51 protein-coding genes (2 of these 51 only partly in view) are annotated in these 56490 nt (G+C 68.7%); 16 read left to right on the forward strand and 35 right to left on the reverse strand.

Features of this window, described 5'->3' with window-relative positions; genetic code table 11:
• From ACMGER_RS01735 to ACMGER_RS01785, 11 genes are all read right to left on the reverse strand, one after another.
• Nucleotides 1-428 carry the 5' portion of a D-arabinono-1,4-lactone oxidase gene (locus ACMGER_RS01735; RefSeq protein ID WP_436810402.1) on the reverse strand. Its footprint begins 826 nt before the window's first position, so 428 of the gene's 1254 nt are visible here — the first part of the coding sequence; its start codon is at nt 426-428; its stop codon lies off the left edge, out of view.
• Nucleotides 425-1594, reverse strand: a complete 1170-nt coding sequence (locus ACMGER_RS01740; protein WP_436810403.1) for an SO2930 family diheme c-type cytochrome — start codon at nt 1592-1594, stop codon at nt 425-427. The genes ACMGER_RS01735 and ACMGER_RS01740 overlap by 4 nt, the downstream gene beginning before the upstream one ends.
• Nucleotides 1591-2826: a parallel beta-helix domain-containing protein gene (locus ACMGER_RS01745; protein ID WP_436810404.1), complete on the reverse strand. Its 1236-nt coding sequence runs from the start codon at nt 2824-2826 to the stop codon at nt 1591-1593. Before ACMGER_RS01745 ends, ACMGER_RS01740 begins: the two co-directional genes overlap by 4 nt.
• Before the next feature lie 19 nt (nt 2827-2845).
• Complete coding sequence (locus ACMGER_RS01750; protein WP_436810405.1) at nt 2846-5254, reverse strand: TonB-dependent receptor; 2409 nt, start codon at nt 5252-5254, stop codon at nt 2846-2848.
• Nucleotides 5255-5581: 327 nt separating this feature from the next.
• Nucleotides 5582-7264 (reverse strand): GMC oxidoreductase, encoded by a 1683-nt coding sequence (locus tag ACMGER_RS01755; protein WP_436810406.1) that lies wholly within the window; start codon nt 7262-7264, stop codon nt 5582-5584.
• Between the two features lie 24 nt (nt 7265-7288).
• A complete protein-coding gene (locus ACMGER_RS01760) occupies nt 7289-8125 on the reverse strand; it encodes a sugar phosphate isomerase/epimerase family protein (RefSeq protein ID WP_436810407.1) in 837 nt (278 codons plus the stop codon).
• Nucleotides 8122-8685: a gluconate 2-dehydrogenase subunit 3 family protein gene (locus tag ACMGER_RS01765; protein ID WP_436811641.1), complete on the reverse strand. Its 564-nt coding sequence runs from the start codon at nt 8683-8685 to the stop codon at nt 8122-8124. The genes ACMGER_RS01760 and ACMGER_RS01765 overlap by 4 nt, the downstream gene beginning before the upstream one ends.
• A 105-nt stretch (nt 8686-8790) precedes the next feature.
• Complete coding sequence (locus ACMGER_RS01770; RefSeq protein WP_436810408.1) at nt 8791-9699, reverse strand: hydroxypyruvate isomerase family protein; 909 nt, start codon at nt 9697-9699, stop codon at nt 8791-8793.
• Nucleotides 9696-10997: an MFS transporter gene (locus ACMGER_RS01775; protein ID WP_436810409.1), complete on the reverse strand. Its 1302-nt coding sequence runs from the start codon at nt 10995-10997 to the stop codon at nt 9696-9698. The genes ACMGER_RS01770 and ACMGER_RS01775 overlap by 4 nt, the downstream gene beginning before the upstream one ends.
• Nucleotides 10998-11038: 41 nt before the next feature.
• Entirely contained in the window at nt 11039-12049 is a 1011-nt protein-coding gene (locus tag ACMGER_RS01780; RefSeq protein WP_436811642.1) for a sugar phosphate isomerase/epimerase family protein, read from the reverse strand.
• Nucleotides 12050-12098: 49 nt separating this feature from the next.
• Complete coding sequence (locus ACMGER_RS01785; protein WP_436810410.1) at nt 12099-12488, reverse strand: c-type cytochrome; 390 nt, start codon at nt 12486-12488, stop codon at nt 12099-12101.
• 114 nt (nt 12489-12602) lie between these two features.
• Here ACMGER_RS01785 and ACMGER_RS01790 point away from each other — a divergent pair, with 114 nt between their 5' ends.
• On the forward strand, nt 12603-13772 hold the full coding sequence (locus ACMGER_RS01790; RefSeq protein ID WP_436810411.1) for a Gfo/Idh/MocA family protein: 1170 nt from the start codon (nt 12603-12605) through the stop codon (nt 13770-13772).
• Nucleotides 13773-13938: 166 nt separating this feature from the next.
• Here the strand turns inward: ACMGER_RS01790 and ACMGER_RS01795 are convergent, their stop codons facing one another.
• On the reverse strand, nt 13939-15240 hold the full coding sequence (locus tag ACMGER_RS01795) for an OmpP1/FadL family transporter (protein WP_436810412.1): 1302 nt from the start codon (nt 15238-15240) through the stop codon (nt 13939-13941).
• Between the two features lie 211 nt (nt 15241-15451).
• Here ACMGER_RS01795 and ACMGER_RS01800 point away from each other — a divergent pair, with 211 nt between their 5' ends.
• Nucleotides 15452-16828, forward strand: a complete 1377-nt coding sequence (locus ACMGER_RS01800; RefSeq protein WP_436810413.1) for an L-serine ammonia-lyase — start codon at nt 15452-15454, stop codon at nt 16826-16828.
• Nucleotides 16829-17066: 238 nt separating this feature from the next.
• Here ACMGER_RS01800 and ACMGER_RS01805 read toward each other — a convergent pair whose 3' ends face one another.
• Complete coding sequence (locus ACMGER_RS01805; RefSeq protein ID WP_436810414.1) at nt 17067-17963, reverse strand: TolB family protein; 897 nt, start codon at nt 17961-17963, stop codon at nt 17067-17069.
• Nucleotides 17964-18235: 272 nt separating this feature from the next.
• Here ACMGER_RS01805 and ACMGER_RS01810 point away from each other — a divergent pair, with 272 nt between their 5' ends.
• Nucleotides 18236-18994 (forward strand): energy transducer TonB, encoded by a 759-nt coding sequence (locus ACMGER_RS01810; RefSeq protein ID WP_436810415.1) that lies wholly within the window; start codon nt 18236-18238, stop codon nt 18992-18994.
• Between the two features lie 29 nt (nt 18995-19023).
• Here the strand turns inward: ACMGER_RS01810 and ACMGER_RS01815 are convergent, their stop codons facing one another.
• The 3 genes from ACMGER_RS01815 to ACMGER_RS01825 all read right to left on the reverse strand — a co-directional run bounded on the left by ACMGER_RS01815 (nt 19024) and on the right by ACMGER_RS01825 (nt 21893).
• Nucleotides 19024-19938, reverse strand: coding sequence for an NAD(P)/FAD-dependent oxidoreductase (locus ACMGER_RS01815; RefSeq protein WP_436810416.1), 915 nt, complete (start codon nt 19936-19938; stop codon nt 19024-19026).
• Nucleotides 19928-20389 (reverse strand): Rrf2 family transcriptional regulator, encoded by a 462-nt coding sequence (locus ACMGER_RS01820; protein WP_436810417.1) that lies wholly within the window; start codon nt 20387-20389, stop codon nt 19928-19930. Before ACMGER_RS01820 ends, ACMGER_RS01815 begins: the two co-directional genes overlap by 11 nt.
• Before the next feature lie 118 nt (nt 20390-20507).
• Nucleotides 20508-21893, reverse strand: a complete 1386-nt coding sequence (locus ACMGER_RS01825) for a helix-turn-helix domain-containing protein (RefSeq protein WP_436810418.1) — start codon at nt 21891-21893, stop codon at nt 20508-20510.
• A gap of 317 nt (nt 21894-22210) precedes the next feature.
• On the opposite strand from ACMGER_RS01825, the gene aceA reads away from it, so the two are divergent.
• Together aceA and ACMGER_RS01835 are read left to right on the forward strand one after the other, a co-directional pair.
• On the forward strand, nt 22211-23491 hold the full coding sequence (aceA, locus tag ACMGER_RS01830) for an isocitrate lyase (RefSeq protein WP_436810419.1): 1281 nt from the start codon (nt 22211-22213) through the stop codon (nt 23489-23491).
• A gap of 25 nt (nt 23492-23516) precedes the next feature.
• A complete protein-coding gene (locus ACMGER_RS01835; RefSeq protein WP_436810420.1) occupies nt 23517-23672 on the forward strand; it encodes a hypothetical protein in 156 nt (51 codons plus the stop codon).
• Between the two features lie 123 nt (nt 23673-23795).
• Here the strand turns inward: ACMGER_RS01835 and fsa are convergent, their stop codons facing one another.
• Nucleotides 23796-24449 carry a fructose-6-phosphate aldolase gene (gene fsa / locus ACMGER_RS01840; protein ID WP_436810421.1) on the reverse strand — a complete coding sequence of 218 codons (654 nt, stop codon included), beginning with the start codon at nt 24447-24449 and terminating at the stop codon, nt 23796-23798.
• Nucleotides 24450-24576: 127 nt separating this feature from the next.
• Here fsa and ACMGER_RS01845 point away from each other — a divergent pair, with 127 nt between their 5' ends.
• From ACMGER_RS01845 to ACMGER_RS01855, 3 genes are all read left to right on the forward strand, one after another.
• Nucleotides 24577-25236 (forward strand): DUF2490 domain-containing protein, encoded by a 660-nt coding sequence (locus ACMGER_RS01845; protein ID WP_436810422.1) that lies wholly within the window; start codon nt 24577-24579, stop codon nt 25234-25236.
• Nucleotides 25237-25351: 115 nt separating this feature from the next.
• Entirely contained in the window at nt 25352-27517 is a 2166-nt protein-coding gene (locus ACMGER_RS01850) for a primosomal protein N' (protein ID WP_436810423.1), read from the forward strand.
• 123 nt (nt 27518-27640) lie between these two features.
• Entirely contained in the window at nt 27641-29143 is a 1503-nt protein-coding gene (locus tag ACMGER_RS01855; protein ID WP_436810424.1) for a S1C family serine protease, read from the forward strand.
• 6 nt (nt 29144-29149) lie between these two features.
• On the opposite strand, the gene ACMGER_RS01860 is transcribed toward ACMGER_RS01855, so the two are convergent.
• Nucleotides 29150-29620, reverse strand: coding sequence for a DUF1203 domain-containing protein (locus ACMGER_RS01860; protein WP_436810425.1), 471 nt, complete (start codon nt 29618-29620; stop codon nt 29150-29152).
• The gene (ada, locus tag ACMGER_RS01865; protein WP_436810426.1) at nt 29617-30654 is read right to left on the reverse strand and encodes a bifunctional DNA-binding transcriptional regulator/O6-methylguanine-DNA methyltransferase Ada; all 1038 of its coding nucleotides are present in this window, start codon (nt 30652-30654) and stop codon (nt 29617-29619) included. Before ada ends, ACMGER_RS01860 begins: the two co-directional genes overlap by 4 nt.
• A gap of 384 nt (nt 30655-31038) precedes the next feature.
• On the opposite strand from ada, the gene ACMGER_RS01870 reads away from it, so the two are divergent.
• Nucleotides 31039-32385, forward strand: coding sequence for a DEAD/DEAH box helicase (locus ACMGER_RS01870; RefSeq protein WP_436810427.1), 1347 nt, complete (start codon nt 31039-31041; stop codon nt 32383-32385).
• Nucleotides 32386-32463: 78 nt separating this feature from the next.
• Here ACMGER_RS01870 and ACMGER_RS01875 read toward each other — a convergent pair whose 3' ends face one another.
• Entirely contained in the window at nt 32464-33282 is an 819-nt protein-coding gene (locus ACMGER_RS01875; RefSeq protein ID WP_436810428.1) for a class I SAM-dependent methyltransferase, read from the reverse strand.
• Nucleotides 33283-33333: 51 nt separating this feature from the next.
• Here ACMGER_RS01875 and ACMGER_RS01880 point away from each other — a divergent pair, with 51 nt between their 5' ends.
• Nucleotides 33334-33519, forward strand: a complete 186-nt coding sequence (locus tag ACMGER_RS01880; RefSeq protein WP_436810429.1) for a hypothetical protein — start codon at nt 33334-33336, stop codon at nt 33517-33519.
• Here the strand turns inward: ACMGER_RS01880 and ACMGER_RS01885 are convergent.
• The 3 genes from ACMGER_RS01885 to ACMGER_RS01895 form a co-directional block, all read right to left on the reverse strand.
• Nucleotides 33509-34960, reverse strand: coding sequence for a hypothetical protein (locus ACMGER_RS01885; RefSeq protein WP_436810430.1), 1452 nt, complete (start codon nt 34958-34960; stop codon nt 33509-33511). The two genes, ACMGER_RS01880 and ACMGER_RS01885, sit on opposite strands and share 11 nt — an antisense overlap.
• Nucleotides 34960-36135 (reverse strand): aspartyl protease family protein, encoded by a 1176-nt coding sequence (locus ACMGER_RS01890; RefSeq protein WP_436810431.1) that lies wholly within the window; start codon nt 36133-36135, stop codon nt 34960-34962. The genes ACMGER_RS01885 and ACMGER_RS01890 overlap by 1 nt, the downstream gene beginning before the upstream one ends.
• Before the next feature lie 209 nt (nt 36136-36344).
• Nucleotides 36345-37895, reverse strand: coding sequence for a TadA family conjugal transfer-associated ATPase (locus ACMGER_RS01895; protein ID WP_436810432.1), 1551 nt, complete (start codon nt 37893-37895; stop codon nt 36345-36347).
• A 257-nt stretch (nt 37896-38152) separates the two neighbouring features.
• Here ACMGER_RS01895 and ACMGER_RS01900 point away from each other — a divergent pair, with 257 nt between their 5' ends.
• Entirely contained in the window at nt 38153-40378 is a 2226-nt protein-coding gene (locus ACMGER_RS01900; protein WP_436810433.1) for a hypothetical protein, read from the forward strand.
• Here the strand turns inward: ACMGER_RS01900 and ACMGER_RS01905 are convergent.
• The 7 genes from ACMGER_RS01905 to ACMGER_RS01935 all read right to left on the reverse strand — a co-directional run bounded on the left by ACMGER_RS01905 (nt 40347) and on the right by ACMGER_RS01935 (nt 46780).
• Entirely contained in the window at nt 40347-40601 is a 255-nt protein-coding gene (locus ACMGER_RS01905; RefSeq protein ID WP_436810434.1) for an ATP synthase F1 subunit epsilon, read from the reverse strand. The genes ACMGER_RS01900 and ACMGER_RS01905 overlap by 32 nt on opposite strands.
• Nucleotides 40602-40756: 155 nt before the next feature.
• A complete protein-coding gene (atpD, locus tag ACMGER_RS01910; protein WP_436810435.1) occupies nt 40757-42226 on the reverse strand; it encodes a F0F1 ATP synthase subunit beta in 1470 nt (489 codons plus the stop codon).
• A gap of 8 nt (nt 42227-42234) precedes the next feature.
• Entirely contained in the window at nt 42235-42768 is a 534-nt protein-coding gene (locus ACMGER_RS01915) for a hypothetical protein (RefSeq protein ID WP_436810436.1), read from the reverse strand.
• Between the two features lie 67 nt (nt 42769-42835).
• On the reverse strand, nt 42836-43720 hold the full coding sequence (locus ACMGER_RS01920; protein WP_436810437.1) for a F0F1 ATP synthase subunit gamma: 885 nt from the start codon (nt 43718-43720) through the stop codon (nt 42836-42838).
• 5 nt (nt 43721-43725) lie between these two features.
• Nucleotides 43726-44595 carry a class I SAM-dependent methyltransferase gene (locus ACMGER_RS01925; protein ID WP_436810438.1) on the reverse strand — a complete coding sequence of 290 codons (870 nt, stop codon included), beginning with the start codon at nt 44593-44595 and terminating at the stop codon, nt 43726-43728.
• A 97-nt stretch (nt 44596-44692) separates the two neighbouring features.
• Nucleotides 44693-46222 (reverse strand): F0F1 ATP synthase subunit alpha, encoded by a 1530-nt coding sequence (gene atpA / locus ACMGER_RS01930; RefSeq protein ID WP_436810439.1) that lies wholly within the window; start codon nt 46220-46222, stop codon nt 44693-44695.
• Nucleotides 46223-46231: 9 nt separating this feature from the next.
• Nucleotides 46232-46780 (reverse strand): F0F1 ATP synthase subunit delta, encoded by a 549-nt coding sequence (locus ACMGER_RS01935; RefSeq protein ID WP_436811643.1) that lies wholly within the window; start codon nt 46778-46780, stop codon nt 46232-46234.
• A gap of 274 nt (nt 46781-47054) precedes the next feature.
• Here ACMGER_RS01935 and ACMGER_RS01940 point away from each other — a divergent pair, with 274 nt between their 5' ends.
• Nucleotides 47055-47480, forward strand: coding sequence for a MarR family winged helix-turn-helix transcriptional regulator (locus ACMGER_RS01940; protein WP_436810440.1), 426 nt, complete (start codon nt 47055-47057; stop codon nt 47478-47480).
• Between the two features lie 25 nt (nt 47481-47505).
• Nucleotides 47506-48183 (forward strand): dienelactone hydrolase family protein, encoded by a 678-nt coding sequence (locus tag ACMGER_RS01945; RefSeq protein ID WP_436810441.1) that lies wholly within the window; start codon nt 47506-47508, stop codon nt 48181-48183.
• A gap of 550 nt (nt 48184-48733) precedes the next feature.
• Here the strand turns inward: ACMGER_RS01945 and phaR are convergent.
• Nucleotides 48734-49285 carry a polyhydroxyalkanoate synthesis repressor PhaR gene (gene phaR, locus ACMGER_RS01950; RefSeq protein WP_436810442.1) on the reverse strand — a complete coding sequence of 184 codons (552 nt, stop codon included), beginning with the start codon at nt 49283-49285 and terminating at the stop codon, nt 48734-48736.
• Nucleotides 49286-49377: 92 nt separating this feature from the next.
• On the opposite strand from phaR, the gene ACMGER_RS01955 reads away from it, so the two are divergent.
• On the forward strand, nt 49378-50379 hold the full coding sequence (locus ACMGER_RS01955) for an alpha/beta fold hydrolase (RefSeq protein WP_436810443.1): 1002 nt from the start codon (nt 49378-49380) through the stop codon (nt 50377-50379).
• Between the two features lie 49 nt (nt 50380-50428).
• Entirely contained in the window at nt 50429-51604 is a 1176-nt protein-coding gene (locus ACMGER_RS01960; RefSeq protein WP_436810444.1) for an acetyl-CoA C-acetyltransferase, read from the forward strand.
• Between the two features lie 271 nt (nt 51605-51875).
• On the opposite strand, the gene ACMGER_RS01965 is transcribed toward ACMGER_RS01960, so the two are convergent.
• The 3 genes from ACMGER_RS01965 to ACMGER_RS01975 all read right to left on the reverse strand — a co-directional run bounded on the left by ACMGER_RS01965 (nt 51876) and on the right by ACMGER_RS01975 (nt 55116).
• Entirely contained in the window at nt 51876-52907 is a 1032-nt protein-coding gene (locus ACMGER_RS01965; RefSeq protein WP_436810445.1) for an alanine racemase, read from the reverse strand.
• A gap of 32 nt (nt 52908-52939) precedes the next feature.
• Entirely contained in the window at nt 52940-54538 is a 1599-nt protein-coding gene (locus ACMGER_RS01970) for an MFS transporter (RefSeq protein WP_436810446.1), read from the reverse strand.
• Between the two features lie 185 nt (nt 54539-54723).
• Nucleotides 54724-55116, reverse strand: coding sequence for a winged helix-turn-helix transcriptional regulator (locus ACMGER_RS01975; RefSeq protein WP_436810447.1), 393 nt, complete (start codon nt 55114-55116; stop codon nt 54724-54726).
• A gap of 104 nt (nt 55117-55220) precedes the next feature.
• On the opposite strand from ACMGER_RS01975, the gene ACMGER_RS01980 reads away from it, so the two are divergent.
• Complete coding sequence (locus ACMGER_RS01980; RefSeq protein ID WP_436810448.1) at nt 55221-56093, forward strand: NAD(P)H-binding protein; 873 nt, start codon at nt 55221-55223, stop codon at nt 56091-56093.
• A gap of 145 nt (nt 56094-56238) precedes the next feature.
• Here ACMGER_RS01980 and metH read toward each other — a convergent pair whose 3' ends face one another.
• On the reverse strand, nt 56239-56490 hold the 3' end of the coding sequence (gene metH / locus ACMGER_RS01985; RefSeq protein WP_436810449.1) for a methionine synthase. It continues 2403 nt past the right edge of the window; 252 of the gene's 2655 nt are visible here — the last part of the coding sequence; the start codon falls outside the window, past its right edge; it ends in the stop codon at nt 56239-56241.

The following is a 56490-nucleotide window of genomic DNA, read 5'->3' on the forward strand; positions in this document are numbered from 1 at the left end:
CACCACCGCGCCTCGCCGTCGGGGCCGATCAGCCGGAACCCGCACGCGAAGGTCGACAGCGAGCCGAGATCGCGGCCGGTGCCGTGCGTGCCCGTCGCCATCGCCCCGGCGAGCGACTGCGGGTTGACGTCGCCCTGGTTGGCGAGCGCCAGCCCCTCCTCCCACAGCGCCGCGGTCAGCCGGCGGATGCTCCAGCCGGCGGGGATGCGCGCGGTGCGGCGGTCGGCGGCGACGGTCACCTCGCCGGCCATGTCCTCCAGGCTGACGATCAGCTCGCCGGACTCGCACAGCGGCATGAAGCTGTGCCCCGCCCCGGTCGCGCGCACCTTGCCAACGCGCCGGATCGCAGCGGACAGCTCCGCCTCGTCCCTCGGGCGCAGCACCGGCGCTGGCGCGACGACGCTGCCGGACCAGTTGGACCAGCTCATCGCGCCGCCGTCTCGGTGCCGTCGTCCTGGACGCAGGCGCCCTTCAGGGTGCGGATATAGTTGATGACCAGCGCCACGCCCTCGTCATGCGTGATGTCGCGGCCGAGCTCGGGCATCATCACGCCGGGGTCGTCGCTGGCGAGGCGATAGGCGAGGATCGAATGGTCGGGATCGCCCGGCACCACGTCGAACGGGCGGTCGCCGGTACCGCGGCCGGCGGCGACCGGCGGCTTGCACACGCCGAGCAGGCGCGGGTCGCTGGTGCCGGCGTCGAGCCACAGCCCGGAGGTGCGCGCGGCGCCGTCGCGATTGTGGCAATGGCTGCAGTTGATGTCGAGATAGGCGCGCGCCCGCGCGATTGTGTCGGTGCGCACGTCCTCCCAGTCGGCGTTGCGCGGCACGCCGCTTGCCGGGACGCCGGCGAGATAGCCGGCCGCGACCAGGCGCCTCAGCTGGTTGATCTCGCCCCCCGGCCCCGGAAACTCGCGGTTGAGATGGCGCGCCTTGAGCCCGATCGGCTCGACCGCGCGCGTGCGGAAATCCTGGACGTGACAGCCGGCGCACTGGTTCTGGTTGGGCACGGCATAGTCGAACGCCACTCTGCGCCCGCCGCCCTCGTCGAGCGTCAGCGCGACATCGGCGCCGGTCCGCTCCAGCGTCGCGTCGCGCCCGTCCTCGTCCCACACATAGGGCAGCGCCACCCAACCCGAGGCGCGCCGGATCAGCAGCCGCGTCTCGATCAGCCGGACATGCTTGAGGTCGAGCCCGTCGACGCCGCTCTGGTAGGTCGCCGGCGTCATCTTCACCACCGTCCCGCTGGTCTGCGGATCGGCCGCGTCGGTGGGCGTCGTATAGTAGAAGGTCTTGGTGACGATCGTCCCTACCGGGAAGTCGAACGGCGCGTCCGACTGGTAGCTGGCATGGACGCCCTTCGGCATCCACACCGTCCGCCATTTCTGCGCATAATCGCTGAACAGCGGCGTGTTGAGCTCATAGGTGATCATGCCCTCGTGCGGCACGATCCGTCCGTCGGCGACGGTGAACAGCCCCCAGGCGGATAGCTTCGCGGGATTCTCGTCGGGATGGAAGGTCACGGAGCGCGGCGCCTGGCCGCACCCCGCGACGAACAGCGCTGCGGCCAGCGCCGCAAGCAGACGCGCGATCATGATGCCTTGCCGCTATCCTTCGTCATCGCCGCGGGCAGGGTGACGGCACGCAGCCGCGCCGGCGGCGCGCAGTTGCGCTGGGTGTCGATCCGCGCCTTGGCGTATTTCGACGGCCCGTCGGCGTTGAGCACCTTCGCCTCGCCGTTCTGCACGCAGATCCGGGGATCGCCGACCTTGGGATTGACGAAGCCGTCCCACAGCACGTCGGGCAGCCGCCCGCCGCCCAGCGTCGCCAGCGGCGCGAGCTGCGGATTGCCCGGCTTGTCGCCGCCGCCGGAGAAGCGGTTGCCGGTGACGTAGATCTTCTCCGGGAACGGATCATAGGCCTTGGCGACGCCGCCCTTGGTGTCGAAGCCGGTCGAATAATAGCTCGAGATGATGACGTTCGCCGTTCCGTTGTCCTTGATGTCATTGTCGAAGATCTCGACCTCGTCGTTCGAGTTGACGATCACCCCCGATCCCGCCGGCACCGAGCTGACCGCGCTGCCCTTGGCGCCGAAATTGGGGTGGTTGTTGGCGACCACCTGGTTCCGGAACACGCGGGTCTTGGCGCCCGGCACCGGCAGGTTGGGCATGTTGAACACCAGGATGCCGCCGGTGTTGCCTGTCGTGGTGTTGCCGTAGACGTCGGCGTTGCTCGAATTCTCGATCTCGATGCCGGCGACGTTGCCCTCGGCACGGCTGTCGCGGACGATGACGTTGTTCGACTGGCCGACGTAGATGCCGGCGTCCGACGCGCCCTTCACCACGACGCCTTCGACGAGGATGTTGGTCACCTGCACGGGATAGAGGCCGTAGGCGCCGTTCCCGGCGTTGGGTCCGCGCGTCCATTCGGCACGGACGCGGCGCATCACGGCGTTCCTGGTGCCGTTGATCTTGAGCGCGTCGCCCTTGGTGTCCTCCAGCGCCAGGTCCTCCAGCGTGAAGTCGTCGCCGGTGACCAGCAATCCTTCCGCGCCGGAGGTCGCGCGGGCGAAGGACAGGATGGTCTTGTCCATCCCCTTGCCGCGCAAGGTCACGCCGTTGGCGGTGAGGCTGAGGCTGCGGCTGAGGGCATATTTGCCGGCGGGCAGGTCGATCACGGTGCCGGGCTTGGCGTCGAGCAGCTTGGCCTGCAGGGTCTTCTCGAAATCCGGATCGATGGTGAAACCCTGCGCGTCCGTCTTCGGCCCGCCGCAGCCGGCGAGCGCCAGCGCCGCCACGCATCCCAGCAATCCCATCCGCTTCGTCATCGTCCCTCTCCCGTTATCGTCAGAATCGCAGCCCCAGCTCGACACCGTAGAAGCCCGGCCGATCGCGCCGGACATAGGGGGTGAAGAAGGTGTCGGCGGTGATCGTGTTGAGCGTGCGCAGATATTTCTCGTTGAGCAGGTTCTCGGCGTAGAAGGCGATCGAATAATGATTGTCGGGGCTGCGCCAGCCGACCCGCGCGTTGATGATGTTGCGCGGGCTGCGCAGCCGGTCGAGCATGGATAGGTCGACCCCGGCGCCGTCAGGATCGGCGATCGCCGCGTCGATCGCGCGCGACGCGTCGTTCATCCGCTGGCGCGAGGTGTAGCTGTAGCTCGCGTCGCCGAAGATCGTGCCCCCGTCCGTCTCGCGCGCATAATGGAGGCCGAGGATGCCGCGGAACACCGGCTCGCCGGTCGGCTGGCCGCCGATGTCGATGTCCTGCTCGACCCGCTTCACCCATTTGGAATCGATCAGGCCGGCGGTGGCGGTGACGTTGAAGTCGCGCGTCACCACGAACTGGGTGTCGAGGTCGAGGCCATAGGCCCGCGAGTCGCCCGAGCGGGTGATATATTGCGGGATGCCGCCGCCGACGCTCTCCAGGCTGATCGACTGGCGATTACGGTACTTGAAGTAATAGCCGGAGAGGTTGAGCCGCACCCGGCGGTCGAACAGCTCGGACTTCACCCCGCCCTCGAAGTTCCACACCTTCTCCGGCGCGAAGAAGGAGTTGATCTGGACCGAGTTGAACCCGCCCGCCTTGTACCCGCGCGAGGCCGAGGCATAGAGGTGGACGTCGTCGCTCGCGTCATATTGCACGACGAAGCGCGGCGAGACGTCGTTGAACTTGGCGCGGCGGGTGAACTGCACGCCTTCGAGCGCACCGCTATTGAAGACGAGCCCCTCCGGCCCGACCGTCGCGCGGAAGAAGTCGGCGGCGCTGATCATGATGTCATCGGGAAAGAGCGGAGCTCCCAGGATCGCATTGTAGAGCGCTCCCGGTGCGACCGCCGCATCAAGCCCGGGCGACGAGAAGCCGCCGTTGAACCAGCTGAACCGCTTGACGTCGCGCGTGTAGCGGATGCCGGCGGTCAGGCTCAGCCGCGGCGTCGCCTTGAAGGTCGCGTCGGCGAAGGCGGCGAGCGAGTCGTTCGCCGCGCGGTTGCTCATCACCTCCTGGAAGGTGTTGCCGAACACCGGCAGCCCGAAGCTGTCGAGGATGGTGAAGATCGGGAATTCACCTCCCGTTGCGTCGCCGACCAGCCGGTTCACCGAATCGCTCAGCGCGGTGACCACGCTCGCCTGCCGCCCGCGTTCGTGGAAATAGCTGCCGCCGGCGACGACGTTCCAGCGGTCGTTCTCGAAGTTGAGCCTGAGCTCCTGATAGATGCTCGAGTTCTTCTCGACGTTCTCGGTGTCGAGATAGCGGGTGGGATCGCCGGTGCCGTCCTCGTCCTCGCGGTTGCGCGTCTTGAAATGCTTGAACGAGCTGAGGCTGGTCAGCGTCAGGTCCCCCATTCGATGCGTCGCGGTCAACGAGACGGCGTTGAGGATGCGCGTCTCATGGTCGTCGATCACGTCGTTGGTGAACCGCCCGAACGGATCCTTGCTGAGCGCCCATTGGCTGACACCGACCGCGGTCGGACCGTCCTTGTCGGTATCGTCATGGTCGTAGGCGAGGATGATGTCGGTATCGGCGCCCGGCTGCCAGCGCAGCGCCGCGCGGCCGGACGTGTTGTGCTCGCGCTCGCGGTCCTCGCCCGTGATCGCATCCTTGAGATAGCCGTTGCGCCGGTTGAGCACCCCGTTCACGCGCAGCGCGAGATTGCCGGTGATCGGCAGGTTGCCGGTCACGTCGGCGCGGACCTTGCCGTAGTTGCCGACCTGCAGGGTGCCGTTCGCCTCCAGCCGGTCGGAAGGTTTGTTGGTGACGATCGAGATCGCGCCGCCCGACGTGTTGCGGCCGAACAGCGTACCCTGCGGCCCTTTGAGCACCTCGACCCGGTTGATGTCGTTGAAGAAGATCAGTGCCGACCCCGATCGCCCCGAATAGATGCCGTCGACGAAGATGCCGACCGACGGATCGGTGCCGATGCCGAAATCGTCGGTGGCGACGCCGCGGATGGTGAATGAGGGCTGCGTCACCGAGGTGTCGTTGATCGTCAGCCCCGGCGTGAAGGTGTCGAGATCGCCGATCGACTCGGCGCCGAGCGCGGCGATGCCGGCCGAACTGAACGCGGTGACGCTGATCGGCACCTCCTGCAGCGACTGCTCGCGCCGCTGCGCGGTGACGATGATGTCGTCGACCTGCTCGCCGCGGTCCACCTCAGCCGGCGCCTCCGCCTGACCGGGCGCCGTCTGCGCCTCTACGGGCAGCGACCAAGTCACCGCCGCCCCCATCAACAGACCAAGCCCGTACCGTCCCCTCATCGTCGGCCCTCCCTGATGTCTGTTTTTCGGGAGAGTGAATGCCTTCCGAATAGAATAGTCAAGACTATAATTTAGGAGGCCAATCGACAACCAATGCCCTCTCCCCTCCTTGGAGGGGAGAGGGGTGCGTAGACTCAGGGTCCGTCCTGTTCAGATTGAAGCAGTGTCAGTGCTCCTGCGAAGGCAGGAGCTTTGGCGGCGAGCGAGACGGCAAATGTCCAGGGCTCCTGCCTTCGCAGGAGCCCATCGTCTCAACTTAAAACGGACGAACGCTGACGCGCCAAGCTGCGGCATCCCTCTCCCCTATCAAGGGGAGAGGGCAAAAGATCAGATCGTCCCCGCCTTGAACTGCTTGACGGCATAGTCCGCCGCGCGCGCCGTCAACGCCATGAAGGTAAGCGATGGATTGACGCACGACACCGACGCCATCTGCGCCCCGTCGGTAACGAACAGGTTGGCGGCGTCGTGCGCCTGGCTCCACTTGTTGAGCACCGACTGGCGCGGATCGGCGCCCATGCGCGCGCCACCCATCTCGTGGATGGCATCGCCCGGCACATGCTCCCCGCGGTTGCTCGTGACGTTGAGCAGCCCCGCTGCCTTGAGCATCTTCTCGCCCTCGGTCCGCGCGTCGCTCATCATCTTGAGCTCGTTGTCGCGGAAGGTGACGTCGAAACGCATCAGCGGGATGCCGAAGCGGTCGACCTTGTCCGGGTGCAGCGACACATGGTTGTCCTCATAGGGCAGGCATTCGCCGAACGCGCCCATGCCGAACCGCCACGGCCCGTATTTGCGCATCCCGTGCTTCATCGCGGCGCCGAAACCTTCCGGCCCGGCCGGATCGCGGAAGGCCGAACCCTGATACCCATAGCCGCGCTTGAAGCCGACGCCCTCCTCGCCGCCGACGTTGCGGAAGCGCGGAATGTAGACCCCGCCCGGCCGCCGGCCGTACTCGATATATTCGGTCATGCCCGGGATCTCGCCCGAGACGCCGACGCGGAAGATATGGTCCATCACATAGCGGCCGAGCGTGCCGCTGGTGTCGAAATAGCTGCGGCCGCTGCCCTCCGGCCGCGAGTTCAGCAGGATCTGGTTCGACGCCATCGCCGAGGCGCACAGGAAGACCAGCCGCGCCGGAATGACCTCCGCCTGCTTGGTCTTGGTGTCGACCACGCGCACGCCCGTGACCCGCTTGCGCGCGGCATCGTAGACGAGGTTGCTGACCACCGCGTCCGAGCGCAGCGTCAGCCGCCCGGTCGCACGGGCGGCGGGCAAGGTCACCGCCTGCGTCGAGAAATAGGCGCCGAACGAGCAGCCGCGGCCGCACTGGTTGCGGAACTGGCACTTGGAACGGCCCTGGTCGGGCTTATCCTCGGTCATGTTGGAGAGGCGCGTGTTGATGAGCTTGCGCCCCGGCGAGGTCGCCTCGAGCCGCTCCTTCACCCATTTCTCGGCGATGTTCATCTGCATCGGCGGCTGGAACTCGCTGTCGGGCAGCTGCGGCAGGTTCTCGCGCGATCCCGACACGCCGATGTATTTCTCGACATAGCTGTACCAGGGGGCGAGATCGTCGTAGCGGATCGGCCAGTCGATCCCGACGTTCTCGCGCTTGTTCGCCTCGAAGTCCTCGGGCGCCCAGCGGAACGACCAGCGTCCCCAGATCAGCGACTTGCCGCCGACCGCGCCCGGACGGATCCAGTAGAATTTGGAGCCCTCGTCATAGGCATAGGGATTGAGCCGGTCGTTGTTGTAGAATTTCATGCTCCCCGGCGAGACATAGCCGTGCTTGGCGATGAAATAGTCGCTCTCGGTCAGCCGCTGGGGCATGATGTTGCGCGCCGGGATCTCGTACGGCGGCTTGCCGTCGTAGTCATAGTTCTCGCCGTGCTCGACCATCACGCCGCGGTCGAGCATCAGCACGCGCAGCCCTTTTTCGGTCAGCTCCTTGGCTGCCCAGCCACCGCTCACTCCTGAGCCGATGACGATCGCGTCGAATTGGTCCGTCGCTGCCATGTGAAAGGTTCCTTCGTGGCCGGGTCAGGCGAAGAGCCGGCTGAGTGTCGCAAAGCTGGTGGTGATGTCCGGCAGATAGGGCGCCGGCGACTGGTCGTTCTCGACGTAGAAATGCTTGACGCCCGCCGTGTCGTTGAGCGTGAAGATGTCGGCGAAGTCGATCGTGCCCTTGCCGACGCTGGTCATCGCGCCGTCGGCGGTCATGTCCTTGACGTGATAGGCGTAGACGTGGCCGGCCACGCGGCGGATCAGCGCCTTGGGGTCCTGCCCGGCCTTGATCGCCCAGAACAGGTCGATCTCGAGCTTGACCAGCGCCGGATCGCGCTCGGCGATCAGCACGTCGTACAAGGTGCGGTCGCCGACCTTGTTGGTGAACTCGAAGTCATGGTTGTGATAGGCGAAGCCGAGGCCCGCCTTCTTGAGCTCGCCGGCGAAGCGGTTGAAATCGGCGACCGCGCGCGGCCAGGCCTCGGCCGTGCGGTACTGGTCGACCATATAGGGCAGGACGATGGCGTCGGCGCCGAGCGTGCGCGCCATCGCCACCACCGCGTCGAGCTTGCCGGCGAGCGCGTCGTAGCCGACGTGGATCGACGGCGCCTTGAGGCCCAATCGGTCCATCGTCTTGCGGAGCGCGGCATGGTCCATCGTGTCGTAGCCGCCGCCGCCGTACTCGACCTCGCGGTAGCCGATCGTCGCGACCTTCTCGAGCGTGCCCATCGGATCGGCCTGGAACAGCTCGCGCACGGTGTAGAGCTGCAGCCCGATCGGCCGCGAGGCGCGCGCGGCGGCCAGCGGGCCGGCGGCAAGGGCGGTCGCCAGAACTGCACCGCCGGCGAGGATGTGACGTCGCGTTGCCATCATGACGAATAGACCTTGTTGACCTTGGAATAGGGGAAGGCGCCGTCGTACTGGCCCGGCACCGGGAGATATTCGCGCTCCTGGGTGATGCCGATCTCCGAGGTGTAGTAGCCGGAGATGACGAGCTGGCGGAACTTCTCGAAGAAGTCGGCGCCGCCGTCGATCTTGTCCTCCATCGCCAGCGTCAGCAGCGCGTCTTGCTGCTGCGGCGTCGCCTTGGCGGCGGCGACCTTGTAATCGCGTTGGCTGCGCGCCTCGATCGCGTCGAGGCCGGCGACGATCGGCTTCTTGTCCTCGGGCATCGCCCAGTCGGCGAGCAGCTTCTCGATGAACTGCGGCACACCCGCGGCGATCGCGCCCGGCGTGTCGGTGGTCGGGATCACGCGCTCGCTGAGCGCGCTCACCAGCGCCCGCTGCTCGGCGGTGAAGACGCCGGCGCTGGGCGGACCGTCGTTGATCAGCTCGGTCGCGGCGACCTGCCCCGCCGCCCGCGCGATCGGCGCGAACAGCGCGGTGCCGAACATCGCGACGATGCCGGCCATCGCGTCCCTGCGGTCGATAATCACTGCACACCTCCTGTCGAATCGCGGCTCAGCGCCGTTCCGGGCAGCGGGCGCACGCCGGCCGCCAAACTCATTCGCGCAACATACCTCAAGCGGCTTCCTTCCTCAGGCACGGTCGATCTCGCGATAGGCCGCCACCAGCCGGTCCTCGCCGGCACGGCCCTTCAGCGAATTGCCGTGCTCCATGCCGATCACGCCGGCGAACTTCCGCTCGCGCAGCCACTTCACGACATTGCGATAATTGACCTCGCCGGTGCCCGGCTCGTTGCGGCCCGGATTGTCGCCGAACTGGATATAGGCGATCTCGCTCCAGCACGTCTCGAGCGTGTTGATCAGGTTCCCGGCCTGAATCTGCTGATGATAGAGGTCGGCGAGCACCTTCACCGACGGGCTGTTCACCGCGCGGGCGACGGCGAAGCCCTGCGGGATCGTCCGCATGAAGATGCCGGGGTGGTTCACCAGCGTGTTGAGCGGCTCCATCACCATCACCAGCCCGTGCGGTTCGCAGATCTCGGCAGCGCGGCGCATCAGGTCGATGACACGGGCAGTCTGGATCTCGACCGGCACCCGGCGGTCCACGAAGCCGGTCACCACCGTCATCCACTTGGCGTTGAGCCGCTTGGCGACCTCGACCGAGGCACGGACGTCCGCCAGGAACGCCTCGCGCTCCGCATCGTCGTCGCCGCCCAGCACCGGGCGGAAATCGGCCCATCTGGGCATACTCACGACGAACACGCCCATCGTCATGCCGCGGTCCGCCAGCGCCTTCGCCATCGCATTCTGCTCGGCGACCGGGCGGTCGCGCGCCGTATTGTCCTCCCAGGCGCGGAAGCCCTGGTCGGCGGCATAGGCGATCTGGTCGATGAGGCCGCCGCGGCTCGCGAAGCTGCCCTCGTGCGGCGCATAGCCGAGCGAGAAGCGCCCGGCATCCTGCGCGGGGGCCGCGCGCGCCATCGCCGCCGCGCCCGCGGTGGCGGCGCTCGCCGCCAGGACCGATCGCCGGCTGAGCTTCATGCCGCCTCCCCCGCGAGAACGGCACGCGACTTGCCGCGTTCGCGCAGCCAGATGAAGCCGAACACCGCGAGCAGGACGACCGGCAGGATCGCCAGCCGCTGGAAAGAGACCGACGCCGCGGCATCCTCGACCGCGAGCTTCGCCGCGCCGGCCAGCTTCGCAAAGGCTTCGGGGCCGCCGGCGAACTCGATCTTGGCGCGATCGAACATCGCCCCCAGCAGCGGCAGCACGAAGAAGCTCGCGAGCGCCCCCGCCGATCCGACCAAGCCCATTGCCCACGATCCACCGCGCGGATAGCGTTCGGCGACCGAGGCGAGCATCGTCGGCCACATCACGCAGACGCCGAGGCCCCACACCGTCGAGGCGAGGATCGCTGCGACCGGCGACTGCGCTTGGCTCAGCATGAACAGCCCGATCGCGGCAAGCAGGCTCGATACCCACAGCAGCCCGGGATTCGAGATCCGGTTGGCCAGCCGGCCCGCGAAATGGCGGAACACGAACATCAGCGCGTTGACGTAGACCAGCAGCAGGATGCCGCGCATCCCAACGCGGTTCGACAGGGCGACGTCGATCCACTGGCCCGGCGCCAGCTCCGATGCGGCGGTGAGGAACATCGCGCTGAACCAGATGAAGAAGCTGGGGCGGCGGAACACCTCGGTCACCATCTCGCCGAAGCTCACGCCGCTCTGGGCGCGGAGCGGCGGCGGGAAGCTGGTGGTCGCGGCGATCAGGACGGTCGCGGCGGCGGGGATCATCACCAGCGCCATGATCCCCTGCCACGGCAGGGTCGCGGACAGGAAGAAGCCGATCAGCCCGCCGACGATGATCCCGCCGGGGAACCAGGCGTGCAGCACGTTGAGTCGGTGGGTGGTGTCCTCGGGATAGAGCTGCGCGGTCAACGGGTTGATCGTCGCCTCGGTCAATCCCCAGCCGATGCCGCTGACCAGCATCCCGAGCCAGACGAACGTGTAGACGGTCATGCCGCTGGCGAGGTGGCCCGCGGTGACGATCAGCAACGGCCCCAGGATGAAGCACAGGCCGGCTGCCAGCAGGCACCGCTTCATGCCGAGCTGGTCGAGAAAGGCGCTGGCGACGAACAAGGTGATCGCGAAGCTGAGGAAGGCCGCGCCCAGGGCGGCGGCGAGCAGCTCGCCTGCCTGCAGCGGCGCGATCGGGTCGATCCATTCGGCCTTGAGCCCGCTGGCGATCGCACCGCGGATCGCCAGGCTGGAGGCCGCGGTGAACAGGGCCAGCACGCCCAGCCAGAACAGCCGTCCCTTGTTCAACGTCTCGGCCATTGCCGCTCTCCCTCCCCTTGTCGTTCTTGTCCGACCGGCCGTCAGCCCAGCCCCAGCAGCTTGCGATTGAGCCCCGGATCGCTGCCCGCGGCGAAATCGTCAAAGGCGCGCTCGGGCCGGCGGATCATGTGCGCGGCGATGAACGGGGCCCCTTCGCGCGCGCCATCCTCGGGATGCTTGAGGCAGCATTCCCATTCGAGCACCGCCCAGCCCGAATAGCCGAACTGGGTCAGCTTCGAGAAGATGCCGGTGAAGTCGACCTGCCCGTCGCCCAGCGAGCGGAAGCGGCCGGGCCGGTCGATCCAGTCCTGGTAGCCGCCGTAGACGCCCGAGCGCCCGGTCGGATTGAACTCGGCGTCCTTGACGTGGAACATCCGGATGCGCTCGTGATAGATGTCGATGAACTCGAGATAATCGAGCGCCTGCAGCACATAATGGCTGGGATCGTAGAGGATGTTCGCGCGCGGATGGTTGCCGACCGCGGCCAGGAACCGCTCGAAGGTCGCGCCGTCGTGCAGGTCCTCGCCCGGGTGGATCTCATAGGCGAGGTCGACTCCGGCATCCTCGAACGCGGCGAGGATCGGCCGCCACCGCCGTGCCAGCTCGGCAAAGGCTTCCTCGATCAGCCCGGCCGGACGCTGCGGCCAGGGATAGAAGAACGGCCAGGCCAGCGCTCCGGAGAAGGTGGCATGGGCGTTGAGGCCGAGCCGCCTGCTCGCCCTGGCGGCAAGATGGAGCTGCTCGACCGCCCACGCCTGGCGCTCGGCGGGCTTGCCGTGCACCGCCTCGGGCGCGAAGCCGTCGAACGCGGCGTCATAGGCGGGATGGACCGCGACGAGCTGGCCTTGGAGATGCGTCGACAGCTCGGTGATCTCGACGCCCGCCTCGCGGCAGGTGCCGGCGAGCTCGTCGCAATAATCCTGGCTCTCGGCGGCGCGCCTGAGATCGATGCAGCGCGGGTCCCAGGTCGGGATCTGCACCCCGACATAGCCCGCGTCCGCCATCCAGCGGGCGGCCGACGCCAGCGTGTCGAACGGCGCCGCGTCGCCCATGAACTGGGCGAGGAAGACGGCGGGACCCTTCACCGGCGCCCTCCGCGCATCATTTGGTTGCGGTCTTGAGATAGGCGATCAGCGCCTTGCGCTTCGCCGCATCCGGCACCCGCATCACCATCCGCGTACCCGGTACCTTCTGCGTCGGCGCGGCGAGATACTGGTCGAGCGTCTGCTCGTTCCAGCGGATCTTCGAGGCCTTGAGCGCCGTGCTGTAATTAGTGAAGCCCGGCGCGGTCCCGGCCTGCCTGCCGAACAGCCCATGGAGATTGGGGCCCATCGTGCCCTTGGCCCCAGCCTGGAGCGTATGGCACGCGCGGCATTGGCCGAACGCCTGCGCGCCGGGATCGGGCGCAGCCTGAGCCTGCACGGGCGGCAACATGGCCGGTGCGAGCGCTATCGACGCCGCCACCGGCAGCAACCCGACCAAAAATTTCATTATCCTCTCCGGTCTGGAAACGATCGGTCGCCTCATGTAACCGGTCTCGACCGCAGGATGCAACCACTGTCTGACATCGTTATCAATCGAATCGTCGAAACCGAAAGGGAGAGGATGGTCGCGAGCACGCAACGCAGAATCCGCTACGGCATGGCCGGCGGCGGCGAAGGTGCCTTCATCGGCGCGGTACACCGCATGGCGGCGGCGCTCGACGGCGACTATGCGCTGGTCGCGGGCGCCTTCAGCACCGATGCGGAGCGCAATGTCCGCAGCGGCGAGGGGCTCGGGCTCGATCCGTCGCGCGTCTATCCGACCTTCGATGCGCTGATCGCCGGCGAGCGTGCGCTGCCCGAAGATCAGCGGATGGAAGCGCTGGCGATCGTCACGCCGAATCACCTCCACGCGCCGATGGCGATCGCGGCGCTCGACGCCGGCTTCCACGTCCTGTCGGAAAAGCCGATGGCGCTGAACCTCGACGAGGCGCTGGCGATCCGCGACGCGGTTCGTCGCAGCGGCCGTCTCTATGCGCTCGCCTTCACCTACAGCGGCTACCCGCTGGTCGAGGAGGCGCGGCTCCGCGTTGCGCGGGGCGATCTCGGCCGGATCCGGCTGGTGCAGGTCGAATACCTCCAAGGCTGGCTGAGCACGCCGATCGACCGCGAGGGCCAGAAGCAGGCCGAATGGCGCACCGATCCGGCACGTGCCGGGCTGGGCGGATGCCTGGGCGACATCGGCACGCACGCCTTTCAGCTCGCCGAGCACGTCTCAGGCCTCAGGGTCGAGTCGCTCAGCGCCGACCTCACCGTCCACGTCCCCGGCCGGCGCCTCGACGACGACGTCTCGGCGCTGCTCCGCTTCGAAGGCGGCGCGCGCGGCACGCTGAAGGCGAGCCAGGTCGCGGCCGGCGAGGAGAACGGCCTGCGCCTCAGGGTCTACGGCGAGACGGGCGGACTCGAATGGGCGCAGATGGAGCCCAACACGCTCACCCTGCGCTGGCTCGACCGGCCGACGGAAATCGTGCGCGCGGCCGGGCCGGGGCTGGCGCCGGAGACGGCAGGCCGATTCCGTACGCCGTCAGGGCATCCGGAAGGCTATATCGAGGCCTTCGCCAATCTCTACCGCGAGCTCGCGGCGGCGATCCGGGGCGGTGCGGACGTTGCGCCCGCCCTCGGAGAAGCGTGGTTTCCCTCGCTCGACGACGGCCTGCGCACCATGGCCTTCGTCGAGGCGGCGGTCGCGAGCAGCGCGGGCAGCGCGAAATGGACCGATCTGTCCGTTCCCTGAGTGCGCAATCCGGGAAGCTGCTATCGATTGTCAGCTCGCCCATCCTCCGTCACCCCGGACTTGTTCCGGGGGTCACCGTGCGGCCGAGCAAGACGCAAGCACTTCTTGTCCTTCGCTTGCGTTCCGGTGGATGCCGGACCAAGCCCGGCATGACGATCCGGACCGCTCAGAACCTGAAACGCCCGCCCAGCGACAATACGACGGCGTGAGCGTCGCTGAGCTCGCCGGAGGTGAGGATCGGCGTCTGCGCCGGCGTTCCGACATAGGCGGCGGTCACGCGGTCGATCGTCGCGTCGGCGAAGTCGACATAGTTGGCCGCCGCATCGACGGTGAAGCCCGAGCTGACCGCATAGGAGGCGCCCGCACCGAAGTTCCAGCGGTTGGCGTCGGGCACGCGCGCGTCGCGCTCGCCGTCGACGGTCGGGGTGATCGCGCGCTGAACGCCGGCGCGCAGCGTCAGCTTGGGCGAGACGGCATAGTCGACACCGCCGGCAAGGCTCCAGCTGTTGCGATAGTTCTCCGGGAGGGCGGTATTGAGCGGCGCGCCGAGGCGGATCGCGTCGAACTTGTTCCAGGTGAAGCGTACCGCCTGCGCGTTGAGGGTGAGGCGGTTGGTGGCGCGGAAGCGGCCGCCGACGATGATCTGCGCAGGGGTGTAGAAGGTCGCCTCGACATCGGAGAGCGACATGTTCGAGGAGGCGAGCGGCCCGACCAGCCCGCTGATCTCGAGGTCGCCGGTCAGATGATGCTTGATCGCCGACTTGTAGCTGACGCCGACCGTCGCCCAGTCGTTGTGGAGCTGGACGCCCGCGGTCCAGCCCACGTCCCAGCCGTTGCCCTTCAGCTTCTGCCGCCCGTCGGGCAGCGTCGCCTGTACGTTGGGCAGTGCGTTGCTGAGGCTGGCGTCGGTATATTCGACGTTGACGCCGGCGCCGATCCGCAGCCAATCGGTCGCGGCGAACGCGATCGACGGCTGGATGTCGATGGTGAGCAGCTTGGTGCGCGCGGCGCCGTAGCGCGCCCAGCTCGTCGCCGGATAATCGGTGGTGAAGCTGTAGGGCGACGAAACCGCGAGGCCTACCGCGACCCGGCTCGACAGCGGCACCGCGATCGCGCCCGACGGCAGCACGCCGTTGTCGATCGGGTTGCGCGTCGTCGCATCGCCCCCGACCGGCGCGAGCGGCTGGCCCGGCCGGGCGATCAGCGTGCCGGTGTCGGTCACCTCGCCGCGCGGCAGGATCGCGGCGGCGGCGATCGCCGCCTCGATGTCGGTCGCCCCGGCGATCGCGGCCGGGTTCCACCACAGCGACGACGGCCCGGTGTCGGCGACCTCGCCGGAAAAGGCCCGTCCCGCCCCGCGCGCCGACTGTTCCTGGAGGTAGAAGGCCTGGCCGTGCGCGGCGCCGGCGAAGGCGAAGGACGAAAGGCCGACGGACAGCGACAACGCGACCTGGGTACGCAACGACATGGGCGGGGGATCCTGACAAAGGTTAGCGAGGCAGCAAACCGGTCGGAGCGGCTTTCGGTTCCGGCGCGGCGATTAGAGGATTCGTTCTCCATCGTCATCCCCGCGAACGCTGGGATCCGGAGCCAAGCAGGACACCGCCCTTGGATCGCGGCCTTGGCCGGGATGACGGTCGGGAATATGCGCCGCGAACCAGCACCTATATAGGTCCCCCATGTCCGTAAGCCTGTTCGAGCTGTTCAAGATCGGCGTCGGCCCGTCGAGCTCCCACACGATGGGGCCGATGACCGCCGCCTGCCGCTTCGTCGCCCTGCTCCGTCAGCGCGGGATGCTGGAGCGGGCGCACCGCATCATCGTCTCGCTCTACGGCTCGCTCGCGCTGACCGGCTTCGGCCATGCCACCGACACCGCGACGATCGTCGGGCTGCATGGCATCGACCCCGAAAGCGCCGATCCCGATGCGGTGCCGGCGCTGATCGAGCGGGTCCGCGAGTCCGGACGGCTGATGCTCGGCGGCACGCGCCCCATCGCGTTCGACGAGCGCCAGGACATCCTCTGGCTCGGGCGCGAGCAGCTCGCCTTCCATCCCAACGGGATGCACTTCGACGCGCGCGACGAGGAGGGAAGCTCGCTGCTCGCGCGCACCTATTATTCGATCGGCGGCGGCTTCGTGCTCGACGAGGACCAGGCCCGCGCCAACCAGCCGGAGGAGGACAAGATCGACCTCCCCTTCCCGTTCCGCACCGCCGCCGAGCTGCTCGACATGGCGGGCGAGCGCGGGATGACGATCGCCGAGGTCGCGCTCGCCAACGAGGACGCGCAGCGGCCGCATGAGGAGACGCTGGCCGGGATCGACCGCATCGCCGCGGCGATGGAGAGCTGCATCGACCGCGGTCTCGCCCAGCGCGGCGAGCTGCCCGGCGGGCTCAAGGTCGGGCGGCGCGCGCCGCAGCTGCGCGCCTCGCTGCTCGATCGCGCCGAGCGGCTCGCCGCCGACCCGCTGGCGACGCTCGACTGGATCAACCTGTGGGCGATCGCGGTCAACGAGGAGAATGCGGCAGGCGGCAAGGTCGTGACCTCCCCCACCAATGGCGCGGCCGGAATCATCCCGGCGGTGCTGCGCTACTATGACCGCTTCCACCACGGCACCGCGGAGGGGCGCCGCACGTTCCTGCTCACCGCGGCGGCGATCGGCGCGCTCTACAAGCGCAACGCCAGCATCTCCGCGGCCGAGGTCGGCTGCCAGGGCGAGGTCGGCGTCGCCTGCTCGATGGCGGCGGCGGGGCTGTGCGCCGTGCTCGGCGGCAGCAACGCCCAGGTCGAGAACGCCGCCGAGATCGGCATGGAGCACAATCTCGGGCTCACCTGCGATCCGATCGGAGGGCTCGTGCAGATTCCCTGTATCGAACGCAACGCGATGGGCGCGGTCAAGGCGATCGACGCCGCCCGGCTCGCGCTCACCGGCGACGGGCATCACCATGTCACGCTGGACCAGGTGATCGACACCATGCGGCGCACCGGCGCCGACATGAAGGAAAGCTACAAAGAGACCTCGCTCGGCGGGCTCGCCGTGTACGTGCCCAACTGCTGAGTCCTCCAAGGTCCTCCCGCTGGCGGGGAGGATCTGAGGTTGGTCCCCGCGCTTCCCCTCGAAATTGGATGTTTCGCCACGCACCGGATCGAGGGCGAGCTCCAGCAGATGCCGGCCGGATGTCCGCACTCAGGCCGCATAGGACTTGTGCTCCTGCGCAGGCAGGAGCCCTGGATGATAGGGACCTGTGTTTGAGGCCAAGGCTCCTGCCTGCGCAGGAGCACGGCACGGACCGACGTTATCGCGCAGCACTCAGACGGTAGCGGATCCGATACAGGTCCATGCCCCCGTCGTCCCGGTGCCCGGAGAAGATCAGCCGCCCGCGATCGGACCAGTCGAGCATCGGCCCATAAGCATCGCGGTCGTTGTTGACGCTGCCGGGCAGCAGCGCCCCGGCGTCGTAGCGCCCGCGTGACGGCGCGGCATGGAACAGATCGACGCGGTCCTTCCGGAAATCCATCGCGCGGGCGAAGACGATCGTCGCGCCGTCGGCGAGGAAGGTCGCGTCGAACTCGTTGGCCGAGGTGTTGATCGCGCCGGGGAGCGGCCTGGCCGCGGCAAAGCCGTCGCCCCGCCGCCGCGCGACGTAGAGGTCGTGCCCGCCGGCGCCGCCCGGCCGGTCGCTCGAGAACAGCAGCGTGCGCCCGTCGGGCGAGAGCATCGGCGCGAACTCGTTGCCCTTGCTGTTCACCTCCGGCCCGAGGTTCACCGGCTCGCCGAAGCCGCCGCCGGCCACCGCCACGCGGTAGACATCGTCCCCGCCCGAGCCGCCTGCCCGGTCCGAGCAGAAATAGACGAAGCGCCCGTCGGCGGAGAAGGCCGGATCGAAGTCGCGCCCGGCGCTGTTGAACGGGACCGGCCGCGCCGGCTCCCAGCCCCTGGCGGTGCGGCGCGACATCCAGATGTCGTACCCGCCCGCGCCGCCCGGCCGGTCGCGGCTGAACCACAGCGCCGTTCGGTTGTCGGGGCTGAGCGTCAGCCGCACCTCGGAAAAGCGGGTCGATGCGATCCCCGGCGCAAACCGCTGCGCCGTACCTATGATGCTCAGCCGCTCCGCCGGCGCTGCACCGACGAGGACGAGGGCCGGCAGGCACGCTCGCAGGCGTCCGCCAATCTTGGATCGAACCCGCTCCACGCTCCCTCCATGCTGCCGATCAGGTGGAGGAATGACATCGGCGTACGGCCCTTGGCCATACGAACCTCGGCGTGCGAGGCCAAATCAGACTTAGGGTCCCGCTCAGATCACATCAGGTATCGGTGCTCCTGCGAAAGCAGGAGCCCAGGCCGCAAGCGAGACTTCCGTGACACTGCTTCTGCTTTCGCAGGAGCCCGGATCGCGCCGGCCAGTCCCCGTTCATCCGCCCGATGCTCTTGGGAAACCCCGGACGATTCCCCATGTGAGCAGGCGTGACGGCGTATCGATCCAGTCCTCGGGACCGCATCGGCCCGGCGATCGCGGCGATCGCGGTGCAGGCGCTGCTCGGCTATGCGCTGGTCGTCGGCCTGGCCGTGCACTTCACCCAGCGGCCGAGCGACGATCTCAAGCTGTTCGGCGTCACGCCCGAACCGCCCCCTCCCCCGCCGGAGAAGGTCGTCCCCGATCCGGTCCGCAACACGCGCCCGGAGGGCGAGGCCTCGCCGCCGAACCTGCGCTCCAAGGCGACCGAGATCGCCGCCCCGCCCCCGGTCATCCCGATCCCCCTGCCCGCGCCCGTCGTGGCCGCGCCCAAGCCCCTGACCGGCAACGAGGCCTCGACCGGCGCCGCTCCGGTTCCGGGCCCCGGCACCGGCGCCGGCGGGATCGGCGACGGCACCGGCAGCGGCGGCTCCGGGGACGGCGACGGCGGCGGCTGGGAGGACGAGACGCCGCCGCGGCAGATCAGGGGCAGGATCACCGATTCCGATTTTCCCGACGACATCGTCGATGCAAATTTCGACGGCACCGTCGGCGTGCGCTACGGCATCGGGACCGATGGCCGCGTCACCGATTGCGAGGTCGCACGTTCGAGCGGCAACCCTCGCCTTGACGTCTATACGTGCAGCCTTATCGAGCGGCGTTTCCGCTTCAGGCCCGCGCTCGACGGACAAGGCCGGCCGGTACCTTCAACGATGGTCCAGAACCACAGCTGGCGCCTCGAGATCGAACCGCCGGAGGAGGAGCGGTAACCGGCGGCGGCCCTCGCCCGGCACCCTCCTCAACCGAACACCAGCGAGCGATGCGCCGCCACGCCCGCCATCACCCCGTCGGCCACCGCCCAGCTCACGCTGTGCGGCGCGCGGGCGATGTCGCCCGCGGCATAGACGCCCGGCACCGTCGTCTTCTTCTCGCCGTCGGTACGCACGACCGGGCCCATCGGCCCCTCGTCAACTGCACAGCCCAACTGCCCCGCGAGCGGGCTGGCGAGATGCGAGCGCGGCGCGACGAACAGCGCGTCGATCGCCCGCCGCCGCCCGTCCGCGAAGCGGACGTGCGACAGTCCGGCCCCCTTCCCCTCCAGCCCGGCGAGCGGCGCCGGCTCGATCGCCACGCCGCGCCGCACCAGTTCCGCCTCGCTCTCGGCGTCGAGCACCGCCTGCCCGTCGAGATAGAGCGTCGTCGGTCCCCATTCGGCGATCAGCATCGCGCCATGGATCGAATTCGGCATCGTGTAGAGCACGCCGAGCTGCTCGTCGGCGAACTCGAACCCGTGGCAATAGGGACAATGCAGCACGGTCTTGCCCCAGCGCTGCTCGAGACCCGGCAACGGCGGCAGGACATCGGTGAGCCCGAAGGCGAGCACCACCCGTGCCGCAGCCAATGTCTCGCCGCCGGCCAGGCTGACGACGAATCCTTCCCCTTCGGGCCGCGCCTCCACCGCCTCGCCATCGACGATGCCGACGGTCGGATAGGCCGCCACCTGCGCCCGCGCCGCCGCCAGGATGGCGCGCGGATCGCTGCCGTCGTGGCTCAGGAAACCGTGCGATTCGTCGGCGAAGCGATTGCGTGGCCGCCCCGCGTCGACGACGCACACCCGCCGCCGCGCCCGGGCGAGATAGGTGGCGGCGGACAGGCCGGCGAAGCTGCCTCCCACCACGATCGCGTCGAAATCCGCGGAAGCATCAAGCGGCATGGACTTTCTCCAGGTCATAGGGGCCGCGCGCGATCATCCGCGCGTGGAAATCGGCACTGAGCTCGGCAAGCGTCACCTCCCCGAGCCGGGCGAGCAGCAGCGCCTCGGCATCGTGGAAGGCCTGTTCCAGCGCGGCGTTCACCGCCTGCTCGACCAGGCAGCCGGGCGCTTCGGTCCGGTTGCCCATCGCCAGCAGCTCGGGCGAGCCGAGCGCGTCGTAGACGTCGCGCAAGGTCACGGTGGAAAGGTCGCAGGCGATCGTCCAGCCGCCGCCATGCCCCTTCTCCGAGCGCACATAGCCCCGCTCGCGCAGGCCCGCCATGATCCGCCGGATCACGACGGGATTGGTGCTCATCGCCTTGGCCAGCAGCTCCGAGGTCACGGGACCGCTGTGTTCGGCCATATGGAGCAGGACGTGGAGCACGCCCGACAATCTGCTGTCGCGTCTCATGAAACTTTATATGTTGCGTGATTTGCGGAAAGTCAATCGGATCGAGCTGCCGTTCGGCGTTGGGGTCGACGCCTTCCGGGTGCCCCAACTCCAGCCCGCCCGCGCCGGAATGACCGCCTCAATCCCCTGTGAACCCGAACGGCGACACGCCCGCCTCCCGCTCGCTCACCACCAGCGTCCGCCCGGCCGGCGGCGCCGAGCGCTGCGGGCAGTCGGGGCGCGTGCACGCCCGGCAGCCGAGGCCGATCGGTACCGCCTCGCCGTTGAGGTCGATGCCGCGCGCGGCGGCGAGTCCGCCGGCAAGCTCCGCCGCCAGCCCCAGCGTCACCGCGAACCGCGCGTGCACCGCTCCGCTCCAGCCGCCCGCCGGCCCGACGCAGCGCGAGCTGGTGAACCAGCGGCTGCCGTCCTCCAATGCCACCAGCTGCACGATCCGCTCGTCCGGCCGGGTGAAGGCGGCGAACAGGTCCCACAGCGGACACAACCTCGGCCCCTCGGCCAGCGGCGATCCGCTCGCCCCGGCGAAGCGTTTCGACACCTGCCCCGCCCGGTCGCTGCGCAGCATGAAGAACGGCAGCCCGCGTCCGCCCACGCGTTGCAAGGTCGTGAGCCGGTGCGCCACCTGCTCGACGCTGGCGCCGAAGCGGCGGCGCAGCAGCTCGAGGTCGTATCCGGTCGCCTCGCACGCGCGCAGGAAACGAGCGTAGGGCATCATCACCGCCGCGGCGAAATAGCCGCTAAGGTGACGCCGGAACAGCCGCTCGGCGGTGCGATCGGTGAAGCCGGCGCCACGGGCGAGGGCGTCGATCTCCGCCCGCGCCTCGGCAAGCCCGAGCTGCCGCGCCAGCGCGAACGTCCGCGAAGCCGGATCGAGCGTCTCTGAAAGCTGGAGCTGGCGCGCATGGAAATCGAGCCGCACGCGCACGTCGGGCAGCACCTCGATCGGCAGGATGCGGATCGACAGCTGGTGCTTGACGCGCAGCCGCTCCGCCATTGCGCCATGGAGGTCACCGGCGCCCTGGCGCAGATCGTCGGCCAGCGCTTCGGCGGCGGCGTCGAGATCGGCGAAATGCCCCCGCCACCGCTCGATCTCGCGTCGCACCAGCGCGCCTGCGTCGGGCGATTCCTCGGCCGCCGTGCCGCCCGCGCCGATCCGGTCATAGGCGCGCGCGAACGCCTCCGCACCGCCCGGCGCGCCGGCCAGCCATTCCTCCAGCTCCGACCGGTCGATCTCCAGGTCCGCGAACATCGGATCGGCCAGCCGCCGCCGGATCGCCTCCGCGCCGCCGCCCGGATCGCCAGCCGCCAACGCGCGCGGGTCGAAATCGAACGCCTCGGCCAGCCGCAGCAGCAGGGTCGCGCTCAGCGGCCGCTGGTTCTTCTCGACCAGCGTGAGATAGCTCGGCGAAATCCCCAGCATCTCCGCCATCACCGCCTGGGTCAGCCCATGCTGCCGCCTGAGCCGCCGCACCGCATGGCCGGCGAGAAGCTTGCGCTGCATCATTTTCCGCTTTCCTACAGCTAGATGTTTTCGTTACGTTCCACCCAAACTCCTCCCCGGCACGGGAGAGGGACCGCGCACGAAGTGCGTGGTGGAGGGGGCTCTCCTCTCGGCTGTCGCTTGCGGCCCACCCTCTCCACCATCGCTCCGCGATGATCCCCTCCCCGGGCCGGGAGGAGCTGAGGTTTGTAAATTATTTACACGCTTTCAAAGGAGTCAACTAGCCAAAATACAGCCTTACCTCGAAGCCACGCCATCGACCATAGTCAACTTGGTCAAGATTTCCTTACAGAAGGATCGAACCTGTCAAGGAATGAACAATGCCGACCACCTTCGAAGACCTCATCCCTGCCCCGGCCGGCCGTTTCGACGGCATCGTGCGGCCCTATTCGGCGGACGATGTCGCGAAGCTGCGCGGTTCAGTGCCGGTCGAGCACACGCTCGCCCGCCGCGGCGCGCTCAGGCTGTGGGAGCTGCTCCGGAGCGAGGACTATATCAATGCCCTCGGCGCGCTCAGCGGCAACCAGGCGATGCAGATGGTCCGCGCAGGGCTGAAGGCGATCTATCTGTCGGGCTGGCAGGTCGCGGCCGATGCCAACACCGCCGGGCAGATGTACCCGGACCAGTCGCTCTACCCCGCCAACGCCGGCCCGGAACTCGCGCGCCGCATCAACGCGACGCTGCAGCGCGCCGACCAGATCGAGCATATGGAGGGCGGCGCCGGCCGCGACTGGTTCGCCCCGATCGTCGCCGACGCCGAGGCCGGCTTCGGCGGACCGCTCAACTGCTTCGAGATCATGAAGGCGTACATCGCCGCCGGCGCCGCGGGCGTGCATTACGAGGACCAGCTCGCGTCCGAGAAGAAGTGCGGCCATCTCGGCGGCAAGGTGCTGATCCCGACCCAGGCGCACGTCCGCAACCTCGACGCGGCGCGGCTGGCGGCGGACGTCTCGGGCGTGCCGACCCTGGTCATCGCCCGCACCGATGCCGAGAGCGCGAAGCTGATCACCTCCGACGTCGACGAGCGCGATCGCGAGTTCCTCACCGGCGAGCGCACGCCGGAAGGCTTCTTCCGCCTGAAGGAGGGCACCGGCGTCGACCATTGCATCAAGCGCGGCCTCGCCTTCGCCAGCCACGCCGACCTGCTGTGGTGGGAGACCTCGCACCCCAATCTGGACGATGCGAAACGCTTCGCAGAGGCGATCCGGCGCGAGCATCCGGACAAGCTGTTGGCCTATAACTGCTCGCCGAGCTTCAACTGGGAGAAGAACCTCGACCGGGACACCATCGCCCGCTTCCAGCGCGAGCTCGGCGCGATGGGCTACAAGTTCCAGTTCGTGACGCTCGCCGGCTTCCACCAGCTCAACCACGGCATGTTCGAGCTGGCGCGCGGCTACAAGGATCGCGGCATGGCGGCCTATTCGGAGCTGCAGCAGGCGGAATTCGCGTCCGAGGCGGACGGCTACACCGCGACCAAGCACCAGCGCGAGGTCGGCACCGGCTATTTCGACCTGGTCGCGACCACGCTGGCCGGCGGGCAGAGCTCGACCACCGCGTTGGCGGAATCGACCGAGGCCGCGCAGTTCACCGCGGCCGCCTGAGATCCGAGAAGGAAGGAGAAGACCAATGCCTCAAGAACCCGTCCGCAGCCGCGCCGTCTTCTCGACGGAGGACTTCGGCCTGATGAAGGAAGCGATCGGCGACTACGTCCGCAGGATCGCCGACGAGCCGCGCTCGGCCAAGTTCAGCAATCTCTACCACCGTCTCGGCCGCCTCGGCTGACCGAACTCAACTGGGCCCCGGCCTTCGCCGGGGTCCCGGCTCCTTCGGAGCCTAGGGCTTTCCTGGGGAGGAAAGGTGCCCGTCGGCGGAGCGATCCGCCGGCGGGCATTACCGCGAAGGGCTCTAGCCGATCGTCTGCCCCGTCTTCGCCCAGTCCGCCAGGAAGCCTTCGATCCCCTTGTCGGTGAGCGGGTGCTTGACGAGCTGGCGGATCACCGCCGGCGGGGCGGTCATCACGTCGGCGCCGATCCGCGCGGCCTCGTAGACGTGGATGGGATGGCGCACGCTCGCGACCAGGATCTCGGTGTCGAAGTCGTAGTTGTCGTAGATCTGCCGGATGTCGGCGATGAGCTGCATCCCGTCGAAGCCGACGTCGTCGTGCCGGCCGACGAACGGCGATACAAAAGTCGCTCCCGCCTTGGCCGCGAGCAGCGCCTGGTTGGCGGAGAAGCACAGGGTCACGTTCACCATCGTGCCGTCGCTGGTCAGCGCCTTGCAGGTCTTGAGGCCGTCGATGGTCAGCGGCACCTTGACCGCGACATTGTCGGCGATCTTCCGCACCACCTCGGCCTCGCGCATCATGCTCTCATGGTCGAGCGCGACGACCTCGGCCGAGACGGGACCGTCGGTTATCGAGCAGATCTCCTTCACCACCTCCAGGAAATCGCGTCCCGCCTTGTGGATCAGCGAGGGATTGGTGGTGACGCCGTCGACGAGCCCGCTCGCGGCGAGATCGCGGATTTCGGCGGTATCGGCGGTGTCGACGAAGAATTTCATGATTCGGGTCCTGCAATGGATTCGGCGCTCGGTAGCCTGTCCGCCCGCTCAAGGCGAGTGCGGAGGCGCGATCGCAGCGACCGTGACGATCTTGCTCCTGCCGCTACGAAGGGCGATAGCATCGCCGATGCGCCTGCTCCTGGTTTGCCTTGCCGCCATGCTGCTCGCTGCCGCGCCGGCGCGCGCGCAGCAGACCGACGAGCAGATCTGGCTGGCGGCGAATGCGACGACGCAAGCCGGCGATACGATGCTCACCTTCGAGACGGTCGGCCGCTTCAGCGACGATGCCGGCGGCTTCTTCCATGCCGAGGTCGGCGGGCTTGCAAGCGTGTCGGTGGCGAACGGCGTCGAGCTCGCCTTCGGCTATCGCCATGTCGAGGATTGGGACCATGGCCATGCGCTGCCCAACGAGGAGCGGCTGCGCCAGATGGTGACGGTGGCGATCGGCGGGGGTTTCGCCGTGCGTGCGCGATTCGAGCAGCGCTTCAACTCGAGCGGCAACGAGGTGGGGTTTCGCGTGAGGCCGCAGCTGCGCTTCACCTATCCGCTCACGCGCAGCGGCCTGTCGCTGCTCGCGACGCACGAAGCCTTCGTCGATGCGAACACCACCCGATGGGGGCAACGGCGCGGATACGAGCGGATGCGCAACACCATCGGCCTGTCGATCCCGCTGCTGAAGGCGCTTCGCGGCGATCTCGGCTACCTCAACCAGTATCGCTTCGGCCGGAACGGTGCGCGCGACCGGATGGATCACGCGATGACCTTCGCGCTCAACTATTCCTTCTGAAGCAGCAGCACCGAACGCGCTCCCCCGGCGGCTCGACCGATCCCGCGCAGCAGCTGTTCGGCCTCGACCATCGTCCCCTGTTTCCCTCCGGCGCCGGCCATCCTAGGTGGGGGTGATGGCACGGGCACGCGTGATTGTCATGAATTCGGCGCTGGGACCGCTCGACTATCGCGTGCCGCGCGGCATGGAGGTCGAGCCGGGCGCGATCGTGGTCGCGCCGCTGGGGCCGCGGCAATTGCTCGGCGTGGCATGGGAACCGGAGCGGCTCGCCACGGAAGAGGTCGGCGACAACCGGCTGCGCAACCTGCTCGCGGTAGCCGATGCACCGCCGATCCCCGCGCCGCTCCGGCGGCTCGTCGAATGGACCGCCGATTATTACCTCGCCCCGCTGGCGGCGGTGCTGAGGATGGCGCTGCCCTCGACCTCGGCGCTGGAGGGCGGCAGGACAATCGTCGAATATCGCGCGACCGGGAAGACACCCGAGCGCATGACTGCGCAGCGCGAGCAGGCGTTGGAGCGGATCGGTGACCGGCAGGGGCTGATCCGCGAGCTCGCCACCATCGCCGATGTCTCCGAAGGCGTGATCCGCGGACTGGTCAAGGCCGGCGCACTGGAGGGGACCGCCGTCGACCTCGACAGCCCCTATCCCGAGCCCGACCCAGACCATGCGCCGCCCGAGCTCACCAGGGACCAGGCCTATGCCGCCGGCATCCTGCAGGCATCCGTCGCGGCGAAGGGCTTCGAGCCTTTCCTGCTCGACGGCGTCACCGGCTCGGGCAAGACCGAGGTCTATCTGGAAGGCGTGGCGCAGGCGCTCCGCGAGGGCAAGCAGGCGCTGGTGCTGCTGCCCGAGATCGCGCTGACCGAACCGTTCCTCAAGCGCTTCCACGCGCGGTTCGGCGTCGAGCCGGTAGCGTGGCATTCCGGCCTCAGGCAATCGCAGCGTCGCCGCGCCTGGCGCCAGATCGCAGCCGGGCAGGCCAAGGTGGTGGTCGGTGCCCGCTCGGCATTGTTCCTGCCCTACCCGAGGCTCGGGCTGATCGTGGTCGACGAGGCGCACGAGACCAGCTTCAAGCAGGAGGACGGCGTCCATTACCACGCGCGCGACGTCGCGGTGATGCGCGGACGGTTCGAGGGCTGCCCGGTGGTGCTCGCCTCCGCCACCCCGGCGATCGAGACGCGTCACCAGGTCGAGCTCGGCCGCTACCGCGAGCTCAAGCTGCCCGGCCGCTACGGCAAGGCCGAGCTGCCGGCGATCGCGGCGATCGACCTCCTCGCCGAGCCGCCGGAGCGCGGCCGCTGGATCGCCCCACGGCTCGTCCGCGCGATCGACGAGACGCTGGACCGCGGCGAGCAGGTGCTGCTGTTCCTCAACCGCCGAGGCTATGCGCCGCTGACCTTGTGCCGCACCTGCGGGCATCGCTTCCAATGCCCCAACTGTACCGCCTGGATGGTCGAGCATCGGCTGATCCGCCGCCTCGCGTGCCATCATTGCGGCCACGTCATTGCGACGCCCCGCGCCTGCCCCGAATGCGAAAGCGAGGACAGCCTGGTCGCCTGCGGCCCCGGCGTCGAGCGCATCGCCGACGAGGCCAGAGCGCTGTTCCCGGACGCGAAGATCGCGATCGTCACCTCCGACACCATCTGGTCGCCGGCCAAGGCGGCGGAGTTCGTCGGACGGATGGAGGCGCATGACATCGACATCGTCGTCGGGACCCAGCTGGTGACGAAGGGCTACCATTTCCCGAATCTGACGCTGGTCGGGGTGATCGACGCCGACCTGGGCCTCGAAGGCGGCGACCTGCGCGCCGCCGAGCGCACCTTCCAGCAGATCATGCAGGTCGCCGGCCGCGCCGGCCGCGGCGAGAAGCCGGGCACGGTGCTGGTCCAGACCCACGCACCCAAGGCCCGCGTGATCGAGGCGCTGGTCTCGGGCGACGCCGAGGCCTTCTACGCCGCCGAGACCGAGGCGCGCCGCGACGCCGATGCGCCGCCGTTCGGCCGCTTCGCCGCCATCCTGGTGTCGAGCGAGGACAAGGCGGCGGCCGATGAGACCGCCCGCATCATCGCCCGTGCCGCGCCGCGGGTGGACGGCATGGACGTGTTCGGCCCCGCCCCGGCTCCGCTCTCGATGCTGCGCGGGCGCCACCGCTTCCGCCTGCTGGTGCACGCGACGCGGCAGCTCGACGTGCAGGACGTGATCCGCGACTGGCTGGGCGCACTGGACTGGCCGGCGAAGGTGCGGGTGGCGGTGGATGTCGATCCGTATAACTTCCTCTGAGGTCTGTCCGGATGAAGTGGATCGTGCTCCTGCGAAGGCAGGAGCTCGGACGCCGTATCATCTGCACAGGGGTGACGTCATGGCGCCTTGCAAGCCTCGCCGCGACCTGCGACACGCGCGCAGGTGCGTTTCCTGCTCGCCCTGTTCGCCCTGCTGGCCTTCGCGACTCCGGCCCGTGCCGACGACATCGCCGCGGCCGGCCGCGGCGTGGTGCGGGTCGTCACCATCGCGGTGGTCGAGGGTGAGGTGGTCGGCTTCGGCCATGGCAGCGGCTTCGCCGTCGCGCCCAATCGCATCGTCACCAACGCCCATGTCGTCGAGCCGGCGGCGCGCTATCCCGACAACGTCCTGATCGGCATCGTCCCCTCGGCGGGCGACAAGAGCTATCAGGGCAAGCTGATCGCGGTCGATCCCGCGCGCGACCTGGCGCTCATCGAATTCTCGGGCGTGAGCCTGCCGCCGCTGACGCTCTACGCGGGGCCCGCCGACGAGGGCGACGCGCTGATCGCGCTCGGCTATCCCGGCAACGTCGACGTCGCCACCGCCCAGTCGATGAGCGACTTCATCCGCCCGCAGTCGCCGGTGCGCTCCCAAGGCGTCTTTTCGGGCGCGCGGTCGATCGCCGGCGTCAACATGCTGCTCCACACCGCCAACATCGCGCGCGGCAATTCGGGCGGTCCGCTGCTCGACCGCTGCGGGCGCGTGGTCGGCGTCAACTCGGCGATCACCAACGGCGAGCAGGGCGATGCGAACTTCGGCTTCGCCATCGCCGATTCGGAGCTGACCGCGTTCCTCCGTGAGGCCAAGCAGCCGGTCGCGTCGGTCGGCGTACCCTGCCTTTCGCTCGAGGATCGCCTCGCCGCTGACACCGCCGCCGCAGCCAGCGCGCGCGAGCAGGCCGAGGCGCAGGCGACCGCCGCCGCGGCGCAGACTCGCGCCGATCGCGAGGCCGCGCTGGCCGAGGCGCGTGACCGCAACCTCACCATTCGGGAGAACTTCATCGGCGCGGCGACGCTGCTGCTGGTGCTGGGCGCGCTCGGGCTCGGAGGCGCCGGGCTGCTCGCGACGCGACGCGACCCGCGAGCACGGCAGGCGGCGATCGCGGGCGGAGCCGTGATGGCGGTCGCGGTGATCGTCTTCCTCCTGCGCCCCGGCTTCGATCCCGATTCCGTGAAGGCCGCGTCGCCCAAGCCGCGGGCCACGGCCACCGATCCCGGCACCGGCAGGATGATCTGCACGCTCGACCCCGCGCGCAGCCGTGTGACGGTGAGCGCGACGCAGGACGTGGCGCTGAACTACGGCGGCGACGGCTGCATCAACGGCCGTACCCAATATGCCGAGGACGGCCACGGCGGCTGGGAACGCATCCTGGTGCCCGACGAGGAAGCAACCGTCTCGATCCTCAATTATCAGCCGACGACCCGAACCTACAGCAGCACGCGCTATCTGCTGGGCGACGATGCGATGAAACGCGCCCGCGAGCTGAGGAAGGGCGTGACGCTCAAGACCTGCTCGGCCGATCCCACCGCCCGCGCCGCGCTCGCCAGCCAGCAATCGGCGATCCGTTCGTCGCTGCCGCCGCGCTGGAATGAGCGGCTGGTCTATTCGTGCAAGACGGTGCCCTGACCCCCATCAGGCACGATCGATCCGTGCCGCGAAGCAGCCGCGCTTGGCGTTGTGGGCGTGGAGATAGGCTACGCGGGGATCGGCGAAGAACTTGATGATCCGCCGATCAAGTTCGCGTCCCTCGAATACGTCGGCATCGGTCATCATGCCGTCGGCATCGAACGCCCGGACCGAGAGCAGCCGAATGGCGAGCGATTCCGGCACGACATCGACGAACTCCGCGGCTTCCTCCGCACCCTCGTGCACGAAGATGGCGTGAGCGCTGCGATAGGGGGTCGCGACCGGCAGATGCTCGTAGTTGACCAGCAGCACCGCCTCGCCCGGATCGACGTCGACGAGCGTCACCCGGCACGGCGCGTCGGGCTTTTCGGTCACCGTCATGCGGACGACGTGCTCGGCCGCCAATGCTTGGTCGTCGAGACCATAGAGGTGGCGGAACTGGGCTGGATCGAGCCCGCGGATGCGATAGGCCGTCATTTCGCCCCTTCGCGCTTCCTGAGCGCGAGCTTGCGGTCGACGCCATAGGCATAGCCGCCGATACTGCCGTCGCCGCGCTGGACGCGGTGGCAGGGGATGATCACAGCGACGTTGTTGGCGCCGCACGCCGTCCCGGCCGCACGCACCGCGCCGGGGTTGCCGGCAGCGGCAGCGAGCTGGGCGTAGCTCAGCGACTCGCCCGCGGGAATCCGGCGGAGCGCTTCCCACACCGCCTCCTGGAAGGCGGTGCCCTGCACATCGATCGGCAGATCGGTATGGCGGCCCGGGCTCTCGACCTCGCTCACCACCCGCGCGGCGAGCTCGGCGAGCGCGGCGCCGCCCTGGACGATCTCCGCCAAGGGGAAGCGTGCGGCGAGGCTCAGCGAATCCTCGTCGAAGGCGACGCGGCACAGGCCCTTGTCGGTCGCGGCGATCAGCAAGGGGCCGAGGCTGGTCTCGGCGATCGTCCAGCGGATCGTCACGCCCGCGCCGCCGTTGCGCCAGGCGCTCGGCGTCATGCCGAGCCGGGCGTTGGCGGTCTCGTAGAAACGGCTCGGGGCCGAATAGCCGGCGTCGTAGATGGCATTGGTCACCGTCTCCTCCGCCGTCAGCGCCTCGGCCGCGCGGCGCGCACGCAGGCCCCGGGCATAGGCGGCGGGCGTGATGCCGGTCGCGCGCTTGAACAGCCGGTGGAAGTGGTGCGGGGCGTAGCCGACCGCGGCGGCCAGCTCCTCCAGCCCGATCGGCTCCTCGGCCTTCTCGAGCATCGCCACCGCCTCGGCGACGGCGACACGGTCGCGACCGACCTCGTCGGGCTTGCAGCGCATACAGGCGCGGAAGCCTGCCGCCTGCGCTTCCTCGCCATCCGGGAAGAACAGCACATGCTCGCGCTTCGGCCGGCGCGCCGGACAGCTCGGCTTGCAGTAGATGCCGGTGGTGGTGACGGCGCCGACGAAGCGGCCGTCGAAGCGCCGGTCGCGCCGCTCGAAGGCACCCCAGGCGGTGTCGGGATCGATGTCCTGTGTCATGGGCATGGATATAGATAGGTCGTTTTCCCGCCGCGTCCCGCACTTTGCGGCCAAACCATTTTTCGTCATGGCCTCTCTAAGCCCCTCCCCTTAGGGGAGGGGTTGGGGTGGGGGCTATCCGCAGGCCAGTCAGCCTGCCGCACTTCCCCACCCCCAACCCCTCCCCTGAAGGGGAGGGGCTAGGAAATCCTTGACTTCTGCGAACCCCTCCCCCACATGCTGCACTTGCGAAGCCCTAGACGGGCAGCGTGATTGGGCGGACTACCGCCCCGGCCCGGCTTCGCTTCCCAAGCTTCCCTCGTCACGCGGGTCGCCAAACTCTGGCCCCGTCGTATCGCGCACCCGCGTCGGGTCGCGCGCGCCGACTCCGATTTTGAGTCAACAACCACTATGCAATTTTCCGATCTCGGGCTGTCACAGCCCGTCCTCGCCGCGCTTGCCGCCAAGGGCTATGCCGAGCCGACGCCGATCCAGGCGAAGGCGATTCCGGCCTTGCTCGACGGCCGCGACCTGCTCGGCATCGCCCAGACCGGCACCGGCAAGACCGCGGCCTTCACCCTGCCCTCGATCGACCGGCTGGTCGCCGCCAACAAGCGCGCGCTGCCGCGTCAGTGCCGGATGCTGGTGCTCGCCCCCACCCGCGAGCTCGCCGCGCAGATCGCCGAGAGCGCGCGCGGCTATGCCAAGGGCAGCCGCCTCTCCGTCGTCACCGTGTTCGGCGGCACCTCGCTCCACAGGAACCGGCAGGACCTGTCGAAGGGTGTCGACATCCTCGTCGCCACGCCCGGCCGGATGCTCGACCTGATCGAGGAGGGACATCTGTCGCTCTCCGCGGTCGAGATCTTCGTGCTCGACGAGGCCGACCAGATGATGGACCTGGGCTTCATCCACGCGCTGAAGCGCACGGTGAACTTGCTGCCGAAGAAGCGGCAGAGCCTGTTCTTCTCGGCGACCATGCCCAAGGCGATCCGCGAGCTCGCCGGCCAGTTCATTCACGATCCGGTCGAGGTAAAGGTGACCCCGGTCGCCTCCACCGCCGAGCGGGTCGAGCAGTATGTGACTTTCGTCAACCAGGCGGAGAAGCAGGCGCTGCTGACGATCGTGCTCCGCAACGAGGCGATCGATCGCGCGCTGGTGTTCACCCGCACCAAGCACGGCGCCGACCGCGTCGTGAAGCTGCTCGGCGCGAACGGCATCGTCGCCCACGCCATCCACGGCAACAAGTCGCAGCCGCAGCGCGAGCGCGCACTCGGCGACTTCCGTTCGGGCAAGGTCCGCATTCTCGTCGCGACCGACATCGCCGCGCGCGGCATCGACGTGACCGGGGTGAGCCATGTGTTCAACTTCGAGCTGCCCAACGTTCCCGAGCAATATGTCCACCGCATCGGCCGCACCGCGCGCGCCGGCCGTGATGGCATCGCGATCAGCTTCGTCGCCGACGACGAGCGCGCGTACCTGCGCGACATCGAGCGGCTGACGCGCCAGCGCCCGACGGTCACCCCGCTGCCGGAGAATTTCCAGGCGCAGGCGGCCGAGATCGTCAAGAGCCGCGCGCCGGTGGCGATCGGCCGCGACGAGGTCAACGGCCGCCGCGGGCGCGACATGCAGCGCCCCGGAACCGGCCAACGCGAAGGTCAGGGCGAGCGCCGCCACTTCCCTGCGAAGAAGCGCTTCCATGCCCGCCCCGCGGGCAGCGGCAGCGGCGGCGGGCAGCGCCGGCAGGGCGGCGGGCGCTAGAACCTTGTTGACGCGTCATCCCGGCTTTCGCCGGGATGACGCGTCAATACGGACCGATGCCCACTCTGGCTCCCAGCCTCACTTCGGCTTCTTGAACCGGAGCGTCATGCGGTCGCTCTCGCCGATCGCGGCATATTTGGCGCGATCGACATCCTTGAGCCGATAGCTCGGCGGCAGCGTCCACACGCCCTCCGGCCAATCGGCGGTGTCCTTGGGGTTGGCGTTGATCTCGCTCGCGCTGTCGAAGACGAAGCCGGCCTGCTCCGCCAGGCGGCGGACGGTCGAGACCTTGATGTAGCCGCTGTTGATCTCCCGCGCCGCATCGGCATCCTCGGGCAGGCGATGATCGACCACGCCCAGCGTACCGCCGGGCTTCAGCATCGCGTACATCTGACGGAAGGCCTCCGCCGCATAATCCTGCCCGCCACGCTGATAGCCCGCGCGCCAGTTGTGGACGTTGCGGAAGGTGACGACGACATCGGCGCTGCCGTCCGGCACCTTCGGCTGGCCGACATCGGCCGGGAAGGCGGCGAGCTTGATCTTGCCGTAGAGCGCCGCGTCCTTGGCCTGGAGCGCGCGCACGCCGTCGAGCCCCTTGGGCCACGGTCCGGCGGCCCAGTAATTCCCCCTCGCAGCGGTGTAGGGCGCCAGGATCTCGGTGTACCAGCCGCCGCCGGGCCAGATCTCGACCACCGTATCTTCCGGCTTCACCTGGAAGAAGGCGAGCGTCTCGGCCGGGTGGCGATATCTGTCGCGCGCGACATTGGCGGGCGTGCGGCTGGGCGCGGCGATCACCTCGGCCAGCTTCGACTGGAGCGTGGCCGGCGCACCGATCGCGACGCTGGTCACTGCAGCCGCAACGGAGACGATCGCAAGAGTGGCGAGCGCGCGCATCATCTGTCTCCTCGAACGGTGGACGCCACCCTCCTATCGCGGCAAGGAGGCGCGATGCAAGCGAGACTATGGGGTGCAGCGGCCGCCTGCGTTGCAATGGCGGTGGCGAGCGGCGTCGGCCAATGGCGCCGCGGTCGCCGGCCCGACCTCGATCGCGTGGGACTCGTGCCGTGGCCGACGATCCAGTTCGCGGCGATGATGGGCGCGCTGATCCTCGCCAGCGTCGCGCTCAACTCCTGAAGGCGAGGTCGCGGCGGAGGTAGACGACCGTGCGGTATCGCGCGCGCGCCACGCTGAGCACCGGGCGATAGCCCGTCGCGAGCGCCGCCTTGAGCGCTTCGACGCTGGCGCGGTTCCATATCTCGAGCCGCCGGGTCGAGGTGACGATCACCGGCGGCCGCCGGCCGAGGATGCGGCGAACCTCGGCCGCCTCGTCGATGCCGGTCGAGCCCTGCTCGGTGGCGTAGGCGAGGAAGTTGGGGAAGGCATAGGCGGTCGGCAGGCAGGCATCGGCCAGGCTGTAGGTGACGGTATCGCCGATGAAGACATAGGGGCATCCGCCGCGGCTGTTGGCGGCGACGACGCGGGCGACCGTGCGCGCGCCGACACGATCGTCCGGGACGAAGGCGCGCTCGACCACCACCAGCAACAGCCCCAGCCCCAGCGCGCCGATCAGCGCGCGCGGATGGCGGCCGAAGGTGATCGCCGCCGGCACCGCCAGCGGAGCGACCAGCGGCAGCGCATAATGGTCGAAGAACGTGCCGATCGCGACGAAACCGATCAGCGCGGTGCCGAGCCACAGATAGGCCAGCCCCCGCTCCGCCGCGAAGCGCACGCGCCGCCGGCGCCAGGCGATCGCGGCGCACAGGATCAGCGGCGACAGCTCGGCGGCGATGCCGAGCAGCCGCATCGCCAGCTCGCTCGCGGGATAAGGCGGCCGCAGCAGGATCGAGGTGACGTTGGCGAACCACCAGGCATCGAAATGTCCGAGCCGGGCATAGGCCAACGCCGCGGCCGCCGTCGGCGCGGCGCCGACGAGCATCCACAGCAGCACCGCGGGCATGAGGCGAGCGCGGGCGCCGCTCCGCCACAGCCACCAGCTGTGCGCGAGGCCGAAGAAGACGGCCTCGAAAGTCGCGCTCGGCTTGATCTGGATGGCGAGGCCGGCGAGCAGGCAGGCGGCGGCGCCGCTCGCGACGATTGCGCCCGGCCAGCGCTGCATCGCCGGCAGCCGCAGCGTCAGCCAGGCGGCGGCGGTGACCGGCAGGTTGTAGAACACCGGCGCCTGGCCGCCCCGCCCGCCGAGCAGCGGCAGCCAGACGAGATAGGCGATCGCCGCCGCGATCGCGCCGGTGCGGCTCGCGCCGAGCCGGAGCGCGCTCGCGAAGACCAGCGCGGCGGTAGCGGCAGCGGAGAGGCAGGCGAGGAGCTGATAGCCAAGGATGTCGTCGCCCGGCAGCGCCGCCGCGCCGGCGTAGAGCAGGAACAGCCCGATCGGCTTCCTGTCCCAGATGTCGACATAGGGCAGCGCGCCGCGGAGCAGCCGCTCGCCGAGCAGCAGATAATATTGCTCGTCGACATGGATCACCGGATTGCCGAAGTCGGCGGCGCGCAGCGCCACCGCCGCCGCGAGCAGCAGCGCCGCGACCGCAGGCCCGGACAGCGGCCGGCTGCGCTCCATCAATAGAAGCGGGCGAGCGTCAGCACGCGGTCGCCGGCCTTGCCGCACAGGCTGAGGCGGACCGTCCGTCCCGGCGCGCCCGCCGGCCAGGCCGCGAGCGGGCTGGCGAGATAGTCGGGCGGGATCGGCGTGCCGTCGATCGCGCAGATGCGCTCGCCCGGCTGCCAGCCGGCGGCCGCCGCAGGCGAATTGCGCATGACGTGGAGCACGCGCAGCGACCTTCCCTGAAGCGCGATGAGCAGCCCGCTGGTCGACTTGAGCGGCTCGCGGTCGACGGTCTTGCCGGGCGCCAGCACCATTCGCCTGGCGGCCGGATCGATCAGCACGCGATAGCGCTGCAGCAGGCCCGATCCGATGCGGCCGGCGGTGCCGGTGAGCTGGGAGAAGCCGTCCTCGCCCTCGATCCTGACCTCGACGTTCCTCGCGGTGAGCCCGGCGAGGCGGATGGCGGGCAGGACGGTCAGATCGGTCTCGATCGCGCCGCCGAGGCCGAAGGCGTAGGCGGTGGTGAACGGCGTCGCCGGCATCCGCGCGCTGCCCCACACCTCCCGCGACAGCGTCACCGACGATCCGTCGCCGGTGTCGACGATCACCGGCTTGAAACGCTGCCGGCCGATCGACAGCTCGCTCAGGAACACGCCCGATCCGGGCGCGACCGACAGCGGCACGCTGATGCCCGCGAACGGCAGCCGGCCGGACGGAAGCAGGCGGAAGCGGCGCGCATCATAGTCGATGTCGAGCGCCTGGCGGCCGAGCAGGTCGCTGCCGACCAGCATGTCGACCGGCTCGGCGCTGCCGGTGGCGATCGCCTTGAGGTCGGTCACCGCCAGCCGGCCGCCGGTCCGCGTCAGGCCGCCGATCGTGAGCGACTCGACCGTCGCCCAGCCGAGCGGCACCGTCCCGCCGATCGCGTCGGCGCGCCCCGCCGCCTCCGGCCGCAGCCCGATCGCCTCGGCGAACCTGCGCGAGATGAGGCTGTGCGTGACGCCGGTGTCGAGCACAGCGACGGCGGGGCGGCCGTTCACCGTCATGGTGAAGCGGATCTGGTTGCCGGGGGTGAGATCGAAGCTCACCCATTGCTTAGCCGTATCGTGCGCGAGCTCCACCGCCGGCGCTTCGGCCGCAGCCGGCGCCGTGCCGAGCAGGAGGCAAAGGAACAGGCCGGCGACGCGCATGATGGAGCGGGCGGTTAGCGCGTTTTCACGCGAGTCGCCATCACTGTCCCTTCCAGTTGCGAGGGGAAATTCTCTAAGAGCCCGTCCCGTTCAGATCGAAGCGCGCCCGTGCTCCTGCGCAGGCAAGAGCCCTGGATCGCAGACCCTCTCGCTTACCGCCTGGGCTCCTGCCTTCGCAGGAGCACGATCCAATCTCATACGGGCGGATTCTAGAGACACGCCTCCAGCATCGCCTGGTCGAAGCCGAACTGCCGCGCCTTGTCGAGCGTATAGGGCCTGAGCCCCATCGAGCGGTATTCGCCGACGATCTTGCCGTCCGCGCTCTCGTCCAGATACTCGAACTTGAACAGCTCCTGCGTGACGATCACCGGACCTTCCATCCCGATCACCTCGGTGATGTTGGTGACGCGGCGGCTGCCGTCGCGCAGGCGCTTCACCTGCACGATCATGTCGACCGAATCGGCGATCTGGCGGCTGATCGCCTCCTTCGGGATCTTGATGTCGCTCATCATCACCATGTTCTCCATCCGGCCCAGGCATTCGCGCGGACTGTTGGAGTGGAGCGTGCACATCGATCCATCGTGACCGGTGTTCATCGCCGCGAGCAGGTCGAAGCATTCGCTGCCGCGTATCTCGCCCAGGACGATGCGGTCGGGGCGCATACGGAGGGCATTCTTGACGAGGTCGCGAATGGTGATCTCGCCCTGCCCTTCGAGGTTTGGCGGGCGCGTCTCCAGCGGCAGCCAGTGCGGCTGCTGGAGGCGGAGCTCGGCCGCATCCTCGATCGTCAGCACGCGCTCGCCGGGGTCGATCATCTTCGACAGGGCATTGAGCATCGTCGTCTTGCCCGAGCCGGTGCCGCCCGAGATGACGATGTTGAAGCGGCTGGCGCCCGCGATCTTGAGGCAGGTCGCCATCTTCTGCGACATCGATCCCCACTGCGCCATCATGTCGAGCGTGATCGGCTTGTCGGAGAATTTGCGGATCGAGATGGCGGTGCCGCGCAAGCTGAGCGGCGGCACGATCACGTTGACGCGGCTGCCGTCCTTGAGGCGCGCGTCGGCGAGCGGGGTGGTCTGGTCGACGCGGCGGCCGACCGAGTTGCAGATGCGCTGCGCGATCTGGAACAGATGCTCCTCGTCGCGGAACTGGATGTTGGCGAGCTCGAGCCGGCCCTTGCGCTCGACGAAGGTCTGGTCGGGCCCGTTGACCATGATGTCGCTGACCGCCGGATCGGAGAGCAGCTCCTCGAGCGGCCCCAGCCCGAGCAACTCGTCGACCAGCACCTTTTCGAGCGCGAACTGCTCGCGCCGGTTGAGCGTCAGCTTCAGTTCGGCGAGCACCTCGCCGATGATCGGGCGGAATTCCTCGGCGAGCTCGTCCTTGCCCAGCGTCGCCGCCGCCTCGGGATCGACGCGCTCCAGCAGGCGCGGCAGCACCTGCTCCTTGATGCGGTGGATCGAGGCCTCGAAACCCTCGACGCGCGAGCTGCCCTGTTCGCCCGTGGCGGCGACGCGGTCGGCGAGCCGCTGCATCGCGTCCGCGCCGGGGCCGGACGCCGCGGTGACTGCCGCCAGCGTCTCGCTTTCCAGGCTCGGCGTCGGGAACTGTGCGCTGGCGATCGGCGGGAACTGCTCGCCGCCCTCGGGCTCGGCGGGCGCGCGCGGGCCGCTGCCCTGCATGGGTCGCGCCACGCCGAAGGCGGGCCGCGTTCCCGGCGCGCCGCTGCTCAAACCATTGCGTCGACCGAAAGCGCTCATTCCGCCCCTCACGCGGGCAAGGCCCGTACTCTTGGGCGAGGGGTAGGCGCGAAGGCTTGATAATTGCCTAACCACGTTCGCACGCGGCTGTTATGGCGGAAATGCGATCGCACGGAGATCGCGCTGGCGGGTGGGTGATGCGCTGGCGGTATCGCCGCCCCTCCTAATCTGGGTAATCCCGCCGTTCGCCGCTCCATCGCAAGGCGCAACCGGCGCGTGGGTGCCGCGTTGCAGCTACGGTCCTAGGAGGAGTGCGAATGACGGCGGCGAAGGCTGAGGTACTGACGTCCGACTCACTGGCGCTGGCCGAGGAGCTGACGCGGCGCGGGACGCGGCTGTGGCGCCGCCCGTTCGACGCGCTGGAGGTCGAGCTGCGGCGGTCAGGCGAATCGCTATGGCTGGTGGTGCAGGGCGAGCGCGGCGGCCTCGCGCTTCGCGTCATCCGCGCCCCGGCGGGACCGCTCGGTGACGTGACGATCGAGGAGGGGGAGGCGCTGGTCTGCCGCGCCGATACCGTCTCGGGCAGGTTCGAGGCGACGGTGCGGGTCGAGCCCGGCGCAATGCCGGCGCTGCGCTCGACGCTGGTGCTCACTCCGGCCGCGCCGCTGGCGCCGCCGATGCTCGGGCGCGATCTCATCGCTTTCGGCGCGGACGGCGACCCCGCCCAGGCCAAGGGCGAGGTCAAGGCGGCGCAACGCGGACTCAACACTGGACTGGTGTTCGGCCGGCTCGATGCGCCGGGCTTCGGCGACTTCCTCTATTTCCAGAACCTGACCGCGCTCGACGGCTATTTCCAGGCGACCGGCACCAGGCCCGACGGCGCGGTCGGCGGCGCCTGGCCCGAGCTCGGCTATCTCGCGCCGACCGAGCGCACCGTCGGCAATGGCGAGCCGGTGCTTGCCGCGGGCGAGCCGGTCACCCTCTCCGACGCGCTGCTGGTGCTGCGCGAACGTACCGAGCCGGGCGAATATGGCAGCGCCATCGCCTTCCTCCAGATGCTCGGCGAGGCCTATGAGCGGATCGAGAAGCCGCCGCGGCGCTGGCACGACTGGGCCGCGCGCGCCGAGCGCACGCTCAAGGATCTGGCGGACTCCCCCAAGGCGACCATCCGCCATTACGGTCATCGCTACGTCCATCCCTACATCGCCAGCGAATATCCCGACTCGATGGTGCAGGCGGTGACGGTCGCCTCGCTGGCCGACTATGCCGCCTGGGCGAAGCGGCCGCTGCCGCTCCAGGCCGAGCTCGCCGCGGGGATGCCGCGCTTCTACGACGCCAAGCTCAAGACGCTGCGCCGCTACCTGCCCAACGTGGGAGACGACAAGAACGCCGACGCGGTCGACAGCTGGTATCTCTACCACCCGATGCAGAAGCTCGGGCGCCTCGCGCTCGCCGGCGACGGGCAGGCGCGCGAGCTGTTCCTTGGGTCGATCGATTATGCCGTCCGGGCCGGGCGGCATTTCAACTATATCTGGCCGATCCAGTACGACGTCACCGACTTCTCGGTGATCACCAAGGCGCGCGACGAGCAGGGCCTCGGCCAGACCGACGTCGGCGGGCTTTATGCCTATGTCATGCTGCAGGCCTATGAGCTCACCGGCGAGGACCGCTTCATCGACGAGGCGCGCGCGGCGCTCGATGCGACGTGCGACATGCGTTTCGACCTCAACTATCAGGCGAACCTCACCGCCTGGGGTGCGACCGCTTGCGCGCGGCTGGCGGTGATCACCGGCGATGCGGACTATATGAAGCGGGCGCACACCTTCCTCGCCAGCTTCTTCCACAATGCGGCGCTGTGGGAATCGAACATCGCCAATGCGCGCCACTACACCAACTTCCTCGGCGTCAGCGCGCTGCACGACGGGCCGTATATGGCGATATACGAATGCTTCGATTCCTTCGCCGCGTTCGAGGAGTTGCTGCTGAGTGCCAGCATCGCGCTCGATCCCTCGGCGCGGCGGCTGGTGATCGATTACTGCTGCTACGCGCTGTCGCGGGCCTGGTACTATTATCCCGATGCCCTGCCGCCCGAGGCCGTCGCCAAGGACGGCATCCGCAATGGCCATATCGACCGCAAGCTCTCCTTCCCGGTCGAGGACCTCTACATCGACGGCCAGCCGGCCGGGCAGGTCGGGCAGGAAATCTACGGCGCCGGCGCGGCGTTCGTCTTCACCTCGCGCACCGTCCACGCGATCGAGGGAGCGCCGTTCCGCCTCACCTGTGACCATTTCATCGGAACCAGCGATCGGCTGGGCGAAGGAGTGGTGCGGCTGGCGGCGGTGGGAACGCCAGGCACCGAAGCACGCCTGTCCGTGGTGCGCCTGCCGCGGCGCAGGCTGCCGGAGCTCAGGGTCGTGGCGCTCGGAAAGACGCTCGATCCCACCGCAACCGAGGCCGGCCGAATCGAATATGCGGTGCCCGCCGGCGAGCCGGTGGACGTGATCTGGACGGTCAGGCCGAAACGCGCTCGGCGAGGACGATGAGGCCCATGCCGTTGACCTCGGCGAAGCCGCCCTCGACCGCGATCGTCTCCGGCGCGGCGCCCTGGCTCTTGTAGACCGCGATCTCGCCGTCGCGGACGGTCGACATGATCGGGGCATGGCCCTCCAGCACGCCGAAGTCGCCCTCGGTGCCGGGCACGACCACCATGTAGACGTCCTCGGAGCGGACCAGCTTCTCGGGCGTGACGAGTTCGAAGTGGAGCATTTTGTCCTAATCCTAAACCCCTCTCCCCTTGGGAGAGGGAGGGGCCCATCGCGCCAGCGATGGGAGGGTGAGGGCGACCCGCACCACCCTCATCCAACTCCGGCTAGGCAGCAAGCTGCCAAGCCTCCGTATCCTTCTCCCACCGGGAGAAGGATTTACGCCGCGTCGGCCAGCTTCTTGGCCTTCTCGACCGCCTCCTCGATGCCGCCGACCATGTAAAAGGCGGCCTCGGGCAGGTGGTCGTACTCGCCGTCCACCACCGCCTTGAACGACTTGATGGTGTCCTCGATCTGCACGAACTTGCCGGGGATGCCGGTGAACACCTCGGCGACGTGGAACGGCTGCGACAGGAAGCGCTGGATCTTGCGCGCGCGGGCGACGGTCAGCTTGTCCTCTTCCGACAGCTCGTCCATGCCCAGGATGGCGATGATGTCCTGCAGCGACTTGTACTTCTGCAGGATCGACTGGACGGCGCGCGCGGTCTCGTAATGCTCCTGGCCGACGACGCGCGGCTCGAGCACGCGGCTGGTCGAATCGAGCGGGTCCACCGCCGGATAGATGCCGAGCTCCGAGATGGCGCGCGACAGCACGGTCGTCGCGTCGAGGTGGGCGAACGAAGTCGCCGGCGCCGGGTCGGTCAGGTCGTCCGCAGGCACGTAGATCGCCTGCACCGAGGTGATCGAGCCCTTGTTGGTCGAGGTGATGCGCTCCTGCAGCGCGCCCATGTCGGTCGACAGCGTCGGCTGATAGCCCACCGCCGACGGGATGCGGCCGAGCAGCGCCGACACTTCCGAACCCGCCTGGGTGAAGCGGAAGATGTTGTCGACGAAGAAGAGCACGTCCTGGCCCTCCTGGTCGCGGAAATATTCGGCGATCGTCAGGCCCGAAAGAGCCACACGAGCACGCGCGCCCGGCGGCTCGTTCATCTGGCCGTAGACCAGCGCCACCTTCGAACCCTCCGAGATGGCGTTGCCGTCGGCATCCTTGGCGATGACGCCCGCGTCGAGGAACTCGTGGTAGAGGTCGTTGCCCTCGCGGGTGCGCTCGCCGACGCCGGCGAACACCGAGGTGCCGCCATGGCCCTTGGCGATGTTGTTGATCAGCTCCTGGATCAGCACGGTCTTGCCGACGCCGGCGCCGCCGAACAGGCCGATCTTGCCGCCCTTCGCGTACGGAGCCAGCAGGTCGATCACCTTGATGCCGGTGACCAGGATCGCCGCCTCGGTCGACTGGTCGACGAACTCGGGGGCCTTGGCATGGATCGGGGCGCGCAGGTCGGTGCCGACCGGGCCGCGCTCGTCGATCGGCTCGCCGACGACGTTGAGGATGCGGCCCAGCGTCGCCGGGCCGACCGGCACGCGGATCTGCCCGCCGGTGTCGGTGACCTGCTGGCCGCGGGTCAGGCCCTCGGTCGAGTCCATCGCGATGGTGCGAACGGTGTTCTCACCGAGGTGCTGCGCGACCTCCAGGACCAGCTTCTGGCCGTTGTTGTCGGTCTCCAGCGCCGACAGGATCGCCGGCAGATTATTGTCGAAGGAGACGTCGACGACGGCGCCGATCACTTGGCTGATGCGGCCGACGTTGTTGCTGCCTACGGGGCGGTCGATCTGTGCGGCGGTGGCCATTTCTCTTCCTAGCTCTTGCTGGTGGCCGACTTAGTGTCGGGATGGGTGAAAGTCACGGTGATGACGCGGTTGTCCTTGGCGCCGTCGAGCGGCTCGACCTTGAGCGCATAGGCGACGCCCGAAAGTTCGCCGTCGGCGGGTTTCTCGGCATCGATCGCCTTCTGCACCGCCTCGGCGCCTTCGGCTCGCGCCGAGAACATGAAATCACGGATCAGCTTGCCGAACCGCTCCTTTGCCGCCTTGGCGCTTTCGGGATCGGTAATCTTGAGCGCGAAGGCCAGTTGGTCGATCGCTGCCGCATCCTTGCCGCTCGCGACGAACTGCGCCTTGTTGGGCGCCTTGGCGTAGCTATTCGACAGGACGATCTCGTTGCCCTTCGATTCGGCCTCGCCCGAAGTCGCCGCATAGTCGGGCGCGTGGAAGCCGAACTGGTTGACGGCTGGGATCGTCGTCGCGGGCGATCCGAACAGCCGGTCCCAGCCCTTCATCCGGGCCGCGGCCTTCTGCACCTCGGCTTCCTGAGCGTGCACCGACTTGGTCACGGACTCGGGCTTGCACGCGCCAAGCGCAACGCAGCTGATCAGCAAGAGAGCGCCGGACTTCCGCATCTCAAAGCGCCTCCGCGCCCGAGATGATCTCCACCAGCTCGGTCGTGATCGCGGCCTGGCGGGTGCGGTTGTACTGGATGGTGAGCCGGTTGATGAGGTCGCCGGCGTTGCGCGTCGCATTGTCCATCGCCGTCATCTTGCTGCCCTGCTCCGACGCGGCGTTCTCGCGCAGTGCGCGGTAGATCTGGATCGCGACGTTGCGCGGCAGCAGGTCGGCGAGGATCGATTCCTCGTCGGGCTCATAGGTCACCGCCGCCATGCCGCTGTCGGCATTGGCGCGGGTATCCGCCGGGACGGCCACCGGGATGATCTGCTGCTCGGTCGGCTCCTGCGTCAGCACCGACTTGAAGTGCGAGTAGAACAGGTGCGCGACGTCGAACTCGCCCGCCTCGAAACGGGCGATCAGGTCGTCGGCATAGCCGCGCGCATCGGCGAAGCTCAGCTTGCCGAGGTCGCCCGGCTCGATCTTGTGCGCCATGCGGTCGCGATGCTGGCGGTTGAGTACCGCATGGCCCTTGCGCCCGATTGTGTAGAATTTGACCGTCTTGCCTTCGGCGATCAGTTCCTCGGCGCGGCGGCGCGCAAGGCGGGCGATGTTGGTGTTGAACGCGCCGGCGAGGCCGCGGTCGCTAGTCGCGACGACCAGCAGATGGACCTGGTCCTTGCCGGTGCCGGCGAGCAGCTTGGGGCTCGATTCGCTCACCGTCACCCGGCTGGCGAGGCTGGCGACGACGCGCTCCAGCCGCTCGGCATAGGGGCGCCCGGCCTCGGCCGCCTCCTGCGCGCGGCGCAGCTTGGCGGCGGCGACCATCTTCATCGCCTTGGTGATCTTCTGGGTCGACTTGACCGACCCGATCCGCAGTTTGAGCGCCTTGAGAGAGGCCATCTCGGCTATTCCTTTTCCGCGAGCTGAGCGTTGTATCGCAACTTCAGCATCTCGTTGTCGCGTATCGCCCCCCAGGCCGGCGGGATTGCGCAGAAACCACGCAGGAACGGCAATATATGCCGCCTCAGAAGCAGCTTGAGGAGGACGGCGCGCATCAACTTTCGCTCGGGTTTCACGAACAGGATGTAATTGTTGACGATGTCGACATGATAGCCAAAGCGCTCGGCGATATGTTCGAAGCCTCTGGGACTGTAGAAGAAGACATGCTGTCCGCTCTCGGGTGACAGATAATCCCAATCTGGCCCCTCGCCCTGATAGACGCGCGTGCCGATCAGGACCGCGGCGGGGCCAAGACCGAAAATGTCGAGCAGATCTTCGGCCGGGTTGGGAAGATGCTCAAGCACCTCGAAGGCGGTCACCAGATCCGGGGTTTCGAAATCGGGCTCGGTAAATCCCTGCGCGTAGGTCGGTTCCGCATAGCGGTCCCGCACATAAGCATTCAGCCCGTGGTCGCGCATGAATCGGCACGTCAATCCGTCGCCGCCGCCCACATCGATGACGTTCTTCAGCTTGAGCAACCAAGCGGTGGCGATGGCCGCCGACGATACCGTCAGGTCGCGCTGCGCGGCACCCGTATCGAGGTTGCTGAGATTGTTCGCGTGACCGTCGCCAACGCCATAGGCTTGGTCGAGCCAATAAGGTGCCTCGGTCTCCAGCGAGGCACATTCGGTACATTGGAAGTAGGAGACGTCGTGCTCCGCCAAGACGAGCTTGGAGAACCGATATTGCGCGGGCGCCCCGCACAGCCGACACGCGACAGCGGATGCCTTCTCAGCTGCGGCAGGCACATCCGGTTGCGCGGTAGTCGCCATCATTTCCCTTTCCCCGGACCTCGCCAGCCATGCACCTTCACCGCCGTCGAGCGGGATCGCTCCCGTCGGCGTCGCGCGGGGCGAGAGGCCCTGGCCCGGTTCATGCAAAGGTTTTCGCGAACGCGTCGAGCGCGTCCTTGAGCTTCGCCTTGAGGTCGTCGCCCAGGTCCTTGGTGTCGCGGATGCCCGCCAGCACGTCGGCATGGTTGGCGCGCAGGTCGGCGAGCAGCGCCGCCTCGTAGCGGACCACGTCCTGCACCGCGATATTGTCCAGATAGCCCTGGGTGCCGGCGAAGATCGACGCCACCTGCTCCTCGAACGGCATCGGGTTGAACTGCGGCTGCTTGAGCAGCTCCGTCAGCCGCGCGCCGCGGTTGAGCAGCTTCTGGGTCGAGGCGTCGAGGTCCGAGCCGAACTGCGCGAACGCCGCCATCTCGCGATACTGGGCGAGCTCGAGCTTGATCGAGCCGGCGACCTTCTTCATCGCCTTGGTCTGCGCGGCCGAGCCGACGCGGCTCACCGACAGGCCGACGTTGATCGCCGGGCGGATGCCCGCGAAGAACAGGTCGGTCTCGAGGAAAATCTGGCCGTCGGTGATCGAGATCACGTTGGTCGGGATATAGGCCGACACGTCGCCGGCCTGCGTCTCGATGATCGGCAGCGCGGTCAGCGAGCCGTTGCCGTTCTCGTCGTTCATCTTCGCCGCGCGCTCGAGCAGGCGCGAGTGGAGATAGAAGACGTCGCCCGGATAGGCCTCGCGGCCCGGCGGACGGCGCAGCAGCAGCGACATCTGGCGATAGGCGACCGCCTGCTTGGAGAGGTCGTCATAGACGATCACGGCGTGCATACCGTTGTCGCGGAAGAACTCGCCCATCGCGCAGCCGGTGTAGGGCGCGAGGAACTGCAGCGGCGCCGGCTCCGAGGCGGTCGCGGCGACGACGATGGTATAATCCATCGCGCCCGATTCCTCGAGCTGGCGGACGATCTGCGCGACGGTCGAGCGCTTCTGGCCGACCGCGACGTAGATGCAGTAGAGCTTCTTGCCCTCGTCATCGCCCGCGTTGACGCCCTTCTGGTTGATGAAGGTGTCGATCGCGACCGCGGTCTTGCCGGTCTGGCGGTCGCCGATGATCAGCTCGCGCTGGCCGCGGCCGACCGGGACGAGCGCGTCGAGCGCCTTGAGCCCGGTCTGCATCGGCTCGTGCACCGACTTCCTCGGGATGATGCCCGGCGCCTTCACCTCGACGCGGCTGCGCTTGTCGGCGACGATCGGGCCCTTGCCGTCGATCGGATTGCCGAGCGCGTCGACGACGCGGCCGAGCAGCCCCTTGCCGACCGGCACGTCGACGATGGTGCCGGTGCGCTTGACGATGTCGCCTTCCTTGATCTCGGCGTCCGAGCCGAAAATCACGACGCCGACGTTGTCGGCCTCGAGGTTGAGCGCCATGCCCTGCACGCCGTTGGCGAACTCGACCATCTCGCCCGCCTGGACGTTGTCGAGCCCGTGGATGCGCGCGATGCCGTCGCCGACCGACAGCACCTGGCCGGTTTCCGAGACCTCGGCCTCGGTGCCGAAATTGGCGATCTGGTCCTTGATGACCTTCGAGATTTCTGCGGCGCGGATATCCATGTTCGTGCCTTAGCCTTTCATCGCGTGCGCGAGGGAGTTCAGACGGGTCTTGATCGAGCTGTCGATCATCTGGCTGCCGATCTTGACGGTGAGCCCGCCGAGCAGCGACGGATCGACCGAGAGATCGACATTGACGTCACGCCCGATGCGCTGGCGAAGCTGCTGCTTCAGCGCGTCGACCTGATCGTCGGTGAGGGGGTGAGCGGAGACGACCTCGGCGGTGGTCTCGCCGCGATGGCGGGCGGCGAGGGCGCGGAAGGCGCGGATGATCGCCGGGAGCTGCGCGAGACGGCGGTTCTCGGCGAGCACGCCGAGGAAGCTGGTCGTGGTCTTGTCGAGCTTGAGCTTCTTGGCGACCGCGGCGACCCCCTTGGCGGCATCGGCGCGGCCGATCACCGGGCTGGTGGTGAGCGCACGGAACTCGGCCGATTCGGCCAGCGCCTCGCGCACCGCGGCGAGGCTCGCCTCGACCTTGTCGATCGCCTTGGCGTCGCGGGCCAGCTCGAACAGCGCGGTGGCGTAGCGCCCGCTGAGGCTCGCCTGGATATTGCCGCCGATGTTTCCGGTGGAACTCTCCACGGACTCGCTTTCCTCTCGGGAAGAATAGGTTGACCCATGCGGGGAGAGAGGCCGGAAACGGCCTCTCGCTGGGTTGGCGGGCGCCTAGCAGGCGGTTGCGGGGGATGCAAGCGGGCGAATGGCAATGGTTGACTAGGAAACTGATTGGCCCCAGTGCTCCTGCGAAGGCAGGAGCCCAGGCCTCAGGCGACACGCCCATGATCCAGGGCTCCTGCCTTCGCAGGGGCACGGCCGGCTCCACAGGAAGTTCTCCATGCCCGCGCCGATCAGCCCGCTCGAATCGCATCTCGGCCACTGGCTGCGGCTGGCGTCGAACCATGCCGCGCAGCACCTCGCCCGCGCGCTCGCCGCGCGGGGCGTGACCACGGCGGAATGGGTGGTGCTGCGCGCGCTCTACGATTCGGGCCCGGTGGCGCCGAGCGCGCTGGCGGAGCGCGTCGGCCTCACCCGGGGCGCCGTCACCAAGCTGATCGACCGCCTGCGGGCGAAGGCGCTGGTGGTGCGGGCGAAGGGCCGCGGCGACCGCCGTTTCCAGATGGTCGCGCTCACCGGATCGGGCGCGAAGCTGGTGCCCGCGCTCGCCGAGATCGCCGATGCGAGCGACGCCGCCGTGTTCGCTCGGCTGACCTCCGAGGAGCGCGCGGCGCTTCGGCTCGCGGCGGAACGGATCCTTCGATAAGGCAAGCTGGGAAGGAGCGCGTACGATGGCGAACGGCACGATGGAGCGCATGACGATGGCCGACGGCGCCGAGGTCGGCGTCTATCACGTCCATCCAGCGGGCGATCGGCGCGGCGGCCTGGTGCTGGTGCAGGAGATCTTCGGCATCACCGACCACATCCGCGACGTCGCCGACGACTATGCCGCACAAGGCTATGAAGTGCTCGCCCCCGCGCTGTTCGACCGCGAGCACCCCGGCTTCGAGGCCGGCTATACCGGTGCCGATCTCGAGCGCGGGATCGAGCTCTCGCGCACGCTGCACCCGATCGAGCTTTCGCTGAGCGACGTGCAGACCTGCATCGACGCGCTCCGCGACAAGGGACCGGTGTTCGTCGTCGGCTATTGCTACGGCGGCTCGGTCGCCTGGCTCGCCGCGGCGCGGCTCCAGGGCATTGCCGCGGCATCGAGCTACTATGGCCGGCTGGTGCCGGACTCGGGCGAGGCACCCAAGGTGCCGACGATCGCCCATTTCGGCCGGTTCGATCACGGCATCCCGGTCGAAGGTGTCGAGCGGCTGATCGCCAGCGGCCCCGCCAACGCGGCCATCTATCTCTACGACGCCGGCCACGGCTTCAACTCCGACCGGCGCAAGGACTATCACGAGCCGAGCGCCGACCTCGCCAGGCAACGCACGCTCGAGCTGTTCCGGGCGAACGGCGGATGACGCTCGCCGGCCGCTGGGAAGGCGGGCCGATCCGATCTGTGACGATCACCAGATTGCGTGACATTCAAGCCCCTCCCCTTCAGGGGAGGGGTAGGGGGTGGGGGAGTGCGGCAGGCTGGATCGCTTGGGGCGAGCCCCCACCCCAACCCCTCCCCTGAAGGGGAGGGGCTTGAAATAGGCTCTCGCAGTCGCCTGAATGTCAACACACCCTAGCAGCGCGGGCATCGACCCGACACGACGCCGCTTGCAATGTAGGATTTCGCCTGCTTGGCTCGCCCGGTCCGAGCTGCGCAAGCGCCGGCCCGCTCTTTGATCCTGTCGATCCTTGATCCCGTTGATCTTTGCCGTGGCGCGTCGGTGGCGCGTCGGTGGCGCGTCGGTGGCGCGTCGGTGGCGCGTCGGTGGCGCGTCGGTGGCGCGTCGGTGGCGCAATCCTGCCGCGTGCGAGCAGCGTTCCCAGCGGATGGGCTCGCATACCCGCGTCCCAAGTCAACTTAGTCAACATTTTCGAGCCCTGATCGGATGGCGTCATCCGGACCAGGGCAGAACGTCAGAGCTTGGCGACCTTGTCCTGCAGCTTGGCGAGCTCGGCCTTGAGCGCGGCGATCTCGTCGTCCTTGCTGGCTTCGGGTGCCTTAGTGGGCGCCGGCGCCGCTCCGCCCGGCTTGAACGCCTGCGCCGCCGCCTCGAACATCGCCATGTTGCGCTTGGCGATCTCGGCGAAGGGCGAGTTGGCGAAGGCGCCCTCGACCGCCGACTTGAACTGCTCCTGGTTGCGGCGGAAGCTTTCCATCGACGCTTCGAGATAGCCCGGCACCATCGCCTGCATCGAATCGCCGTAGAGCGCGATCAGCTGGCGCAGGAAATTGACCGGCAGCATCGTCTGGCCCCGCGCCTCCTCCTCCATGATGATCTGGGTGAGGACGTTATGGGTAATATCCTCCTCGGTCTTGGCGTCGATGACCTTGAAGTCGCGCCCTTCGCGAGTCATCGCCGCAAGATGCTCGAGCGTGATGTAGGACGAGGATTCGGTGTTGTAGAGACGCCGGTTGGCGTATTTCTTGATGATGGCCGGGCCGCTGCCCGGCGCAGACTTTTTCATGACGGTGCTGCTCCGCAGTGATGAAACAGGACATACCACCGAATCTTTCTGCGCCGCAACACGGTCCGCGTCCTCTGCCGCTGTTCCTCGACATGCTGCGCAGCGAAACGGCCGACTCGCCCGAGCGGCGGGCGGCGGCGCTCGCCGGTCTCGCCCGCTATCAGTCCGCCGCCCGCGACCCGCGACCCACGCCGATGCCGGAGGTTGCCTGCGCCGGCCGAGCACGGCTGCGCGACTATGGCGACGCCGACGGTGCCGGAGGCCTGCCGGTGGTATTCGTGCCCTCGCTGATCAATCCGCCGTCCGTGCTCGATCTCGCGCCTGCGAATTCGCTGCTGCGGTGGATTGCCGCGCAGGGGCACCGCGCGCTGCTCGTCGATTGGGGCGACCCAACCCCCGCCGAGCGGGCGCAGGACATCAGCACCCATATCGAGGCGATGCTGCTGCCGATGCTGCGCGCGCTTCCCGAGCCGCCGGTGCTGATCGGCTATTGCCTCGGCGGCACGATCGCGATCGCCGCCGCATCGGCGCTGCCGGTCCGCGGCCTCGCGCTGATCGCCGCGCCCTGGCACTTCTCGCGCTTCGGCGAGGCGGCGCGCGCCGAGGTCGCCGGCCTGTGGCGCGCCGCCGAGCCGGCCTGCGAAGCGCTGGGGCTGGTGCCGATGGAGGTGCTGCAGTCGGGCTTCTGGCGGCTCGACCCGGCCCGCACCATCGCCAAGTACGAAGCGCTCGCCACTGCCGACGACGAGGCGCTGGCGGCATTCATCCGGCTCGAGGACTGGGCCAACGCCGGCGCCCCGCTCACGCTTGCGGCGGGGCGGCAGATGTTCGAGTGCTTCTTCGCCGCCGACGATCCCGGCGGGAACCGCTGGGCGATCGAGGGGCGGACGGTCGACCCGGCGGCGCTCGCCTGCCCCACCGTGGATTTCGTCTCGCTGACCGACCGGATCGTCCCGGCCGCCACCAGCGCCGGCTTCGCCGACCGTCGCGAGCTCGGTGCGGGCCACGTCGGCATGGTCGTCGGCAGCCGCGCCAAAGTCCTGCTTTGGGAACCGCTCGCCGGCTGGCTAAACGCTCTTCCCGCCCCTAGATAGCCGCCAACCACAGACCCCGATCACAGATCATCGTCCGCAGGAGCCCTCCATGTCCGACATCGTCATCGCCGCCGCCAAGCGCACGCCGGTCGGCGCGTTCCTCGGCGCCTTCGCCGCCACGCCGGCGCACGAGCTCGGCCGCGTCGCGATCGAGGCGGCGCTGCAGCAGGCCGGCGTCGCCGGACAGGACGTGGACGAGGTGATCCTGGGCCAGGTTCTCACTGCCGCCCAGGGCCAGAACCCGGCGCGCCAGGCGTCGATGGCGGCGGGCATCCCCAAGGAAGTGCCCGCCTGGGGCGTCAACCAGGTGTGCGGATCGGGCCTGCGCGCCGTCGCGCTCGCCTTCCAGTCGATCGCCAACGGCGACGCCAGGATCATCGTCGCGGGCGGGCAGGAATCGATGTCGCTCTCGCCGCACGCCCAGTCGCTCCGCCCCGGCACCAAGATGGGCGACCTCAGCCTCGTCGACACGATGATCAAGGACGGCCTCACCGACGTCTTCAACGGCTATCACATGGGCGTCACCGCCGAAAACCTGGCGGCCGAGTACCAGATCACCCGCGAGAACCAGGACGAATTCGCGGTGCGATCCCAGAACCTCGCCGAGAAGGCGCGCGACGCGGGCCGCTTCAGGGACGAGATCGCCGCGGTGACGGTCAAGGGCCGCAAGGGCGACACCGTCGTCGACGCCGACGAATATATCCGCTCGGGCGCGACGCTGGAGAGCGTGTCGAGCCTGCGTCCCGCGTTCAAGAAGGACGGCACCGTCACCGCCGCCAATGCGAGCGGCCTCAACGACGGCGCCGCCGCGCTGGTGGTGATGAGCGCCGATGAAGCGGAGAAGCGCGGCATCACCCCGCTCGCCCGCATCAGGAGCTGGGCCTCGGCCGGCGTCGATCCGTCGGTCATGGGGATCGGTCCGGTACCCGCTTCCAGAAAGGCGCTGGAGAAGGCCGGCTGGACGATCGCCGATCTCGACCTCGTCGAGGCCAACGAGGCCTTCGCCGCCCAGGCGCTGGCGGTCGGCAAGGAGCTCGGCTGGGACGCCGAACGCGTCAACGTCAACGGCGGCGCGATCGCGATCGGCCATCCGATCGGCGCGTCGGGCGCACGCGTGCTGACGACGCTGCTCTACGAGATGCAGAAGCGCGATGCGAAGAAAGGGCTGGCGACGCTGTGCATCGGCGGCGGCATGGGCATCGCGATGTGCGTGGAGCGAGGGTGATCCTGGCCGCCCGGCAGCCGCCGTTCGACTTCTATGATCCGATCGTGTCGGGTTTAAGGCCAACGACAAGTTCCGCTTCTATGCAGGCGTCGACAATGTCTCGAACGAGTTGCCACCTTACGACCTGACCGGCACCGAAAATCCTTCGGCGACCGGCCAGAGCGGCGCCGTCTATCCGGATACCGACCGTTTCTTCTACGCCGGCGCCGAAATATCCTTGAAGCGTCGAACGATCGACTGAATATCGGGCCGCCCACCTGGGCGGCCTTTCTTATCGCCACACCCGCTCGAATCGGCGGCCAAGCCCCGTCAGCAGCTCATATTGCGACATGCCCGAAGCCTCGGCCGCTGCGGACAACGCATAATCGATTGCAACCCAATCGCCTTCCGCGAGGTCTGGCGCCGTATCGACGTCCAGCGCGGCAAGGTCCATCGACACCCGCCCGAGCACCGGCAGCTGCCTGCCACCCGCCCGCGCGCTGCCGCTGCCGGAGAAGCCGCGCCAATAACCGTCGGCATAGCCGAGGTTGATCACCGCCACCTCTGTCACCGCCGGTGCGGTCCAAATGGCATTATAGCCGACGGTGCCGCCCGCCGGCACGCGGCGGCGCTGGAGGATCTGCGCCTCGGGGAACACCACCTGCCGGACTCCGCTCAGCTCCGCCCGCGGCACGCCGCCGTAGAGCGCCAGCCCGGGCCGCGTCAGGTCGAACGCATAGTCGGCGCCGAGTGCGATCCCGGCGGAGTTGGCGAGGCTCAGCCGCCGTGCATTCGTGCGGCTCTTGAGTCCGGCCAGCGCGTCGCGTTGCCGGGCGTTCATCGGCGAATCCTCGTCGGCGCAGGCGAGATGGCTCATCAGCACGTCGATGGCGAGGCCGTCGAGCAGTCCGCCCGTCACCTCCTCCACCGACAGGCCGAGCCGGTTCATGCCGGTGTCGACCATCACGTCGCACATGCCTCCGCCGCCCTCGCGCCAGCGCTGCACCTGTTCGGCGGTGTTGAGCACCGGCCGCGTGTTGGGCAGTCCGGCGAGCGCCATGTCCTCGGCGCGGACGCCGTGGAGCACGGCGATCGACACTTCCTGCCCCGCCAGCGCCAGCGCCTCGGCCCAGGTCGCCACGAAGAAATCGCGGCACCCGGCTTCCGCCAGCCGCACCACCACCTCCGCCGCGCCGAGGCCATAGCCGTCCGCCTTCACCGCAGCGCCGCACGCCGCGCCGCCGCTCATCCGGGCGAGCAGCCGCCAGTTGTGGACCAGCGCGGAACCGTCGAGGATCAGGCGATGCGGGGCGGAGGGAGTCATACGGGCCGGTTAGCGGCCCCGCCGCGCGGACGCTACTCCTTGATCAGGTCGCGCTCGCGCAGGAACACGATCACCACGGCCAGCGACATCGCCACCACGCTCCAGGTGTACCACAGCCCCGCGAAGGGATCGCCGGTCCGGGCGACGATATACTGGCTGATCAGCGGCAGGAATCCGCCGAAATAGCCGGTGCCGATATGATAGGGGATCGACATCGAGCTGTAGCGGATGCGCGGCGGGAACAGCTCGGTCAGCAGCGCCGCGACCGGCCCATAGGTCGCCCCGGACAATGCCGCGAGCAGGAAGATCGCGACCAGGATGCGCACGATGTTGCCGGGCGAAGGCACCACTTTCTCGAGCCGATAGCCGGCCCCGACGAGCGCGGCGTCGATCGCGGCGGGGGAATGTTCGGCCACCGGCACGCCGCCGACCGTCACCGCCACCGCCGGCGCCTCGGCGGTGGTGTAGGCGATGCCCTTCTTCGACAGATAATCGAGCAGCTGGCCGCATTCGTCCTTCTGCCTCGCCACGAAGGGATCATAGCGGCACCGGGGTCCCGCCACGATCACCGGCGCCTCGCGCGCCGCGTGGGCGAGGTTCGGATTGGCGGCGGCGCCCATGTACCAGAAGATCGGGAACAGCAGCACCAGCGTCGCGACATAGCCGATCACGATCGGCTGCCGCCGCCCGACCCGATCGGACAGCCGCCCGGCGAGAAGGAACCAGATCAGCCCCATCACCGCGCCGACGCCGGTGATGAGCTGCGCGGTGGTCTCCTCGACCCGCATCGTCGTCTGGAGGAAGGAAAGCGTGGTGAACAGCGCGGTGTACCAGATCACCGTCAGCCCCGCGGCGATGCCGAACAGCGCGACGAACAGCCGCCGGCCGTTGCCGGGATAGGTGAAGCTCTCGACGAACGGATTGCGCGCGGTCTCGCCCGCATCCTTGATCGCCTGGAATACGGGGCTTTCGGAGAGCTTGAGGCGCATCCAGAGCGACACCGCCAGCAGCACGATCGAGAACAGGAACGGCACGCGCCAGCCCCACGCCTGCCACACCGCATCGGACATCGTCAGCTTGGCGGTCAGCACTACGGCGAGGCTCAGGATGAAGCCGCCGCTGACGCTCGCCTGGATGAAGCTGGTGAAGAAGCCGCGCCGGCCGGGCGGCGAATGCTCGGCGACGTAGATCGCCGCGCCGCCATATTCGCCGCCGAGCGCGAGGCCCTGTGCGACGCGGAGCAGCAGCACGAGCAGCGGCGCCGCCATGCCGATCGCCGCGGCGGAGGGCACGAGGCCGACGCCCGCAGTGGCGATGCCCATCAGCGTGATGGTGACGAGAAAGGTGTATTTGCGCCCGAGCCTGTCGCCCAGATAGCCGAACAGCACCGCCCCCAGCGGCCGGAAGCCGAAGCCGACCGCGAACCCCGCCCAGGCGAGCAGCGTCTGCACCATCTCGCTGCCGGCGGGAAAGAAGGTCCGCCCGATGATCCCGGACGCGGCGAGCGTGCCATAGATGAAGAAATCATACCATTCGAACACGGTGCCGAGCGACGAGGCCGAGATCACCAGCCGCATGTCCTTCGCGCTCGGCTCGCCCGTGGACGCCGTGTCGGAGGTCGTCGCCATCATCCCCTCCGTTGCCCCAGACGGCCGGCGCCAAAGTGAAGGGAGTCACGCTTCATTCGTTCACTTTGCTCCACTTTGCCCGCGGCTGCGTCCGGCAGCCGTCGGCGGAACCAAGCAAAGCAAATCCTATTAGGAAAGCGATTTCTTCGTTCTCTCAACTCCTCCCCGGCACGGGGAGGAGCGTGAAGCTACGCCGCCATCCGTTCCCGCGCCGCCAGCACGGCGGCGAAATTGGCCTCGGCCCATTCGACCAGCGCGAGCAGCGGTCCCGCGAAGCTCTCCCCGAGCGCGGTCAGCGAATAGGTGACGCTGGGCGGCACGGTCGGCTGGACGTCGCGGTGGACAAGCCCATCGGTCTCGAGCGTGCGCAGCGTCTGGGTCAGCATCCGCTTCGAGATGTCGGGCACGGCGCGGGCGAGCGCGCTGAACCGCTTCGGCCCGCCCGCCAGCGTGCAGAGCAACAGCATCGACCAGCGATCGCCGATCCTGTCGAGCAGGCTGCGTACCGGACACCGGGTCTCGTCGAACCCCGTCGCCAGCCATTGCTCGAACTTCGCGCCCAGCGCCTCATGCGCGTCCATCGGGTATCTCCACGGTAACCAGGTGACGGGCAAGTGCCGTCTTCCATTGCCGATTTATGGTCTCTATCTGAGACCAAGTCAACGAAACGAGACCGGAGAACGCCATGACCGCCAATCCCCGCTACTTCGTCACCGGAGCGAGCGGCCAACTCGGCCAGCTCGTCGTCGCTGCCCTCGCCCGCCGTGCCGGGCCGGCGGCGGTGGCGGCAATCGTCCGCGATCCCGGCCGCGCCGCCACGCTCTTTCCTGAAGGGGTGACGATCCGCCAGGGCGACTATGAGCGGCCGGAGACGCTCGACGCGGCGTTCGCCGGTGCCGGGCAGCTGCTGCTGATCTCGTCCAACGCCGTCGGTCAGCGCGTCGCGCAGCATCGTAACGCGATCGACGCGGCGAAGCGCGCCGGCGTCGCGCGGATCGCCTACACCAGCGTGCTGCGCGCCGACGTCTCGAAGCTGGGCCTTGCCGAGGAGCATCGCCGGACCGAGGCGCTGATCGCGGCGAGCGGCCTTCCCTACACCCTGCTGCGCAACGGCTGGTATACGGAGAACTACACGGCCTCGATCCCCGCCGCGCTCGCGCACGACGCGGTGATCGGCAGCGCGAGGGACGGCCGGATCGCGGCCGCCGCACGGGCCGACTATGCCGAGGCCGCGGCGGCCGCGCTGCTCGACGAGAGTGCGCCGTCCGCTGCGATCCATGAGCTCGCCGGTGATCAACCCTTCACGATGGCCGAGTTCGCTGCCGAGCTGTCGCGCCACGCCGGCCGGGAGATTCCCTATGTCGACATGCCGGAGACGGAGTATCGCGCGACACTCGTCGCCGCGGGGCTTCCCGAACCCTATGCCGCGCTGATCGCGGACTCGAGCGCCGCCACGGCCGGCGGCGCCCTGTTCGACGACGGGCACGAGCTTTCGCGCCTGATCGGCCGGCCGACGACACCGCTCGCCGCTACGATCGCCGAAGCGCTCGGAGGGTAACTAAACCCCTCTCCCATTGGGAGAGGGAGGGGCCCGCTCGGCGCAGCCGAATGGGAGGGTGAGGGGGACCTCGTTGGCCGCAGTCACCCTCACCCTCCCGCCGCTTCGCGGCTCCTTCGCTCTCCCAGAGGGAGAGGGACAATGGTTAATCCAAATTCGGCCTCAGCCAGCGTGTCGCCTGCTCGACGCTCACGCCGCGCCGAGCCGCATAGTCCTCGAGCTGATCCTGGCCGATCCGCGCGACGCCGAAATATTCCGCCTGCGGGTGCCCGAAGTAGAAGCCCGAAACCGCCGCGGTCGGCAGCATCGCGAAGCTCTCGGTCAGGCTGATGCCGGTCGCGTGGTGCGCGTCGAGCATGTTGAACAGCAGCGGCTTGAGGCTGTGCTCGGGGCAGGC

Origin of the sequence: Sphingomonas astragali (assembly GCF_051400615.1) — a bacterium.
Classification (GTDB): Bacteria; Pseudomonadota; Alphaproteobacteria; order Sphingomonadales; family Sphingomonadaceae; genus Sphingomonas.

Coding starts and splice junctions, on each gene's coding strand:
- ACMGER_RS01880 (WP_436810429.1), top strand. CDS start 33,334: ATGCAAGCGAGACTATGGGGTGCAGCGGCCGCCTGCGTTGCAATGGCG.
- ACMGER_RS01960 (WP_436810444.1), top strand. CDS start 50,429: ATGTCCGACATCGTCATCGCCGCCGCCAAGCGCACGCCGGTCGGCGCG.
- ACMGER_RS01860 (WP_436810425.1), bottom strand. CDS start 29,620: ATGACGGCCTATCGCATCCGCGGGCTCGATCCAGCCCAGTTCCGCCAC.
- ACMGER_RS01870 (WP_436810427.1), top strand. CDS start 31,039: ATGCAATTTTCCGATCTCGGGCTGTCACAGCCCGTCCTCGCCGCGCTT.
- ada (WP_436810426.1), bottom strand. CDS start 30,654: ATGCCCATGACACAGGACATCGATCCCGACACCGCCTGGGGTGCCTTC.
- aceA (WP_436810419.1), top strand. CDS start 22,211: ATGCCGACCACCTTCGAAGACCTCATCCCTGCCCCGGCCGGCCGTTTC.
- ACMGER_RS01955 (WP_436810443.1), top strand. CDS start 49,378: ATGCTGCGCAGCGAAACGGCCGACTCGCCCGAGCGGCGGGCGGCGGCG.
- ACMGER_RS01925 (WP_436810438.1), bottom strand. CDS start 44,595: ATGATGGCGACTACCGCGCAACCGGATGTGCCTGCCGCAGCTGAGAAG.
- ACMGER_RS01920 (WP_436810437.1), bottom strand. CDS start 43,720: ATGGCCTCTCTCAAGGCGCTCAAACTGCGGATCGGGTCGGTCAAGTCG.
- ACMGER_RS01875 (WP_436810428.1), bottom strand. CDS start 33,282: ATGATGCGCGCGCTCGCCACTCTTGCGATCGTCTCCGTTGCGGCTGCA.
- ACMGER_RS01760 (WP_436810407.1), bottom strand. CDS start 8,125: ATGATGGCAACGCGACGTCACATCCTCGCCGGCGGTGCAGTTCTGGCG.
- ACMGER_RS01785 (WP_436810410.1), bottom strand. CDS start 12,488: ATGAAATTTTTGGTCGGGTTGCTGCCGGTGGCGGCGTCGATAGCGCTC.
- ACMGER_RS01755 (WP_436810406.1), bottom strand. CDS start 7,264: ATGGCAGCGACGGACCAATTCGACGCGATCGTCATCGGCTCAGGAGTG.
- ACMGER_RS01790 (WP_436810411.1), top strand. CDS start 12,603: ATGGTCGCGAGCACGCAACGCAGAATCCGCTACGGCATGGCCGGCGGC.
- ACMGER_RS01965 (WP_436810445.1), bottom strand. CDS start 52,907: ATGACTCCCTCCGCCCCGCATCGCCTGATCCTCGACGGTTCCGCGCTG.
- ACMGER_RS01890 (WP_436810431.1), bottom strand. CDS start 36,135: ATGCGCGTCGCCGGCCTGTTCCTTTGCCTCCTGCTCGGCACGGCGCCG.
- ACMGER_RS01845 (WP_436810422.1), top strand. CDS start 24,577: ATGCGCCTGCTCCTGGTTTGCCTTGCCGCCATGCTGCTCGCTGCCGCG.
- phaR (WP_436810442.1), bottom strand. CDS start 49,285: ATGAAAAAGTCTGCGCCGGGCAGCGGCCCGGCCATCATCAAGAAATAC.
- ACMGER_RS01815 (WP_436810416.1), bottom strand. CDS start 19,938: ATGCCGCTTGATGCTTCCGCGGATTTCGACGCGATCGTGGTGGGAGGC.
- ACMGER_RS01800 (WP_436810413.1), top strand. CDS start 15,452: ATGTCCGTAAGCCTGTTCGAGCTGTTCAAGATCGGCGTCGGCCCGTCG.
- ACMGER_RS01945 (WP_436810441.1), top strand. CDS start 47,506: ATGGCGAACGGCACGATGGAGCGCATGACGATGGCCGACGGCGCCGAG.
- ACMGER_RS01740 (WP_436810403.1), bottom strand. CDS start 1,594: ATGATCGCGCGTCTGCTTGCGGCGCTGGCCGCAGCGCTGTTCGTCGCG.
- ACMGER_RS01885 (WP_436810430.1), bottom strand. CDS start 34,960: ATGGAGCGCAGCCGGCCGCTGTCCGGGCCTGCGGTCGCGGCGCTGCTG.
- ACMGER_RS01975 (WP_436810447.1), bottom strand. CDS start 55,116: ATGGACGCGCATGAGGCGCTGGGCGCGAAGTTCGAGCAATGGCTGGCG.
- atpA (WP_436810439.1), bottom strand. CDS start 46,222: ATGGATATCCGCGCCGCAGAAATCTCGAAGGTCATCAAGGACCAGATC.
- ACMGER_RS01780 (WP_436811642.1), bottom strand. CDS start 12,049: ATGGGCGACGCGGCGCCGTTCGACACGCTGGCGTCGGCCGCCCGCTGG.
- ACMGER_RS01940 (WP_436810440.1), top strand. CDS start 47,055: ATGCCCGCGCCGATCAGCCCGCTCGAATCGCATCTCGGCCACTGGCTG.
- ACMGER_RS01795 (WP_436810412.1), bottom strand. CDS start 15,240: ATGTCGTTGCGTACCCAGGTCGCGTTGTCGCTGTCCGTCGGCCTTTCG.
- ACMGER_RS01835 (WP_436810420.1), top strand. CDS start 23,517: ATGCCTCAAGAACCCGTCCGCAGCCGCGCCGTCTTCTCGACGGAGGAC.
- ACMGER_RS01745 (WP_436810404.1), bottom strand. CDS start 2,826: ATGACGAAGCGGATGGGATTGCTGGGATGCGTGGCGGCGCTGGCGCTC.
- atpD (WP_436810435.1), bottom strand. CDS start 42,226: ATGGCCACCGCCGCACAGATCGACCGCCCCGTAGGCAGCAACAACGTC.
- ACMGER_RS01750 (WP_436810405.1), bottom strand. CDS start 5,254: ATGAGGGGACGGTACGGGCTTGGTCTGTTGATGGGGGCGGCGGTGACT.
- ACMGER_RS01770 (WP_436810408.1), bottom strand. CDS start 9,699: ATGAAGCTCAGCCGGCGATCGGTCCTGGCGGCGAGCGCCGCCACCGCG.
- ACMGER_RS01775 (WP_436810409.1), bottom strand. CDS start 10,997: ATGGCCGAGACGTTGAACAAGGGACGGCTGTTCTGGCTGGGCGTGCTG.
- ACMGER_RS01970 (WP_436810446.1), bottom strand. CDS start 54,538: ATGATGGCGACGACCTCCGACACGGCGTCCACGGGCGAGCCGAGCGCG.
- ACMGER_RS01980 (WP_436810448.1), top strand. CDS start 55,221: ATGACCGCCAATCCCCGCTACTTCGTCACCGGAGCGAGCGGCCAACTC.
- ACMGER_RS01820 (WP_436810417.1), bottom strand. CDS start 20,389: ATGAGACGCGACAGCAGATTGTCGGGCGTGCTCCACGTCCTGCTCCAT.
- ACMGER_RS01900 (WP_436810433.1), top strand. CDS start 38,153: ATGACGGCGGCGAAGGCTGAGGTACTGACGTCCGACTCACTGGCGCTG.
- ACMGER_RS01905 (WP_436810434.1), bottom strand. CDS start 40,601: ATGCTCCACTTCGAACTCGTCACGCCCGAGAAGCTGGTCCGCTCCGAG.
- fsa (WP_436810421.1), bottom strand. CDS start 24,449: ATGAAATTCTTCGTCGACACCGCCGATACCGCCGAAATCCGCGATCTC.
- ACMGER_RS01850 (WP_436810423.1), top strand. CDS start 25,352: ATGGCACGGGCACGCGTGATTGTCATGAATTCGGCGCTGGGACCGCTC.
- ACMGER_RS01825 (WP_436810418.1), bottom strand. CDS start 21,893: ATGATGCAGCGCAAGCTTCTCGCCGGCCATGCGGTGCGGCGGCTCAGG.
- ACMGER_RS01895 (WP_436810432.1), bottom strand. CDS start 37,895: ATGAGCGCTTTCGGTCGACGCAATGGTTTGAGCAGCGGCGCGCCGGGA.